Annotated in this window: 55 protein-coding genes (2 of these 55 cut by a window edge); 29 read left to right on the forward strand and 26 right to left on the reverse strand. The window is 64.4% G+C overall.

The features are described from left to right. Together ACSC1Y_RS06130 and ACSC1Y_RS06135 are read right to left on the reverse strand one after the other, a co-directional pair. Positions 1-125, reverse strand: the 5' portion of a protein-coding gene (locus tag ACSC1Y_RS06130; RefSeq protein WP_435333809.1) for a molybdopterin biosynthesis protein. Its footprint begins 1,777 nt before the window's first position; 125 of the gene's 1,902 nt are visible here — the first part of the coding sequence; the start codon lies at positions 123-125; the stop codon falls past the left edge of the window. Next, entirely contained in the window at positions 122-1,354 is a 1,233-nt protein-coding gene (locus tag ACSC1Y_RS06135) for a molybdopterin molybdotransferase MoeA (protein ID WP_435333810.1), read from the reverse strand. The genes ACSC1Y_RS06130 and ACSC1Y_RS06135 overlap by 4 nt, the downstream gene beginning before the upstream one ends. 171 nt (positions 1,355-1,525) lie before the next feature. On the opposite strand from ACSC1Y_RS06135, the gene ACSC1Y_RS06140 reads away from it, so the two are divergent. The 4 genes from ACSC1Y_RS06140 (at position 1,526) to ACSC1Y_RS06155 (ending at position 5,878) form a co-directional block, all read left to right on the forward strand. Then, positions 1,526-2,347, forward strand: coding sequence for a GIDE domain-containing protein (locus ACSC1Y_RS06140; protein ID WP_435333811.1), 822 nt, complete (start codon positions 1,526-1,528; stop codon positions 2,345-2,347). Between the two features lie 51 nt (positions 2,348-2,398). Further along, positions 2,399-2,758: an Hsp20/alpha crystallin family protein gene (locus tag ACSC1Y_RS06145; RefSeq protein ID WP_435333812.1), complete on the forward strand. Its 360-nt coding sequence runs from the start codon at positions 2,399-2,401 to the stop codon at positions 2,756-2,758. Between the two features lie 6 nt (positions 2,759-2,764). Then, a complete protein-coding gene (locus ACSC1Y_RS06150) occupies positions 2,765-4,438 on the forward strand; it encodes an ABC1 kinase family protein (RefSeq protein WP_435333813.1) in 1,674 nt (557 codons plus the stop codon). 366 nt (positions 4,439-4,804) lie between these two features. After that, positions 4,805-5,878, forward strand: a complete 1,074-nt coding sequence (locus tag ACSC1Y_RS06155; RefSeq protein WP_435333814.1) for an aminotransferase class I/II-fold pyridoxal phosphate-dependent enzyme — start codon at positions 4,805-4,807, stop codon at positions 5,876-5,878. Positions 5,879-5,965: 87 nt separating this feature from the next. Here ACSC1Y_RS06155 and ACSC1Y_RS06160 read toward each other — a convergent pair whose 3' ends face one another. Together ACSC1Y_RS06160 and ACSC1Y_RS06165 are read right to left on the reverse strand one after the other, a co-directional pair. Beyond that, a complete protein-coding gene (locus ACSC1Y_RS06160) occupies positions 5,966-7,213 on the reverse strand; it encodes an MFS transporter (RefSeq protein ID WP_435333815.1) in 1,248 nt (415 codons plus the stop codon). 81 nt (positions 7,214-7,294) lie between these two features. Next, entirely contained in the window at positions 7,295-7,585 is a 291-nt protein-coding gene (locus tag ACSC1Y_RS06165) for a hypothetical protein (protein WP_435333816.1), read from the reverse strand. A 177-nt stretch (positions 7,586-7,762) separates the two neighbouring features. Here ACSC1Y_RS06165 and ACSC1Y_RS06170 point away from each other — a divergent pair, with 177 nt between their 5' ends. Together ACSC1Y_RS06170 and speB are read left to right on the forward strand one after the other, a co-directional pair. Next, positions 7,763-8,140: a translation initiation factor IF-5A gene (locus ACSC1Y_RS06170; RefSeq protein ID WP_435333817.1), complete on the forward strand. Its 378-nt coding sequence runs from the start codon at positions 7,763-7,765 to the stop codon at positions 8,138-8,140. Positions 8,141-8,145: 5 nt separating this feature from the next. Then, the gene (gene speB / locus ACSC1Y_RS06175) at positions 8,146-8,958 is read left to right on the forward strand and encodes an agmatinase (RefSeq protein WP_435333818.1); all 813 of its coding nucleotides are present in this window, start codon (positions 8,146-8,148) and stop codon (positions 8,956-8,958) included. Here the strand turns inward: speB and ACSC1Y_RS16155 are convergent. Beyond that, on the reverse strand, positions 8,870-9,208 hold the full coding sequence (locus ACSC1Y_RS16155) for a PIN domain-containing protein (protein WP_492772534.1): 339 nt from the start codon (positions 9,206-9,208) through the stop codon (positions 8,870-8,872). The genes speB and ACSC1Y_RS16155 overlap by 89 nt on opposite strands. A gap of 335 nt (positions 9,209-9,543) precedes the next feature. Here ACSC1Y_RS16155 and ACSC1Y_RS06180 point away from each other — a divergent pair, with 335 nt between their 5' ends. The 4 genes from ACSC1Y_RS06180 to ACSC1Y_RS06195 all read left to right on the forward strand — a co-directional run bounded on the left by ACSC1Y_RS06180 (position 9,544) and on the right by ACSC1Y_RS06195 (position 12,708). Beyond that, positions 9,544-9,990 carry a hypothetical protein gene (locus tag ACSC1Y_RS06180; protein WP_435333819.1) on the forward strand — a complete coding sequence of 149 codons (447 nt, stop codon included), beginning with the start codon at positions 9,544-9,546 and terminating at the stop codon, positions 9,988-9,990. Between the two features lie 590 nt (positions 9,991-10,580). After that, positions 10,581-11,357, forward strand: coding sequence for a Nif3-like dinuclear metal center hexameric protein (locus tag ACSC1Y_RS06185; RefSeq protein ID WP_435333820.1), 777 nt, complete (start codon positions 10,581-10,583; stop codon positions 11,355-11,357). Between the two features lie 110 nt (positions 11,358-11,467). Then, a complete protein-coding gene (locus ACSC1Y_RS06190) occupies positions 11,468-11,911 on the forward strand; it encodes a universal stress protein (protein WP_435333821.1) in 444 nt (147 codons plus the stop codon). Between the two features lie 104 nt (positions 11,912-12,015). Next, the gene (locus ACSC1Y_RS06195; protein ID WP_435333822.1) at positions 12,016-12,708 is read left to right on the forward strand and encodes a metallophosphoesterase family protein; all 693 of its coding nucleotides are present in this window, start codon (positions 12,016-12,018) and stop codon (positions 12,706-12,708) included. 27 nt (positions 12,709-12,735) lie between these two features. Here the strand turns inward: ACSC1Y_RS06195 and ACSC1Y_RS06200 are convergent, their stop codons facing one another. The 8 genes from ACSC1Y_RS06200 to ACSC1Y_RS06235 all read right to left on the reverse strand — a co-directional run bounded on the left by ACSC1Y_RS06200 (position 12,736) and on the right by ACSC1Y_RS06235 (position 23,754). After that, the gene (locus ACSC1Y_RS06200; protein ID WP_435333823.1) at positions 12,736-13,683 is read right to left on the reverse strand and encodes an ArsA family ATPase; all 948 of its coding nucleotides are present in this window, start codon (positions 13,681-13,683) and stop codon (positions 12,736-12,738) included. 69 nt (positions 13,684-13,752) lie between these two features. Next, positions 13,753-17,907, reverse strand: a complete 4,155-nt coding sequence (locus tag ACSC1Y_RS06205) for a sensor histidine kinase (protein ID WP_435333824.1) — start codon at positions 17,905-17,907, stop codon at positions 13,753-13,755. Positions 17,908-17,926: 19 nt separating this feature from the next. Then, positions 17,927-18,676: a response regulator gene (locus ACSC1Y_RS06210; protein WP_435333825.1), complete on the reverse strand. Its 750-nt coding sequence runs from the start codon at positions 18,674-18,676 to the stop codon at positions 17,927-17,929. A gap of 405 nt (positions 18,677-19,081) precedes the next feature. Continuing rightward, positions 19,082-19,567: a DUF4385 family protein gene (locus ACSC1Y_RS06215; protein ID WP_435333826.1), complete on the reverse strand. Its 486-nt coding sequence runs from the start codon at positions 19,565-19,567 to the stop codon at positions 19,082-19,084. A 251-nt stretch (positions 19,568-19,818) separates the two neighbouring features. Beyond that, a complete protein-coding gene (locus ACSC1Y_RS06220; RefSeq protein WP_435333827.1) occupies positions 19,819-20,853 on the reverse strand; it encodes a DUF7972 family membrane protein in 1,035 nt (344 codons plus the stop codon). Positions 20,854-20,922: 69 nt separating this feature from the next. Next, on the reverse strand, positions 20,923-21,339 hold the full coding sequence (locus ACSC1Y_RS06225; protein WP_435333828.1) for a hypothetical protein: 417 nt from the start codon (positions 21,337-21,339) through the stop codon (positions 20,923-20,925). Positions 21,340-21,770: 431 nt separating this feature from the next. Beyond that, positions 21,771-21,938 (reverse strand): E2/UBC family protein, encoded by a 168-nt coding sequence (locus tag ACSC1Y_RS06230; protein ID WP_435333829.1) that lies wholly within the window; start codon positions 21,936-21,938, stop codon positions 21,771-21,773. A gap of 730 nt (positions 21,939-22,668) precedes the next feature. Then, the gene (locus ACSC1Y_RS06235; protein ID WP_435333830.1) at positions 22,669-23,754 is read right to left on the reverse strand and encodes a GNAT family N-acetyltransferase; all 1,086 of its coding nucleotides are present in this window, start codon (positions 23,752-23,754) and stop codon (positions 22,669-22,671) included. A 570-nt stretch (positions 23,755-24,324) separates the two neighbouring features. On the opposite strand from ACSC1Y_RS06235, the gene ACSC1Y_RS06240 reads away from it, so the two are divergent. Next, positions 24,325-24,558, forward strand: a complete 234-nt coding sequence (locus tag ACSC1Y_RS06240; RefSeq protein WP_435333831.1) for a DUF8593 domain-containing protein — start codon at positions 24,325-24,327, stop codon at positions 24,556-24,558. Between the two features lie 200 nt (positions 24,559-24,758). Here ACSC1Y_RS06240 and ACSC1Y_RS06245 read toward each other — a convergent pair whose 3' ends face one another. The 3 genes from ACSC1Y_RS06245 to ACSC1Y_RS06255 all read right to left on the reverse strand — a co-directional run bounded on the left by ACSC1Y_RS06245 (position 24,759) and on the right by ACSC1Y_RS06255 (position 26,842). Next, the gene (locus ACSC1Y_RS06245; protein WP_435333832.1) at positions 24,759-25,289 is read right to left on the reverse strand and encodes a hypothetical protein; all 531 of its coding nucleotides are present in this window, start codon (positions 25,287-25,289) and stop codon (positions 24,759-24,761) included. A 198-nt stretch (positions 25,290-25,487) separates the two neighbouring features. Further along, entirely contained in the window at positions 25,488-26,432 is a 945-nt protein-coding gene (locus tag ACSC1Y_RS06250) for an NAD(P)H-binding protein (protein ID WP_435333833.1), read from the reverse strand. Between the two features lie 215 nt (positions 26,433-26,647). Further along, positions 26,648-26,842, reverse strand: a complete 195-nt coding sequence (locus tag ACSC1Y_RS06255; RefSeq protein WP_435333834.1) for a cold-shock protein — start codon at positions 26,840-26,842, stop codon at positions 26,648-26,650. Between the two features lie 268 nt (positions 26,843-27,110). Here ACSC1Y_RS06255 and ACSC1Y_RS06260 point away from each other — a divergent pair, with 268 nt between their 5' ends. Further along, positions 27,111-28,496 carry a cryptochrome/photolyase family protein gene (locus ACSC1Y_RS06260; RefSeq protein WP_435333835.1) on the forward strand — a complete coding sequence of 462 codons (1,386 nt, stop codon included), beginning with the start codon at positions 27,111-27,113 and terminating at the stop codon, positions 28,494-28,496. Between the two features lie 70 nt (positions 28,497-28,566). Continuing rightward, positions 28,567-29,412, forward strand: coding sequence for an ion transporter (locus ACSC1Y_RS06265; protein WP_435333836.1), 846 nt, complete (start codon positions 28,567-28,569; stop codon positions 29,410-29,412). A 23-nt stretch (positions 29,413-29,435) separates the two neighbouring features. On the opposite strand, the gene ACSC1Y_RS06270 is transcribed toward ACSC1Y_RS06265, so the two are convergent. The 3 genes from ACSC1Y_RS06270 to ACSC1Y_RS06280 all read right to left on the reverse strand — a co-directional run bounded on the left by ACSC1Y_RS06270 (position 29,436) and on the right by ACSC1Y_RS06280 (position 32,163). Continuing rightward, positions 29,436-30,404, reverse strand: a complete 969-nt coding sequence (locus tag ACSC1Y_RS06270) for a hypothetical protein (RefSeq protein WP_435333837.1) — start codon at positions 30,402-30,404, stop codon at positions 29,436-29,438. 126 nt (positions 30,405-30,530) lie between these two features. After that, positions 30,531-31,637: a glutamate-cysteine ligase family protein gene (locus ACSC1Y_RS06275; RefSeq protein ID WP_435333838.1), complete on the reverse strand. Its 1,107-nt coding sequence runs from the start codon at positions 31,635-31,637 to the stop codon at positions 30,531-30,533. Positions 31,638-31,878: 241 nt separating this feature from the next. Beyond that, complete coding sequence (locus ACSC1Y_RS06280; RefSeq protein ID WP_435333839.1) at positions 31,879-32,163, reverse strand: translation initiation factor eIF-1A; 285 nt, start codon at positions 32,161-32,163, stop codon at positions 31,879-31,881. Between the two features lie 164 nt (positions 32,164-32,327). On the opposite strand from ACSC1Y_RS06280, the gene ACSC1Y_RS06285 reads away from it, so the two are divergent. Continuing rightward, positions 32,328-34,343 carry a PAS domain S-box protein gene (locus ACSC1Y_RS06285; RefSeq protein ID WP_435333840.1) on the forward strand — a complete coding sequence of 672 codons (2,016 nt, stop codon included), beginning with the start codon at positions 32,328-32,330 and terminating at the stop codon, positions 34,341-34,343. A gap of 113 nt (positions 34,344-34,456) precedes the next feature. Beyond that, a complete protein-coding gene (locus ACSC1Y_RS06290) occupies positions 34,457-34,942 on the forward strand; it encodes a helix-hairpin-helix domain-containing protein (RefSeq protein WP_435333841.1) in 486 nt (161 codons plus the stop codon). A gap of 694 nt (positions 34,943-35,636) precedes the next feature. Here ACSC1Y_RS06290 and ACSC1Y_RS06295 read toward each other — a convergent pair. Together ACSC1Y_RS06295 and msrB are read right to left on the reverse strand one after the other, a co-directional pair. Next, positions 35,637-37,529: a polymer-forming cytoskeletal protein gene (locus ACSC1Y_RS06295; RefSeq protein ID WP_435333842.1), complete on the reverse strand. Its 1,893-nt coding sequence runs from the start codon at positions 37,527-37,529 to the stop codon at positions 35,637-35,639. Positions 37,530-38,015: 486 nt separating this feature from the next. Further along, positions 38,016-38,432 carry a peptide-methionine (R)-S-oxide reductase MsrB gene (gene msrB / locus ACSC1Y_RS06300; RefSeq protein WP_435333843.1) on the reverse strand — a complete coding sequence of 139 codons (417 nt, stop codon included), beginning with the start codon at positions 38,430-38,432 and terminating at the stop codon, positions 38,016-38,018. A gap of 105 nt (positions 38,433-38,537) precedes the next feature. Between msrB and ACSC1Y_RS06305 the strand changes: the two genes are divergently transcribed. Both ACSC1Y_RS06305 and ACSC1Y_RS06310 read left to right on the forward strand, forming a co-directional pair. Beyond that, positions 38,538-40,427, forward strand: coding sequence for a DEAD/DEAH box helicase family protein (locus ACSC1Y_RS06305; RefSeq protein ID WP_435333844.1), 1,890 nt, complete (start codon positions 38,538-38,540; stop codon positions 40,425-40,427). A gap of 70 nt (positions 40,428-40,497) precedes the next feature. Beyond that, positions 40,498-40,674, forward strand: a complete 177-nt coding sequence (locus ACSC1Y_RS06310; protein ID WP_435333845.1) for a DUF7576 family protein — start codon at positions 40,498-40,500, stop codon at positions 40,672-40,674. Positions 40,675-41,176: 502 nt separating this feature from the next. On the opposite strand, the gene ACSC1Y_RS06315 is transcribed toward ACSC1Y_RS06310, so the two are convergent. Then, positions 41,177-42,157: a formyltetrahydrofolate deformylase gene (locus tag ACSC1Y_RS06315; RefSeq protein WP_435333846.1), complete on the reverse strand. Its 981-nt coding sequence runs from the start codon at positions 42,155-42,157 to the stop codon at positions 41,177-41,179. A 233-nt stretch (positions 42,158-42,390) separates the two neighbouring features. Here ACSC1Y_RS06315 and ACSC1Y_RS06320 point away from each other — a divergent pair, with 233 nt between their 5' ends. From ACSC1Y_RS06320 to ACSC1Y_RS06335, 4 genes are read left to right on the forward strand one after another with little or no spacing between them, the layout of a single operon-like run. After that, a complete protein-coding gene (locus ACSC1Y_RS06320; RefSeq protein WP_435333847.1) occupies positions 42,391-43,494 on the forward strand; it encodes a metal ABC transporter substrate-binding protein in 1,104 nt (367 codons plus the stop codon). Then, complete coding sequence (locus tag ACSC1Y_RS06325; protein WP_435333848.1) at positions 43,491-44,270, forward strand: metal ABC transporter ATP-binding protein; 780 nt, start codon at positions 43,491-43,493, stop codon at positions 44,268-44,270. The genes ACSC1Y_RS06320 and ACSC1Y_RS06325 overlap by 4 nt, the downstream gene beginning before the upstream one ends. After that, positions 44,267-45,283, forward strand: coding sequence for a metal ABC transporter permease (locus ACSC1Y_RS06330; RefSeq protein WP_435333849.1), 1,017 nt, complete (start codon positions 44,267-44,269; stop codon positions 45,281-45,283). The genes ACSC1Y_RS06325 and ACSC1Y_RS06330 overlap by 4 nt, the downstream gene beginning before the upstream one ends. Before the next feature lie 7 nt (positions 45,284-45,290). After that, positions 45,291-46,007, forward strand: a complete 717-nt coding sequence (locus tag ACSC1Y_RS06335; RefSeq protein WP_435333850.1) for a metal-dependent transcriptional regulator — start codon at positions 45,291-45,293, stop codon at positions 46,005-46,007. A 17-nt stretch (positions 46,008-46,024) separates the two neighbouring features. Here the strand turns inward: ACSC1Y_RS06335 and ACSC1Y_RS06340 are convergent, their stop codons facing one another. Beyond that, a complete protein-coding gene (locus ACSC1Y_RS06340) occupies positions 46,025-46,642 on the reverse strand; it encodes an SOUL family heme-binding protein (protein WP_435333851.1) in 618 nt (205 codons plus the stop codon). A 112-nt stretch (positions 46,643-46,754) separates the two neighbouring features. Between ACSC1Y_RS06340 and purS the strand changes: the two genes are divergently transcribed. The 4 genes from purS to ACSC1Y_RS06360 all read left to right on the forward strand — a co-directional run bounded on the left by purS (position 46,755) and on the right by ACSC1Y_RS06360 (position 51,486). Further along, on the forward strand, positions 46,755-47,006 hold the full coding sequence (gene purS / locus ACSC1Y_RS06345; RefSeq protein ID WP_435333852.1) for a phosphoribosylformylglycinamidine synthase subunit PurS: 252 nt from the start codon (positions 46,755-46,757) through the stop codon (positions 47,004-47,006). After that, positions 47,003-47,701, forward strand: a complete 699-nt coding sequence (gene purQ, locus ACSC1Y_RS06350; protein WP_435333853.1) for a phosphoribosylformylglycinamidine synthase I — start codon at positions 47,003-47,005, stop codon at positions 47,699-47,701. Before purS ends, purQ begins: the two co-directional genes overlap by 4 nt. Before the next feature lie 108 nt (positions 47,702-47,809). Beyond that, positions 47,810-50,926: a PAS domain S-box protein gene (locus ACSC1Y_RS06355; protein ID WP_435333854.1), complete on the forward strand. Its 3,117-nt coding sequence runs from the start codon at positions 47,810-47,812 to the stop codon at positions 50,924-50,926. A 38-nt stretch (positions 50,927-50,964) separates the two neighbouring features. Beyond that, positions 50,965-51,486 (forward strand): HAD family hydrolase, encoded by a 522-nt coding sequence (locus tag ACSC1Y_RS06360; RefSeq protein WP_435333855.1) that lies wholly within the window; start codon positions 50,965-50,967, stop codon positions 51,484-51,486. A 96-nt stretch (positions 51,487-51,582) separates the two neighbouring features. Here ACSC1Y_RS06360 and ACSC1Y_RS06365 read toward each other — a convergent pair whose 3' ends face one another. From ACSC1Y_RS06365 to ACSC1Y_RS06375, 3 genes are all read right to left on the reverse strand, one after another. Next, positions 51,583-52,659 (reverse strand): archaeosine biosynthesis radical SAM protein RaSEA, encoded by a 1,077-nt coding sequence (locus ACSC1Y_RS06365; RefSeq protein WP_435333856.1) that lies wholly within the window; start codon positions 52,657-52,659, stop codon positions 51,583-51,585. Between the two features lie 361 nt (positions 52,660-53,020). Continuing rightward, the gene (locus tag ACSC1Y_RS06370; RefSeq protein WP_435333857.1) at positions 53,021-53,299 is read right to left on the reverse strand and encodes a DUF7521 family protein; all 279 of its coding nucleotides are present in this window, start codon (positions 53,297-53,299) and stop codon (positions 53,021-53,023) included. Next, positions 53,296-53,673 carry a helix-turn-helix domain-containing protein gene (locus ACSC1Y_RS06375; protein ID WP_435333858.1) on the reverse strand — a complete coding sequence of 126 codons (378 nt, stop codon included), beginning with the start codon at positions 53,671-53,673 and terminating at the stop codon, positions 53,296-53,298. Before ACSC1Y_RS06375 ends, ACSC1Y_RS06370 begins: the two co-directional genes overlap by 4 nt. Before the next feature lie 110 nt (positions 53,674-53,783). Here ACSC1Y_RS06375 and ACSC1Y_RS06380 point away from each other — a divergent pair, with 110 nt between their 5' ends. The 4 genes from ACSC1Y_RS06380 to ACSC1Y_RS06395 form a co-directional block, all read left to right on the forward strand. Then, the gene (locus ACSC1Y_RS06380; protein ID WP_435333859.1) at positions 53,784-54,326 is read left to right on the forward strand and encodes a GNAT family N-acetyltransferase; all 543 of its coding nucleotides are present in this window, start codon (positions 53,784-53,786) and stop codon (positions 54,324-54,326) included. 25 nt (positions 54,327-54,351) lie between these two features. Beyond that, a complete protein-coding gene (locus ACSC1Y_RS06385; RefSeq protein WP_435333861.1) occupies positions 54,352-54,867 on the forward strand; it encodes an SRPBCC family protein in 516 nt (171 codons plus the stop codon). A 96-nt stretch (positions 54,868-54,963) separates the two neighbouring features. Continuing rightward, positions 54,964-55,731, forward strand: coding sequence for a class I SAM-dependent methyltransferase (locus tag ACSC1Y_RS06390; protein WP_435333862.1), 768 nt, complete (start codon positions 54,964-54,966; stop codon positions 55,729-55,731). 79 nt (positions 55,732-55,810) lie between these two features. After that, positions 55,811-56,142, forward strand: partial view of an SRPBCC family protein gene (locus tag ACSC1Y_RS06395; protein ID WP_435333864.1) — the 5' portion only. It continues 199 nt past the right edge of the window; the window shows 332 of its 531 coding nt (coding positions 1-332); it begins with the start codon at positions 55,811-55,813; the stop codon falls past the right edge of the window.

A 56,142-nucleotide genomic window follows, 5' to 3' on the forward strand; every position in this document is an offset into this window, starting at 1 on the left:
TCGGCGAGGACGCGACCACGGGCGTCTTCGAGCGGGACGGTCTCCGCGTCGGGTTCGAGGTCGAGGCCGTCGATGGCGTCGTGGGCGTCCTCGGGGTCGGCGAGGTCGCGGAACTCCTTCCTCATGCCGACCACTCCCAGTGCTGAACCGCGACGAGGTCTCCTTCCGGTACGCCCTCTATCCCCTCGCGTACCTCGACCCAGCCGTCCGCGAGTGCGACCGAGGAGAGGACGCCAGAGCCGCCGGTTCGGACTGGAACCGCGGTCCGCTGGCCGTCCCTGCTCTCGAACCGCACTCTGGCGTACGTCCTGACGCCGGGCTCGCTCGGTATCTTCCGGTCGAGTAGCGCCGGGCTCGTCGGCGGCGAGTCGACCGGCATCCCACCGGTCCACTTCACGGCGTGTCGGAGGAACTGCATCGAGTTGACGATGCAGGCGACGGGATAACCCGGGAGCATCACGACCGGCGTCTCGTCGACGACGCCGAGCGCGACCGGATGGCCCGGTTTCAGCGCGACGCCGTGGACGAACACCTCGCCCAGGTCGTCGACGACCTCGGGGACGAGGTCTCGCTCGCCCACGGAGGAGCCGCCGGTCGTCGTGACCACGTCGAACTTCTCGCACGCGGCTTCGATAGCGTCGCGGAGCGCCGCCTCGTCGTCGGTCACCACGTCGTGGCTCGTCGCCTCGCCACCCCAGCGCTCGACGAGCCGCGAGACGGTCAGCGAGTTCGTGTCGACCACCTCGCCCGGTTCGGGTTCCTCGCCCGGGCCGACCAGCTCCTCGCCGGTCGGAATCACGGCGACTCGAGGCGGGTCGACGACCGACACCGATTCGATGCCGACGGAGCGGAGCAAGCCGAGGTCGGACGGGCGGAGCCGATGGCCCGGGTCGTAGAGGTGCTGTCCCTCGCGGACGTCCTCACCCACTGGCGCGACGTTCTCCCCCTCCGCGACCGCGTCGAAGACCTCGAGTTCGTCGCCGAACCGCTCGGCGTGTTCGATCATGACCACGGCGTCCGTCCCGTCGGGGAGGGCGCTTCCGGTGTGCACCCGAACCGCCTCACCGGGCATCGGTTCTTTCCCGTCCTCGTTCACCCGGAGCAGTTCCGGCGAGCGGTCGCTCGCCCCGAACGTGTCCGCGGCACGAACCGCGAAACCGTCCATCGCCGCCTTCGGGTAGTTCGGGACGTTCCGCTCCGATGCGACCGGTTCCCCCAGCGTCCGCGCGTCGGCGTCCGCGACCGGAATCGTCTCGGTCCGGTCGACCTGTGTGACCCGTTCGCGGAGGGCGACACGCGCGTCGTCGACCCGGGTCCGGTCTTTGAACCCGGACTCCTTCCTGCGCTCGTCCATGGGTCTACTCCCCGCGCCACGGCCAAAAACGTGCGGTCCACCGGTGAGCTCCCGCACTGGGGCCCCGAGCACGCACCGGTGACCCGCGGACACGTACTGGTGCTCCTCGCACAGCGTCGCGTCGCCACGAGACACGGAACCATTACATGTCGGTTATACGGACTTACTCGTATGATTGTTGGGTCCTCCTTCCCCCTCCTCGTCGGTTTCGGGGCCGTCTCGCTCGTCTTCGGGCTGGTCGCGCTGGCGTTCATCGCCTACTCCCTCCTCCAGTTCCGGACCGCGTACGTCGTCCGCCGGAACGAACCGAAGCAGGCGTACGAGGCCCGGAACGGCGGACTGTTCGAGATAGAGGGGACCGCCCAGATTCACGAGGAGACCGTTCGGTCCCCGTTCACCGACTCGGAGTGCTTGGTCTGTCACTGGCAGGTCGAGGAGTACAGGTCGAGCGGGAAGAACAGCCACTGGGCGACCATCGACGAGGGAACCTGGCGACGGCCGTTCCGCGTCGGGGACGACTCCGGACAGGTGCTCGTCGACCCGACGGGTGCACGGTTCTCGCTCGCCGAATCCGACCGCATCAGGGTGGACGGCGGGACGGCGCCGACGGCCACAATCCAGGAGTTCATCGACGTGAACGAGGACGTCGACGACGAGAACCGGACCCTCGACCTCAAACTGTTCGAGCTGAAGTCGGGGAACGACCGTCGGTACGTCGAGAAGCGCCTCGACGTGGGCGAGCAGGTCCACGTTTACGGCTACGCCCGTCCCGACCCGGACCGCGAGTTCGGCTCCCGGCTGTACGCCATCGTCGGCGCGCCGGAGCGTCAGCGAACCGGCCCGCTGGGCACGCTCGTCGGCCGTCTGCTCGACCCGCCGTTCCTCGTCTCCGACACGACCGAGGAGGGGACGGTTCGGCGGCTGATGAAACGAGGGCTGGTCCCGCTACTCATCGGACTCGGCGGACTGGCCCTCGGCGTCTTCCTGCTCTGAGGAGGTTCCGTATCCGCGGCCTTTTTCGCCCCGCGCTCCCAACGGTCAACTATGTCAGCGCTGCGAGACGCGTTGCGGGACTTGCCCGACGCCGTGTTCGCCGACCTCCTGGAATCGGACGACGCCTACCTCCTCGTCGTCGACCTCCCGGGCGTCTCGAGGGATACCCTCGACATCCACGTGAAGAACGGTCGGCTCCGGCTCGAAGCGCGTCGCGAGAAGGACGTGCCGCCCGAGTTCCACTACGACCGCGAGGAGCGCTCGATGTTCCTCGACGCGGAGCTACCGCTCCCGCCGGACGCCACCGCAGAGGAGGCCACGGCGACGGTCGACCGTGGCGTGCTCGAACTCCGCCTGCCCAAACGGGGCATCGGGGAGGAGACGCGAATCGAGATAACGGACGCCGAGTAAGACCGGGTGGTGACGCTGGTCAACTCGCGCGCCTACTGGCGCTTCTTCGTCGTCGCTCGCCAGTTCCTTCCGCTGTTGCTCGCCTACGCCCGCGACCGCCACCGGTTCCTGCTGTTCGGTGCCCGGCGGCAGGTCGACACCGAGACGAGAGTCGCCCGCGCAGAGCGCCTGCTGGAGTCGCTCCTGACGCTGGGGCCGACGTTCATCAAGCTCGGCCAGCTGCTGTCGACGCGGCCGGACATCCTCCCGGCGGAGTACATCGACGTACTGTCCTCGCTCCAGGACGACGTGCCTGCCGCCGGGTGGGACGAGGCCGAACAGGTCGTCGAGGCGGAGCTGGGTCCGGTCGACGCGGTCTTCGACGAGTTCGATACCGAGCCCATCAGCGGCGCGAGCCTCGGTCAAGTCTACCTCGCGTCGGTCGACGGCCGACAGGTCGCCGTGAAGGTCCGCAGACCAGGCATCGAACCGCTCGTGAACGCCGACCTCACCGTCATCCGGTGGTCGCTTCCCATCCTCCTGTACTTCGTCGGCGAAGCTCGGGCGTTCTCGCTCGAGAACCTCGCCGACGAGTTCGCGAAGACCATCCGCGAGGAGATGGACTACCGGCGCGAGGCGCGGATGCTCACCGAGATACGCGAGAACTTCGCCGACGAGGAGCGCATCGTCATCCCGAACGTGCTCTCGCCCTACTCGAGCGAGCGCGTGCTGACGATGGAGTACGTCTCCGGCACGAAGATAAACAGAGTCGACGAGCTCGCCGAGAAAGGAGTCGACCTGAGCGAGGTCGCGGAGACGCTCCAGCGGTCGTACCTCAAGATGATCATCCAGGACGGCGTCTTCCACGCCGACCCGCACCCGGGCAACCTCGCGGTGCAGGACGATGGCTCCATCGTCTTCTACGACTTCGGGATGTCCGGCCGCGTCGACTCGTTCGTCCAGGAGAAGATCGTCGAGTTCTACATCGCCGTCGCCAACCAGGATATCGACGGCATCCTCGATTCGCTCATCGCCATCGGGACGCTCTCGCCGACGGCGGACCGGCAGGTGATGGGCGAGGTGATGGAGCTCGCCATCGCGGACGCCCGCGGCGACGACATCGAGCAGTACCGCGTGAACCAGATCGTCGGCCAGATAGAGGACTCCATCTACGAGTTCCCGTTCCGACTGCCGGCGAACCTCGCGCTCGTCCTCCGGGTCGCCACCGTCGTCGAGGGCGTCTGCGTCACGCTCGACCCGAACTTCGACTTCATCGAGACGGCGACGGACTACCTGACCGAGCAGGGCTACCGCGAGGAGTCCATCAAGCAGTTCCTCGAACAGAGCCGCGACCAGGCGTGGGAGTCGGCCCAGTCTGCCCTGCGCGTCCCCCCCAAGCTGGAGCAGACGCTCGACCGAGCCCAGCGCGGCAACCTCACGTTGCAGGTCGAGTTTCAGGACTCTGCGGGCATCATCGACCGGCTCGCCAAACGGCTCATCTACGGCTTCGTCCTGTCCTTCTCCATCCTCTCGACCGCGTATCTCTACCAGGGCGCATCGCCGTACGCCGCCGGGGTCACGGCGTTCGTCGGCCTCCTCGCCGGCATCCGGCTCTGGTGGTCGTTCCGCGAGAAGAAGGGCATCCGTGCCCAGCCGCAGTTCACGCGGCAGAACCTCCGGGAGCGACGGGGAGAGCGGTAGGCGGGGGTCTCCGATTCCGAATTTTCGCCGTGGCGCGCGCTGGCAAGCGTGACGAACGCCAGTGAGTCCGCGAGCCGATATCGTGCGAGGGATGAGCGGAACGAGGTGAAGCCGAGTGGAGCGAATCGGCTGGGGAGGAGAGCGAGGCGGCGTCGCCGCCTCGCGGCGAACGGGCCACAAAGTGGCCCGTGAGCAGTGGTGCGAGGCTGTGCGAGGCTGTGCGGCGGCGGTCTCTCGATTCCGTCGTGATTCGTGAACTGCTCTGCAGCCCTGAGGCCGGCGACGACTGAAAGAACAGACTTCGAGACACAGACGACCGATAGCCGGTTTCACGGCACTTTTGCCCCCGCCACACCCACTCGGCCCATGTACATCGAGCAGTTCGGACTGGAGCGCTGGTTCGGCAAGCACGAACACGGCGCCGACATCATGCTCGCGGAGTCGGGCATCCGTCCGCTCGCATCGTCGGACTTCGATACCGACCCCGGCGAGCTGAACTACGTCATCCCGACCGACGGCGACCCCGAGTTCCGCGCCGAGGTCGCCGAGCGATACGGCCGCGGCGAGAACGAGGTCTGCTTCACCTGCGGGACGCAGGAGGCGAACCTGCTGGTCTTCCTCTCGCTCCTCTCCGAGGACGATCACGTCGTCGTCGTCACGCCGACCTACCAGGCGCTCCACGCGGTTCCGGACGCGGTCGGGGACGTGACTCGCGTCTCGCTCACCGAGGGCGACTGGCGGCTCGACGTCGACGCCGTCGCCGAGGCGATGCGCGAGGAGACGAGGCTCGTCGTGCTCAACAACCCGAACAACCCGACGGGGCGGTATCACAGCGAAGAAAAGGTCCGCGAGCTGTACGACCTCGCGGCCGAGAACGACGCCTACCTGCTCTGCGACGAGGTGTACCGACTGCTCGCCGACGAACCCATTCCACCGGTCGCGAGCATGGGTGAGTACGGCATCTCGACGACCAGCCTGACGAAAGCGTACGGCCTGGCCGGCCTGCGGTTCGGCTGGATAGCCGGCCCGGAGGACGTGGTGCAGGACGCCGTCGAGTGGAAGGACTACACGACCATCTCGCCGCCCATCTTCGGCCAGCACGTCGCCCGGCAGGCGCTGGGCGAGCGCGAGGACGAGATTCTCACGGAGAACCGCGAACTCGCCGAGTCGAACCGGGATATCGTCCGCGAGTTCGTCGAGGCGCACGACCTCGACTGGTTCGACCCGATCGGCGTCAACGGCTTCATCTCGGTGCCGGACGGATTCGTCGACGGCCGCGAGTTCTGTACCGCCGTGGTCGAGCAGGAGAGCGTCGTCCTCGCGCCGGGTGACCTCTTCGGGTACGACCAGTACTGGCGCATCGGTTTCGGGCTGCCAACTGACGAACTCGAGGAGGGGCTCGAACGTGTAGCACGGGTAGTCGAATCAGCAGAGAACTGAGGTCGAAACCGACCAGACCGGCCCCGATTCTTTCGGCTCGTCGCGGTTGGTCTCGTTCGTCGGTTCTCGCGTCAATCGGTCCCCACGTCAGTCGGTCCCCGACGCGATGCCCTCGCTCCGGCCGCCAGCACTGGATTCCTCTCGAACGGGCGAGACGGCGACCCAGAGCACTCCCGCGGCGAGCATTGCTCCGACGCCGGCGACGCCGATGGCCTGCACGGGCCCCAGTGCCTCCGCGAGCCAGCCGCCGCCGAGTGAGGCCGCTCCGGAGACGACCGAGAGGACCATCGACGCCCCCGAAAGCACCGTCGCCCTACCCACGTCCCCCAGCCGGTCGTTCAGGTACTGGTTGCGGACGGGGTCGAGCAGCGTCTTTCCGGCGCGGTTGACGAACAACAGGGGGACGACGAGTACCGGTACGAGCAGTGCGCTGGCGTAGACGCTGGCGAGCACGGCCATCGTCGCGAGGAACACGCCCGACGTTCCGAGTCGGTCGTGGACCCAGCCGGTCGTGGTGGCCGTGGTCGCCGAGACGACCTTGAAGCAGGCGTACAGTACGCCGAAGGCGGGAAGCGGGACCCCGACGGCGGCCGCGGCGGGCTGTTCGAAGGTCCGCGTGATGCCGTACAGGCCGGCGAACAGGGCCGCGAAGACGACCAGCCAGCGGACCTCGGGTCGACCGAGCTGGAGTCGGAGGGTTCTGACCGCATCGCCGACGCCGAAGGTCTCCTCGCTGGGAGCCTCACGCCCGTCGAGCTCCTCGTCCACCGACGACGAATCGACTCGCGGGAGCGTCGCGAGCAGGGGAACCCCGAGCGTCGCCAGGGCCGCGTTCGCGAAGAACGGAATCGCCCAGTCGACCGTCGCGAGAAAGCCGGCTGCGAGAGCCGTCACGGCGGAGGTCGCCAGCAGGGCGGTACTCGCCCGCCCCCTGACGCGGGAGAACTCGCCCGGCTCGCCGTGGCTCGCGAGCAGCTCGTACAGCCAGGCATCGCCGGTCCCCGAGCGGAAGGCCCAGCCCGTCGCCCAGACCACATTGAGGAGCATATACTCGACCGGCGAGTCGAGGAAGACGTACGCGGCCAGCGAGAGGGCGGAGAGCGCGTTCCCCAGCGCGAGGCTGGCGCGGCGGCCGAGCCGGTCACCGAGGTAACCGGTCGGAATCTCGGCGGCGACGAGCGCGAACGAGAAGGTCGCCTTGATTGCGCCGATCTCGGCCAGACCGAAGCCGTGGACCTCCAGCAGGTAGAGCACGCTGACGGGCAGGTAGAACCCGTAGGCGTTCGTGCAGTGGTAGGCGTAGTACCGGCGGACGGTACCGCGGAGGGAGGCCATCGTGTGAAGTCTCTCGCTCGAACAAGGTGATGGTTTCCTGAAAAACGTTTCAGCAGTGTGCTATCGTTCCGCGTACCGAACTCAGAGCGGGAGGAGGTGCAGGAACTCCTCGACCTCGACGTCGTCGATTCCGTAGGCCGTCACGCGACGGCCGTTGTGCGAGAACTGCGAGTACGTCGGCGACATGACGCCGATGACGCGGTCGACGGGGATCGAGACGTAGTCGTACTCGTCGGTCATGCACTGGTCGAAGCCGACGACCCAGTCCCAGCCCTCGATGACGAAGGCGGCGTCGACCTGAACTGGCTGTTCGTCGGCGTAGTAGATCTTCGCGACTGTGCGCTTCTCGGATGCCGGCATGACGGTACTCATGGCAGGAGAGACGACCGGCGAGAACATATACTAGTATTGATACGTGGTGGCAGCGGGGCCGGCCCGGTGCGACACAGGGTCGACGGGCACCCGACAGTGAACACCGCGAAGCGCCGTACTCGCCAGCCCTCGCGCGGTTCCAAACGGTTTATACCCCCGCGGAAAGAACGCCGGGATATGGCTAAAGAGCAGAAGGAGGTCCGTGACCTTCAGGAGGGCAGCTACGTGATGATCGACGACGCCGCGTGTAAGATCAACCACTACTCCACCGCGAAGCCGGGCAAGCACGGCAGCGCGAAGGCTCGCGTCGAGGCAGTCGGTGTCTTCGACGGCAAGAAGCGCTCGATGTCCCAGCCCGTCGACGCGAAGTGCTGGGTCCCGATCATCGAGCGGAAGCAGGGGCAGGTCGTCTCCGTCGAGTCCGACACCGTCGCCCAGGTCATGGACCTGGAGACCTACGAGACGTTCTCGATGTCCATCCCGGCGGACCTCGACGTCTCGCCCGACGACGAGCTCGAGTACCTCGAACTCGAGGCCCAGCGCAAGATCGTCTGAGGCCGATGTTCCCTGGAGCCATCGCCGACCGCGCCGATGCCGACTACGTGGTCGTCGGGGCTCCACTCGACGTCTCGACGACCTTTCAGCCGGGCACGCGGTTCGGTCCGGACCGCATCCGGCACTTCTCCGAAACCTTCGACGACTACGACCAGCGGAGCGGACAGCACTTCTCCGAACTCGCCGTCGCCGACCACGGCGACGTCCGGGCGTGGGACGACGCCGGTGAGTATCTCGACTACCTCCGGGGCGTCTGCACCGACGTCGTCTGGGACGACGCCGTCCCGCTCGTCCTCGGCGGCGAGCACACCGTCACGCTGGCGAACGTCCGGGCCGTCGAGCCCGACGTCTTCGTCTGCCTCGACGCCCACCTCGACCTCCGGAGCGAGTACGACGGCAACGAGCTGAGCCACGCGACCGTGACCCGCCACGTCCTCGACATCGCCGACGAGGCCGTGATTCTGGGCGCGCGGACCGGCTCGGAAGCGGAGTGGGACCGTGCCGCGGAGGACGACGTGACCGTGGTTCCGGTCGAGGACGTTGCCGAGTGGACGCCCGACTTCGGCGACCGCGACGTCTACCTCTCCGTCGACATCGACGGCGCCGACCCCGCGTTCGCGCCCGGAACCGGCACGATGGAGCCGTTCGGGCTGACCTCGCGCGAGATGCGCGACGTGGTTCGAGCAGTCGGAGACGCCGGGCAGGTGACCGGCTTCGACGTCGTGGAGGTCAACGACCGCGACGACGGACAGGCCGCGTCGCTCGGCGGGAAGCTGTTGCGGGAGTTCGTGTTCGCGGATTCTGCGGCGTCGGAGTGAAGCCGGTGCTCGATTCACACGAACAGTCTTCGAGCAGGGCAATTCTACGTTCGACCACTGCCTCCGTGACGAACAGACTCGGTTCCGTCTGAAGTGACCGCAGTCGCTCGACTGCACCCGTCTTGTCGTGGATCCCGCGAGAGTTCGCGAGCACGATGAGTCCGATCGGGCCGTGCAGTTCCACATCGAGGTCTGTTGCTGCCTCTCTCGCTTCCAGGTCGTCTGTCAGGAATACTGCCGGCCGTTCCAGCGGACACTGCGAACTATTCTGTAATTACGTCGGCAGTAGAGTTGCCAGCCCCGTCCGAAACGGCTCGCCGACGAACTCGACTTGAATCCCACGACTGTCCCCCACAAAGTGAAAATTTCAGTCAATCTCTGGTCGGTCGAACTGACCGGAGAGGCCCCCGTCCGGACGTGTACCCAGTCACTTCAGTTCGTTCCTGGGAGTGACAGTATTCGACCAGGATAAGTTCTCGATAATCGAACAAAAAACGTTCCAAATCGAATGAGGAAGCCCCATACTGAATGTATATGACGAATAACAAAGGCCATTCTATCAGATTGTATAAACTGGAGGACAAAATGACCGAAGACACCAGTTCGTCCCAGATAAACCGGCGAAACATCTTGAAAAAAGCCAGTGGCGCCGCAGTTGGCAGTATTGCCCTGACGGGTGCTGTCAGTGCAAACCCGGGGAAGAGTCAGAACCAGGGCCCAAAGTTCCTGGATCCGACAACCGACGTCGTCAATTTCTGTGGCTGTACTTCAGTCTGCATCGGAGACCTGCCGAACTGCAATCTCGCAACTATCGTCTATAGAGATGGTTCGAAGGAACAGGTCTATGATCAGGAGTGCTACGACCGCGATGGAATCGTCGGAGTGGAAAACGAGGCTAGCGACGGATATACCGTCACGTATTGTAACCCGAACATGGCGTGTTCGGGTAATACAGAGAGCGATTGTACAGGTGAGAACAAGGAGATAGGCACTGCTCCCCAGCTGGAAGGCGGCAGGGGGTGCGGCGACTGATCGTACGTCACGAAGGTTGACGTCTTCCTCTGCCGTCAGGCGTAGGGATCCCGGTGCAAGTGGGAATCGTCCCACTCCCTCTCAAACCGGTTCACTCGCTCCGATCCTTCATCTCCCGTGAGGGCAAACTCTCTCGAGACTCGAGCGTGGCTCAGCGCACGCCAGAGCGTCCTGTACCGGTAACGAAAACAGCGCCGTCGCTACGGAGTCGGTCTCTCAGAGAACGAGCGGCGGGCGAGTTACGCGATGCGGATGACGTGCATCACGTCACGCGACCTGGTCGCGTTCTGTGTGTTCGCGACCGACGGGTGCGCTACGTCACTCGCCTCGTCAGACGCCGTAGTTTGGACTTGATACGCCGTCGGAACCGTCGGGGCATTCGACGCCATGCGTACATCGCCTTGCGGAATTTACCCATAGCGTATGTCACCTCGGTTCGACCGCTCTCCCGTCGCGGGGACGGGTAGTTCGACCTACTCGCCGGCGACTGATGACTCCCCAACCACAGCACTGAGGGTTCGTGTCACTGGGCGAACCGGCGCACTGCCCGAACCGCCGCGTACAAGCCGCCGGCGGCCGACAGGTCGACCATGCAACTGCGCGCCTTCTGCGACCGGCTCGACGAGGAGCTTCGCACCGACGACTTCGCAGACCTCGACGCCAGCCCGAACGGCCTGCAGGTCGGCCCCGAGCGCGGCTCGGTCGAGCGCGTCGCCTTCTGTACCGACGGCGTGGCACAGACGTTCGACCTCGCCGCCGAGTGGGACGCCGACGCCGTCGTCGTCCACCACGGCATCTCGTGGGGCGGCATCGAGCGGATAACTGGCCGGCACTACAAGCGGGTCGCACCGCTCATCGAGAACGACATGGCGCTCTACGCGGCTCACCTGCCGCTGGACTCGCACCCGGAGCTGGGCAACGCGGCGGGCATCGCCGACCTGCTGGAGCTCGACTGGCGCGAGGGCTTCGGCGAGATCGGCCCGGAGCACGTCGGCCTGCGCGGGCGGCTCGCGGAGTCGACCACTGCGGCGGAACTGCGCGAGACACTCGCCGGTGCCCTGTCGACCGACGGCCAGCCCATCCAGGTGCTCGACCACGGCCCCGACGAGATAGAGGACGTGGCCATCGCGACCGGGGACGGCTCCGGCTACGTCGACGAGGCGCACGAGAAGGGCGTCGACGCGCTGGTTATCGGCGAAGGAAAGCAGAAGACGTACCACGAGGCACGCGAAGCCGAACTGACGGTGGTGCTGGCAGGCCACTACGCGACCGAGACGTTCGGCGTGCGGAACCTGCAGCAGTGGATGGAGACGGAGTGGGACGAGGACCTGAAGACGACGTTCTTCGACGTGCCGACGGGAATCTGAGTGCTTGCTGGCTGTTCGTCGAGTGGCTATCGTCGGCCCGATGGCCGTTCCATTCGGGCGGTCTCACCACGGGAGATAGATTCATCATCGCAGAGTGATATAATAGGAGTATGTCACTCCTGGTTCCCTACGATGGCTCCAGCCTCTCGACCGCCGCGCTCCGTCGCGCACGGGAGTTCGCAGACTACTCCGACGCGGACCTCGTCGTCCTCACGCTGATACCGGACGACCCCGAGTACGCGACCGAACGCGGCTGGCTCGAGGACGAGGATACGTTCGACGTGGGCGTTATCGAGCGAAAGCTCAGACAGCGCGTCCACGACGACGCACCGAACGCCGAGTTCCGGTGTGAGCTCATCGAGAACGTCGACCCCGTGGCGTCGGTCACGCTCGACGTGGTCCGGCGCATCCGCGAGGTCGCGAACGAGGAGAGCGCGGAGATACTGTTCGTCGGGAGTGAGAACGCCGGCCGGGTCGCCAGTCCGCTGACCAGCGTCGGTTCGCCGCTGTCCGAGGACCCGCAGTACGACGTCCACATCGTCCGCCACCCCTGACACTATCCGCGACCGAAATTTGACGGCTTCTGGACGGGTGATACTCGGCACCCGCACCAGTCAGGTACGAACCTTTCTGTAGCTCCCCGGCATACTATCGAGCGATGACCCCGCCCCGCTTCGGCGACGCCGTCTCCCGCCAGCACCGGCGCATCAGTCGCGAGGACTGGCGCGACGTCTACGTGATCGGCGACGTCCACGGCTGCCGCGAGACACTCGACGCCCTGCTCGCCGAACTCGGCTCGGACGAGCGGGACCTCCACGTCTTCGTCGGCGACCTCGTCACACGCGGACCGGACAGCGCCGGTGTTGTCGACGTGGTGCGCGAGGCACCGAACATGCTGTCGGTGAGGGGAAACAACGAACAGAAGGTTCTCGACGGGACCGCCGACACGCCCGACCTCGACGACTGCCACCGCCAGTGGCTCGCCTCGCTCCCGGTCGCGCTCTCCTGGGACGACGTGCTCGTCGTCCACGGCGGAATCGACCCGCGAAAACCGCTCGCCTCGCACGTGCCACAGGACCTGATGGAGACGGGGTCGCTCGCAGGCTCGGGCGAAGGTCGACCGTACTGGTGGGAGCTGTACAACGGTCCACACCGCGTCTGCTTCGGCCACCGGGTCTTCTCGTCGGCGCTGATCGGCGAACACGCCATCGGGCTCGACACCGGCTGCGTCTACGGGAACCGACTGACCGCCTTCGACTGCAGCCGCGACCGGACCGTGAGCGTCGAGTCGGAGGGCTGTTTCCGCGAGCGGGACCCGTCCGACTTCATCGACCCGTCGTCGTTCGCTTGAGAGCGACTTCTCTCCGCGAACGCCGAATCACTCGAGTACGGGGTCGAGCCGCGTTGCGAGTGCATCCAGCGCGTCGATACCTTGCGCTTCGCCGTCGAGTGCCGGAAGCGTCACGACCGTGCGTCCGGGGAACGCCTCGCGAACCGTGTCGAGTCGGTCCTCGTGCAACGCCTTGCGGGTCGAGCACCGGGCGCAGCTCTCGTCGATGGACTCGAGGACACGATTGACCACGAGTGGGCCGACGGGCATCCCTGCGTCCTCCAGTTCAACGACGAGCCGTTCAGTCTCCGCGATAGCCATCGCTTCCGGAATCAGGACGGGACGGAACTCGGTCCGCTCGGGGTCGCGCAGGAGGTTTCCGACCGTGTCGAGCCGTTCCCGCAACTCGGTGACCGGGTCGGGTTCGTCCCGACTCCTGCCGAAGAACGCGACGGGTCCGAACATCGCACTGCGGGCGGAGTCGACCAGTCGTCTGACCTGCCCCTGCACCTCCCCCGCGGCACCGAGTGCGTTCGAGAGGACCTCGGGAAGGTCGAGCAGGCGCAACGTGTGCCCGGTCGGGGCGGTGTCGAGGACGATGACGTCCCACTCGCCGCTCGTGGCGAACCGGGCGATGCACTCCAGTGCGGCGACCTCGTCACCGCCGGGCACTACGCCGGCAGCGAACAGGTCGTCGAGCGTCTCGGCGTCGACTCGGAGCCCGGCGTCTCGGAAGTCGGCGACCAGTGCCTCCGCGACCCGTCGGTAGGCCTCCTGTCCGTCCTCGGGCGATACCTCGACGCCCCAGCAACCCTCGGCGAGTTCGGTCGGCTCCCCACCGAGCTGTGTGTCGAACGAATCACCCAGCGAGTGGGCCGGGTCCGTCGAGACGACCAGCACCCGGTCGCCGCGTCGGGCGAGTGCGAGACCCGTCGCCGCCGAGAGCGTCGTCTTCCCGACACCGCCTTTACCGCCGTAACAGACGATTCGCGTCACGTGCCGGAGTAGGGGTTCGGACAGGAAAAGCGATACACCTGGCCCAGTCAGGGGTGGTCCTCGCCGAAGTTACGGTCGGTCGTCGGATACTTCGGACGTCCCGCGGTCCTCGTCGGACGCTTCGCGAGCCTCCTCGACGTCTTCGGACGCCTCGCGGACGTCGCTCACCGACGGAGGCGGCATCTCGGTCACTTCGAAGCGAGCGCCGCCGGACTCGCTGTCCGTCACCCGTATCTGCCACCGGTGGGCCTCACAGATGTCGTCCACGATGGAGAGGCCGAAACCGGTCCCGCTCTGCGTCGTCGTGTAGCCGTGGTCGAACACCTTCTCTCGCTCCGACTTCGAGATTCCTGGACCGTCGTCCTCGACGAAGAATCCCTGGCTGTCGAGGCTGCCGACCCGGACCATCAGTGGGTCGGTGGCCGATTCCGGGTCGTCTTCGGTCCGTCGAGCGTTCGCAGAGTCGTACTCGTCGGGGTCTCTGGTCTGCTGTGGGCTTGTCGAACCGTGTTCGACAGCGTCCTCAACTTGTTGTGGGCTTGTCGAACCGTGTTCGACAGCGTCCTCAACTTGTTGTGGGCTTGTCGAACCGTGTTCGACAGCGTCCTCAACTTGTTGTGGGCTTGTCGAACCGTGTTCGACAGCGTTGCGGAACAGGTTCTCGAAGACCTGCAGGAGGCGCGGTTCGTCGGCGGCGATGACGCCGAGCTCGTCGTCGACGGCAAGCGTCGCACCCCTGGTATCCACGTTGGTCCACGCCTGCCGCGCGACGTCTCCGATGTCGACGGGACTCGTCTCGCCCACGACCTTCCCCTGCCGCGTCATCGTCAGCAGGTCGTCGATGAGTTCGTTCATCCGGTCGGTCGCCCGTCCGATTGCGTCGAGCCGGTCGGGCTTTCCGTCCTCGCGGACGAGTTCGAGCGAGATGGCGATGACGTCGAGGGGGTTACGCAGGTCGTGGCTGACGATGCTCGCGAAGTCCTCGAGCCGCTCGTTCTCCCGTTCGAGCTGGCGCTCGTACTCGTCGCGTTCGAGTTCGAAGCGAATCCACTGCGCCATCAGCGTGACGAACGTCCGCTGTGCATCGGTGAACGGTCCGTGGGGGCCGGGGTCGACGAAGCAGAGAGTTCCGTAGACGTCGCCGTGGACGAGCACCGGTGCCCCGACGTACGAGCGGAACTCGCCGTCCTCGTCTCCGGTGTCTTCGACGCAGTAGAGCCCCTTCGACTGGACGGTCCGTGCACAGCGTGTCTCCGAGAGCGATGCCGTATCTCCCTCGCTCAGGTTCGGAAGCGGGTCGCTAGCCGCGATTATCTCGCGCAGGTCCTGCTCCTCGGTTACCCGGGTCAGGTGACCGTGTTGCATCCCGAGCCGGTCACAGCCGATGCGCAGGATGCGCGGCAGTTTCTCCTCGAAGGTCCGGTCGACCCGCGAGGCCTCGTCGGTGAGCTCTCTGAGCGACCACTCACCCGCACGAAGTTCCTCCTCCATCCGACGGCGGTCGGTGATGTCCGAGATGAAGCCCTCGAGCGCTTCGACCTCGTCGCCGTCGAAGATGGCCTCTCCTTTCTCCCACATCCAGCGAGTCTCTCCGTCTTTCGTCAAGATACGGTACGTAATCTCGAACGGTTCACGGTCCTCGATGGCCGTCTGCACGCTGTCCCAGACCATCTCGCGGTCGTCTGGATGCATGATATCCGACCCGAACCGCACGTCGCTGGACTCGAGTTCGTGGCGGTCGTAACCCGTCAGCCTGACACAACCCTCGCTGACGAACTCCATCGACCACTCCCTGTCGTTCGCACAGCGGTAAGCCATCCCCGGAAGGTTCGACAGGAGCGTCGAGAACTTGCGCCTGCTCTCACGAAGTTCGCGCTCGATCCGGACCCGGTCGGTGATGTTGCGGGCCTCCGGGATGAGCAGGACGACCTCGTCGTTCTCGTCGGTGACCGGTTTGATTGAGAAGTCCGTTATCGCGAGCCTGTCGGGACCGTGGACCTCCAGTTCGCATCGGACGAACTCGCCACCCGCCGCACGGTCTACCATGTCCATCAACGTCTGCCTGGTCTGTTCGTCCTGAGCGAACCACCCGGTCTCCCACATCGGCTTCCCGACGACGTCTTCGCGGTCGAGCCCACCGAACTCGAGGGCTGTCTGGTTCGCTTCACGAAGCGTCCCATCCGTGTCGAGCAGGCCAGTGAACTGGTAGGTCTGGTTGAAGATAGCCTCGTACCGGCGTTCACGCTCCTTCCGGGCAGAGATGTCGCGTAGGACGCCGACGGTCCCCCGCATCTCGCCGTGCGGGCCGACCGGAAGGACGGTCATGTTGAGGTCGCAGGGGATACGCTCCCCGTCTGGCCGTTTCACCTGAATCTCGTACCGTTTGACTCGCTCCCCGTTGGAACGCAGCAGCTCTACGATACCCTGCTCACACATCTCGATGTCCTCGTCCGTCAGAACGAGCGAAACGTGCTTACCGATCAGTTCGTCCCGCCGGTAGCCGGTTATCGCTTCAGCTGCGCTGTTACAGTCCGTGATGCAGCCCTCCCGGTCGAGCTTGTAGACGCCGTCGCCCATCGCCTCGAAGATGCGCTGGTACCGAAGCAGCTCCTCCCGACGCTCCTCACGCTCGGTCACGTCGATAATCGAGCCCATCACGGCCGGTTCACCATCGTAGACGATGGCACTGCCGTGGACCTCGACGAGGATGGTCTCGCCGTCGGCACGCAGCCCCTCGAAGACGTACTGCATCTCGTCGATCTCGCCATCCAGCCGCTGTCGGAGGCGCTCTGAGACCTCCGACCTGTACTCCTCGCTGACGAGTTCGATGGGCTGCCTGTCGAGGACCGCCGCCTCGGAATCGTAGCCGAAGATCTCCACGAACCTCGGATTGACGTACTCGAAACCGTCCCCAGTGATGACGTAGATACCGACCAGATTCTGTTCGACGAGCTGTTCGTACCGGTCCTGGACGACGGCGAGCCTCTCGTCGCGTTCACGGATACCGGACAGGTCGCGGGTCAACGCCTCGAAGCTGGGAGGAGTGTCGTTCTCGACCGCCAGCGCAGAGATGACCACGTCCGCCCAGAACCGCGACCCGTCTCGACGGACTCGCCAGCCCCGGTCCTCGGAACGGCCAGTCTGTCGTGCCTCATTGAGTAGCTGTTCCGGAAGGTCGCTGTCGACATCTTCGTCAGTGTAGAAAACGGAGAGATGCGTCCCGATCGCTTCCTCCTCCGAGAATCCCGTGATTCGAGCCGCGGTCTCGTTCCAGTTGATGATGTAGCCTTCGCTGTCGAGTTCGCAGACGGCGTAATCCTCGACGTTCGAGACGAGCAGGCGATACCGCTCGCGTGCACGCTCGAGTTCGTTCTCGCGTCGTTTCAGCTCCTCTTCCCGGAACTTCCGGTCGGAGATATCTCTGACGAGTGCGAGCACTCGTTCGCTCCCACCCAGGTTCGTCTCGTTGAGCTGTAAATCGACCCATAGCAGGTTTCCGGTGCCGTCGACCAGCTGCCACTCGAACCGCTGGGTTCCCTCCTCCAGGGTCTGTTCGAGCCAGGTGAGGAGTGCCTCGCTGGTGAACGGTTCTCCTCCCGGACCCATCTCGCCGAGCCGGTGGCCGATGAGTGAGTCGAACTCCCGTTCCAGAACCGAACAGGCGACCGGGTTCGCGTCGACGACCAGCCCCGTCGCAGGGTCGAGGATGAGGATACCCTCCGCGGTAGAGGTGAATATCTCACGGTAGTTCACTTCCGCTCGGACCTTCGAGACGGCTTCTTTGATGTCGTTCGCGAGGACGGTGAGTTGGCCAGTCCCTCCCTCCTTTCGAAGGTATCGCGTCGCCCCCTCACCGAGGGCCTCTCCAGCGATCTCCTCTGAGCCTTTCCCGGTGAACAGGATGAACGGTAACATCGAGGATCGCGAGCGAACGGCACGGAGAAGGTCGAGCCCGTCCATCCTGGGCATCTCGTAGTCACTGACGATGCAGTCGAACCCGTCCTGCTCGTCGAGCATGTCGAGCGCGGCAGCGGCGCTGTACGCCGTCGTCACCTCGAACTCTTCGTCGCCGCGCTCGAGGAACACCGCGACCGTGTCGACGAAGTCCGAATCGTCGTCGACGTGCAGGACACGGATCTGGTTGCGAGCCGTCGGAACTGATGAAGCGGTCAGCCGGTCGTCCACCGTGGACGATTCACCGCTGACGTGCTCACTCTCCGTCACGGCTACTCACCCACCGGTGTCAGGGTGTCCCTCGTACTGCCGTCCGTATCGAGTCGACGAGTTTCTCGTATCCTTCGGGGTTCGCCTCCTTCTGGAGATAGTCGTTCACTCCGATGGCGAGCGCCTCTCCAGCCGCCCACTCGCTACCTTTGTTGGTGAACATGATGAAGGAGACGTCCGGATACTCGTCACGGACGGCGTCGAGGAACTCCAGCCCGTCGATGGCGGGCATCTTGTAATCGCTGACGATACAGTCCACGTCTTCGGTCTTGAGGACGGTGAACGCGTCCGGCGCACTCGTTGCCGTGACCACCTCCAGGTCGTCGTGCTCCCGCTCGAGCAGGTCGGCGACTGCACTGACGAAGTCGGGCGCGTCGTCGACCAGCAACACCCGGATCGGGTCGTCGGGGGCGACTGTCGTCTCGTCCTTGGCCTCGTCCACCCCGACCTCCAGTTTCAACGCGAGGTCGAGCCACTCGCCCAGCTCCGCGGGGTCGGCTATCAGCTCGACGTGCTGTTCATCGTCGTCGACCGAGACGAGACCGAGGTCTGCCAGTCGTGGCAGATGCTCGTCGACGAGGGCTGTTCGCACCTCCTCGGCGTTCTCGTTCGATTGCGCCGCGACGACGGCCAGTTCGTCCACCGTCGCGAGTCGGTTCTGTCGGAGATGGAACAGCGCCTCACGTCGATGACGGTCGGCCAGTGCCTCGAACAGGTCGTCACTCGGGATTCGGTCGTGCTCGTCGGTTGTGTCTGTCCGTTCGGTCATGATCTGCGCTGCACCGGAATGACGCGGTCATGGCCATCGGGTCTTCCCGACTGCCAGCCGATTCGCTCGTCGTCACAGGGACGTTTTCTCCCAACCCCATTCCGTGTACAATCGTACATTTTATCCCCGAGCGTATTAACGAGACGGTTACGTATCTGTCTAATTCAGCCGGTAATAATCTTCTCTCGGCCGAATTGAGTGGTTTGGGTTCTATCTGTTTCTGGGCACGAAAGGCCGAGATTGCATCGGCTCAGGACGACAGAACCGGCTGACGAGAGTGACAACCCTCTTGCCGTCGGCTCGTGTACTCCCGCCCGGCCGATGACGAATGCACCGCTCTGAACCCGGGTGGCACCGTGGTAGTGACGAGCCCTATGAGTGCCGAGGCCGACTTCTTACCGACAATCAACCCCGTTGATCTCTGTGACGTGCGTTCATCCGCTGATACGTTTCGTCGTCTGTCACTTTCTTCAAGTACGCCTGGTAGACGAGTGCAGCCTCGCGTTTGTCCGAGTCGGCCCAGTACACGGGCTCTCGTTCCTCACCGTCGACGTACTTCCGGCCACCGGGATACTTCGCGTACCGCATCGCTCGCGTGTAGCCCATCTGGAGGTACTTTCGCGCCATGTCCATCCCTACGAAGTCGCCGGCGCGCTCGTACTGACGGAACCGTTGGTAGATCGCCTGCCCGCTCTCCTCGGCGGTTTCGCGGTCTGCGTACCCCCACAACGGCAGGAGTTCGGACTTGTACGGCTGCACCTTGAACACTCCCTCCTCACCGCGCCCAATTTCGTATCGGTCAGGGTGTGCGCGGTAGTCGACGTCGTCCGCGGCGTCATCTCGACGGTGCGCCGGTACGTCGTCAGCCGTGTCGTGTTCGTGGTCGGCCACAAGTTGGAGTTACGTGCGCGGCGACTTTCATATGTCGGCGTGAGTTCGTGGCTCACGACCTACCACTTCTATCTCGTGTTTTGTCCAGCGTCGGAAACGGCTCCACGGACGAAATAACGTGTGGAAATTTCTACAAGTCGGTGATAATTGCTTGTTCGTGTGCCGAGGCCGACATTCACTTCGAGGGGAACATCGCGCCGACACTCCACCAACCGGTTTGGGCCCGTCAATAGTGACTTCTGGCAGTGGCTTCACTCCGCCCAGAGTATCTCTTCGGTCTCGTTCGTCTCCCGGAGTACGAACGACCCGGGGGCAAGCGTCCGTTTGAGGACACTGAGTATTCGGACGATGTAGGCCAGTAGAAGCACGAACGGAACGAGTGTCAAGGCATACGCTGCACTCGTCACCAGGTAGAGGCTCTGGATTCCACCGACCGTCCCGACGACCTGCTGTGGGTCGAACGCCACGATCATGTACCCGGCGATGGCCAGACCGGGAAGCGCGGCATACACCATCGCCCGCGAGACGTTTATCAGTTCCCACTGGAAGTAAAGCGTCTTGAAAAATCCCCTCGTGGGCCCGAAGAACCGAAGTGTCTCGATGAGGTCCGAAATCGTCTCCGTGACGTCTTTTTCCAACCGGTTCCCGTGCGTCGAGCGTAACTGTCGAGCTTCGTTTATCTTGACCGAGTAGTTGAAATCGAGTACCGCAGACAGCACCCTGAACGACCCGAACTCACTCCCTTTGAGTTCGGCCTGTATCTTCTCACCGTGCTCGGCTACCCCCCTCGCGAACTCCGCGACCGCTTCCTCCTCGTCCGTGGTGACGGGCTCGACACGGTCGACGATCTCGCGGCAGCACTGGAGCGTGGCCTCCAGAAGGGCACGGAAGAACGTGGCCGGTTCCGAGGGACTGACCTCGAGTCCGATGGTGTCTTCTACGTTGTTCCGAAAGTCGCTCTGTTGTTCGAGCCGGCGGTTCTGCTCGCTGAGCGACCCGATTTCCTGTGAGATCACCAGCTGCGTCACCGTCAGAATCAGGGTTACACTGGTGATGATTGCGCCGACGATGGCCGAGAAGAGACTCGCCAGCTCGTCCCCCGAGAGGAATTTCTGTAGTGTGCTCGGTCCATGTACTTCGAGTGCGATTAGCCCGCAGAAGAGACCGGCGAGCGCCATCACGGAGAGTACGCTTCTGGGGGCCTGTATCAGCAACCACAGTTTCCACCGGTTCTCAGACCCTCGTTCGACGCTCGTATCTCCTCCCTTCGACGAAGAATCAGGCATGCTCGTACTTCCTCTGCCACCGAAACAAACAGCGAGCCTACAGTACTCGGTCGAAGACAGAACTCCCAGTCATCGCGACGAATCGATACGCTCGCGGCAGTCGTCACACCGGTCTGCCAGGTCCGTGAGGTTCGACGCTTCGTCCACTGTCCCCAGTTGTAGCTCGTCCTCGTACGTCAGGGGAGATTCGTGGTTGTATCCCCTGTCGAGCATCTCGTTGACCACCTCGTCGTGTCTGGACAGTATTCTCGACGTGTCTATCTGTCCCCTATCCGCGTGGCCCTGGAGGACGTTCATGTTGCCGGCCTCGATGTTGTCACCATCGCCTGCGACAAGGATACTAATGAAGCCGTTTTGACCGACTTCCTCAAAGAATGGTGCCCAATCATCTGCGTAGCTGAACGTTTTCAGCGTTCCTGAGCGATGATTGTGGATGAATACGGGGATTCGACCGGTGTTATCGGCTCGTGGAGCGGTCTTACTCATGTACTCACCACTGGGGGCAAGCTGCTGTTGATTTTGCAGACGCCACCTTTCGTCTCCTCGGATTGGTCTATGATTTTATCTACGACGAGTCGGACCCCACTCTCTGTTTCTCTGCACGTGCGAGAAGAAACCCTCCAAATTCGCCCGGAAAGTCTCTCGTCATAAGCTTTTGAATGTACGACCATAGCTCTGATAGGATGGCTAGTTTGTTCATCGTAAGATGGGACTAGTCGTGTTCAATGAACGAGGCTTGGTCTATCAGGTCGTCCGTAGCAGGGTCCCATTCCTTTTGTCTGTGCCACGAGAATCGCCGTCATTCTTCACCAAGATAGGTATTGGTGACAGTTGCTTTCTCAGGAACCTGTCCGCTTGCGGTTCGGATGTCTACGTCGGTCCAGAACATCTCCCTCGGGACATGGGATTGGGACGGGCTACAAGATGGTTACCGTCTCCTTGTTGTATCTCCCTTCTGGTAGTTGGAACTCGTAGAACAGCGCATAGGCATTGTTTCCCTCTCTCTTTAGCTCCACGTCGTGTCCTTCCTCCCGAAGATACTCGGCGTCTTGTTGGAGCTTCGGGGGGAATTCAGCACCCGACATTTCGCTGAGGAACCGCTCGGAAGAAGAGCGTTTTAGTGGGCTTCTCGGTTCGGCCGAACTCCGTGGATAGTGTGACTTTGTCGCCGTCTTCGTCTCCCTGATTTTCGGGTTGGAAGATGTCAACCTCGTCGGGGTCTCGGCCGGAGGCACTAATGATTTCCCGAACTGTCAAAACCTCGCTGTCGAGGTCTTTGATGGGCTTCTTGTTTACCTTGATAGTGACAAGTGAATTTCCTTCATCGCTGATGTGTTGTCATACGAGCGTCAGACAATAAGTATCCGCCAACCAGAGTGGAAGTGAAACTGGACTATCTCGTCCTGGAATCTCTGTCAAGTCTGTAGCCAGTTCAGTTGTGAGCAGCCGGAGAGCATTCCACAACATAAGGCGAATCCCGATGTGTACCCCTTCGCTGTCTGCCGGTTTTCGTGGGAACCGGGATTTTCACATAAATGGTTTTGTGAGTCGATGATAACTTCTGGCTCGGGTGCCGAGGCCCTTTTATAACCCAGAAACTTTGCGAGACGTGCGCGTTCTCACTCAGTGTACAGTGTACTAGGTCCGATGTCCCACTAGCGAAATCATCGTCACGCAATAAAAGACACTTTTTTGTTATTTATTATGTTCTGTCGTGTAGAGTTTATAGCACTTTCCCTTTTGTGCGCTTCAGCCAGTTGAAGAGGTACGAGAGTAGGGTAGCGAACCGAAACGAAGCTAGCTAATCGAATACCGCTATAGACCTTGCTCGGCGAACTGCTGCCGTGCGTACTTGAATAGCGGCCACAGGAGTGGGTTTTCTCCCTTCTCCCATCGAAGCATCGGGACCACTTTCGGCCCGTATCGATTTTTGAACTTGAACACCGAGTTGTTAAAGTGGGACCCGGACGGGCCGAAACTGTACCGGTCAAACTCCTGCTCGATGCCCCATTTAATCGCGTGAGCGTGCATCAGTTCGGAGGGATATGAGTCATAACACTCACGGTTCGGAATCGCCGACACCCAATGATGGAGACACGAGCCCTCGGTATCGAGGAAGTAGACGTACTTTCCGACCAGTTCGCCCTCGACCTCCGCCCTGCATACGCGAACTCGGGAGCCGACGTGCTCTCTAAGGGCCTCGAAGAATGAGAAGGGAATCAGGTTCCCGTTTACTCGGTCGATGTTCTTCTCGTACATCCTGTACGTCTGATGTAGGTTGTCACCGAGAGTCGTCATCTCAACATTGTAATCTTGCTCGTGCGCTCGGCGAATCGCCTTCCGACGGGACTTCTCCATATCGGAGAGAATGGTGTCCCAGCCATCCGTAAGATCAAGGAGAAACGTCGCGACACTCGATTTCGGTTCGTAGCCGCGAGACCGGAGGTATTGGCCGTACCGGACCTGCTCAAGGTCAGCTGTGGAGATAAGGTGATAGAGAATCCGGTAATCGTCCGTGGCGTCAAGAGCGTCGAACAATCGGTCCATGTTCTCGCGTTCATCATTGGCGATGACCGGCCCTCCATATCCCGGTCCTCCCGATTTCATCATCGAAAGGCTAGTAGCCGAGACCGCCTGCTTGGCAAGGTGGCTCGGGGCTGAAACCGTCGAAACGAAGTTTGGAAGGATTGCGACCGGATTTGAGTTTTCGCTCACGACGATGTGGTTCGGTTCGTAGTCGTAACCGTCCTCGACTGCAGCGAGCCACTCGTGCCGATGGAAGAGTGTCCCTCGTTCGGTGTGTGTCACGAGGTTATTCCACTGGTTCTCGTTAAACTTGTGAATGCTCTTCAGAACGGATGTCTCGGCACTATTCGAATCTGAAGAGTTCCGCTTGGTCATGTGTGGACAGACTGGGGGGACTGCCTTCGTTATGTCACTCCTACGGGGTTCACACGCCCTACCTGCCCAACCGATGCCGTCCCTGATCCACTATATTTGTTCGTATCACGCCGACTACCCGTAGAGACCGGGCGTTTTCATCCCACTGGAGCGGACAATGAGGTACCCAGCTTGTTTGTACCCTTCATTTGTCGTCGGCGAGAAACGGTATCATTCCTCTACTGGCAGTAACCCACTGGTACTACCAGCAAAAGACGCTTCTAAATGAAACGGATGCACTCGACGAAGGCTCCGAAGTCGGTATCTCCTACGATAGTAAGAATGTCACATCGTCGAGAGTTGAGCATCACACTTTTCGAGCGCCGCCGGGCAGTCACCCTATTTTCTCGAGGTCACGACACCATCTGTAAGTCTCCCGTCCTCTGCGTCTCTATCGATTCATTGACCATACGTTCCAACGGCGCTACCCTGACTGGTTTATTCGCACGTGAACCATAGAGAACGGCGGGTAGGTACATTGCGAGTGCAGGCAGCAATCACTCCCCGTTATCCACCCTCTCTCGAGACGCAATGGCATACAGGTTCACAGACGACGACAGGAACAAGGACGTCGTAACCGCGGACGGGAAGCGCATCGGTACCGTCAGAACGGTCGAAGAGGACAGAGCGACCGTCGACCGTGACGACGAGAGTCTCACGGACAAGGTGAAGGACTTCCTCGGCTGGGGCGACGACGACGACGAGATTCGCCACGATCACGTCGACCGGTCCGACGAAGAGCGCATCCACCTGCGATCGCACTGAACCGGTACCGAAATCGTCTCGGCTGGCGTCACTGCCGGCACACCTACTTCTTCGGAGACCGTTCAGACCGGGCGCTACGGGCGAGAGCTGCTGGAGGAGAGGGAGTCGCTTTCTCGAGGCGGCGGAGACGGACGATACCCACAGTTCCAGGCACGAACTCGGGAATGCTCCGGCTCGCGCTTGTGGACGTTCCGGCTCGCTCAGTCGTCCGCGGACTCGTCGGGTCCGGTGTCGGCGTCCACCACGTCGATGCTGATGTCGACCTCGTCCGAGGCGTCCCCACCGGTTGTGGCGTCTGACTCCATGTCGTAGGCCATCACGTCCCCGTCGTCGATGTGGGGCTCGACGAGCTCTCGCAGCGCCGGCCCGGGAATCGTCTCCTCGTCCAGTTCGACGAGCGTCTCGGCGACGGAGCGGAAGTCGACGGTCCGAACCGCGAAACGGAACGTCTCCGTGGCGACGCGACCACCGACCTCGCTGCCGATGGCCCGTTTCGCCAGGGCACCTGCGCCGCTTCCGCTGACCACGTAGTGCGCGAGCAGGCGACCGACGGGCCGCCCGATGGCGTTGGCGAGCCGGTCGACGTCGACCGGCTCCGTCGCCGGTTCGTCGGCCAGTATCGCTTCGAAGTCGACGGCAGCGAGTATCTCTTTCGCGACCTCGGTTGCGAACAGCGCGTCGAGGCCCTGCTCGATACGTTCAAGTCGTTGGTCTCCGGTGAGGTCTGTCATGATGAGTCGGTCGCCACCGCGACGACGTGTCGGTACGAAGGTCCGAACCGGGATACTCGGGAGGCTTTCACGTGCAACCACCGGTTGACCGAGTCGATTGGCACGCTCGTTCCCGCGGACGAATCCGGGCGGAGAGCGTCGGGCGGAGAACGTCCAGGTTCGATTCTCCTACCCGGCACCGAGATTACTCTCGGATGGTCACTCGGCACGGGCGCCTGCAACGTCCAGTTTCGACGACGCGCGCGATGCCGTCGCCTCGACCGAGTCGTCCCCGGTCGCTCGCTCGATGGCGGTTTCGTACGAGGTCAACGATATCGGAACGAGTTCTCTGATCGCGTCGTCGTCTGCGGTGACCTCGTTCTGAAGTCCGGCGACGAGGGGGCGAACGAGGCGGCGAGGCACGTCGGTCACGAGTTCGATCCAGTACGCCGAGAGACGGGGCGTGAGCACCGGAACGGGGATGATGATGGCGGGACGCCCGGTGACGTGTGCAGTCTGTTGTACGAACTCTTCGTAGGTGAACACGGACGGCCCACCGACGTCGAAGGTTCGTCCCGCGGCGTCAGGCGTCTCGACGACTCCGACGAGGTACGCGACGACGTCGTCGATGGCGATAGGCTGACAATCCTCCTGGATCCATTTCGGCGTTATCATCAACGGCAGTCGCTTCGCGAGCTGTCTCACGATCCGGAAACTGTCGTTATCTTCACCGATGATGACCGCTGCACGTATCACCGTGAGTTCGAACGACCCGCCCGCCAGGATGCGTTCGACGGTCCGCCGCGACTGGAGGTGTTCGGAGAGGTCCTCGTCGTCGTCTCCCAGTCCGCTGAGATAGACGACCCTGGGGACGTCGGCCGCATCGGCGGCCGCTCGGAAGTTACGTGCTCCTTGGCGGTCCTTCTCGGCGAAGTCATCACCCGCCCCCATCGAGTGGATGAGATAGTAGGCTGCATCGACGTCACTGAGCGCGTGCTCGAAACTTCCCTCCTCCAGGACGTCGCCTTCATAGACGGTTCCGGCGGGTCCACTGTAGTCGTCCGCGTCCCGCGTCAGGGCGACGACCTCGTGTCCTCGTCGCTCGAGGGTAGGGACGAGGTGACTTCCGATGAAACCTGTCGAGCCTGTTACCAGTATTCGCATACTCGGGGTACGCCCTCACCACGTAAATCGAACGGACCAAGTCGCTGGTCGCCGGCCAGCCGGGTGAATCCACTCTGGGGTCCCTCCGATAGATAGCCACGTCTGCCTCTTGGCCACGACTGCCTCTATGTGACCACGCCCGCCGCTCTCCGGTGCGAGTTGGGTCGTCAGAAAATTCGAGTGTCGTTCGCCGCGTTAGCGGTGTACTGAACTGTTTAAAGTCGCGTCAGGTTCGCTGCGCGCGGTCCCTTGGGGGACGATTCGATGCTGAACTCAACTTCCTCTCCCTCTTCGAGGTCCGGGCCGCCCACGTCTTCCATGTGGAAGAAAACGTCGTCGTCCGAGTCGTCCGTCGAGATGAAACCGTAGCCGCCTGTGTCGTTGAAGAAATCAACGTTTCCTTTCGCCATTGCTTTTGTACAAAACGGATCCAACCCCATAAGAGTTCGCAATTTGTTTCATCAGTAGGGGCGATATTTGGACATTCTTTTTCCATTCTCCAGAATGTCGTGGATATATGACTGCAGAGTCGAGAAACTCGCTTCAGACCGCTAGACTCGACGGAAAGCCGGGCTGGTTCTGTGGTTTTCACAGTTCTCGAGCTGTCGTCCAATCCGGTGAACGACGGCTCTTCTCGTTCGGGACAACCGATTACCGTCCTGCGGTCCTCTGTGACGTATGCGATTGTTCTGGCACCAGCAGGACCTCCGTGTTCGGGACAACCGTGGTCTCTCCGCGGCCGCCCGGGCCGACACCGTCGTTCCAGTCTACGTCGTGGACGACGACGTCCTCTCGACCGTCGGCTCCCGAAAGCGAGCGTTCCTGACCGCGACCGTCCGTGAACTGCGGCGGGAATACCGCCGCCTGGGGAGCGACCTGGTCGTTCGCGAGGGACCTGCCGCCGAGGTGCTTCCCGGCCTCGCCGAAACGTTCGACGTAACCGGTGTCGACTGGAACGAGTACTACGACCCGGCCCGGCTGCACCGGCAGGACCGAGTCCAGTCCGCCTGCGCGCAAGGCGGCATCGAGACACGGTCGTGGACCGATTCCGTCCTCGTCGACCCGGCCGCCCTCGACGAATCCTACTCGAACCACGGGGCGTTCCGGGACGACTGGCAGGCAGTTCCAAAACGCGAGCCGTACCCTGCGCCCGGTTCGAAGTCACTGGCCGACGTGTTCGACGAGACTCCGGTCCCTGTGGTCGAGACCGATATCCCCCTCCCTGCCGCGGGCTACGAGGCCGCAAGAGAGCGACTCGACGAGTTCCTCGCCGACGGCATCGACACCTACCGAGAGACGCGGGACGACCTCTCGCTCGCGGTCGACCCGACTGCGAACGCCGTTTCCAGGCTATCACCGTACCTCGCGGCGGGTGCCATCGGCATCCGGGAGGTGTGGGCCGAGACGACTGCCGCACTCGACGAGGCGGACGACGACGCCCGGCCGAACCTCGAGAAGTACCGGGACGAACTCAGCTGGCGCGAAGGCTACTACCACCTGCTGTTCTATAACCCGGACCTGCTCTCGACGAACTACCGGACGTTCCCGAACCCCATCGCGTGGCGGGACGACGACGAGGCCTTCGAGGCGTGGAAAGCGGGGCGGACCGGCTATCCCCTGGTCGACGCCGGGATGCGCCAGCTCGAACGCGAGGGCTACGTCCACAACCGACCCCGACAGGTCGTCGCCAGCTTCCTCACCAAGCATCTGCTCATCGACTGGCGGCGCGGAGAACGCCACTTCGCCGACCGGCTCGTCGATTACGACGCGGCGAACGACGCCGGGAACTGGCAGTGGGTCGCCTCTACCGGAACAGACACCGTGGACGTCCGCATCTTCGACCCCGTGAGCCAGCTGGAGCGGTACGACCCCGCCGCCGAGTTCGTCACCGAGTACGTTCCCGAGCTTCGGGGCGTCCCTGCCGAGAAGGTCGCCGCCTGGCCCACGCTCTCGCCCGGAGAACGGGATGCACTCGCCCCCGGCTACTGTCACCCGATCGTCGACCGGGACGAGGCGTACGAGCGTGCAGAGCGAGTGTTCGAGCGGGCGCTCGGAGAACGGTGAGAAGCGACAGCCGTGCTGCGAGTGATCCCTCCCACACACTGATAAATACAGGGGGGACTACAGATGCAGTATGGGAACGGAGGCGTCACTCTCATCCGACGCCACGACACGAGAGTTGGTCGAGTTCTACCTCCTCGATCACCGAACTCCGCTGGGGAAGACCATCGACATCACACTGTTCGGGCTGAACCTCGTCTTCATCGGTGTCTTCGTCGTTGAGACGTACCCGGTCTCTTCGTCGATGCAGAGCCTGCTCTGGGTGCTCGAGGTCGGCATCGCGACGGTATTCCTCGTCGAGTACGTTCTGCGACTCTACGGCGCACCTGACCGCGTCGACGAGTTCCTCGACGGCTACACCATCGTCGACCTCCTCACCATCCTCCCGACGCTGGTCGTCGTCCTGGCACCGGTCGGTGCCGTCGCGGCCGTCAACATCGGCTTTCTCCGTGTGCTCCGGGTCATCAGAGTGTTGCGGTTCTATCGGTTCACGAAGGACCAGCGGTTCTTCTTCGGAACCGTCGAGCTTGAGACGCTCCGGGCGATGAAGCTCCTGTTGACCGTCATCAGCATCTTCTTCGTCTCTGCAGGACTGTTCTACACGGCTGAGACGCGCGTAAACCCGGACGTCTCGACGTTCGGCGACGCGTTCTACTACACCGTCGTCACGTTGACGACGGTCGGATTCGGCGATATCGTTCCGACGACGGACACCGGCAGGTGGGTGACCATCGGGAGCATCCTCGCAGGTATCATCCTCATCCCCTGGCAAGCGGGCCGCATCATCAAGGTCTGGACGTACAGGGAGAAGGTCAACGTCACCTGTCGAACGTGTGGTCTCGAGTATCACGACCCAGACGCCTCGCACTGCAAGGCGTGCGGCCACGTTATCTACCAGCCGTACGATTCTCGAAGCTGATGGACCTCGTTCCAACGAGCGAGTCACTCACCGCCGACGGTCGCCCGCGAGTCCCCGTCTCCCACCGCACGGACCAGTGATTCCTCGACGAACGCGAACTTCGACGGCTCCATCAGGCACTCTTCGGCGATCTGGAACACGTCCACCGTCGCGGTGTCCTCGTCTCCGCGGACCTGGATAGCGGTTCCGTCGTTCTGGACCCACCGTCCGTCGTGGCCCCTGACGAGAACCTCACCGAAGTAGCTCCCGAGCTGGCGGACCAGCCCGGTCATGACGCGGTCGTCCATCGTCTCGCCGCCGTACTCGGCTTCGCGAAAGCGCGCTTCCTCCCAGTTCTCGTCGACGAGGTCGTCCAGCCGCGAGAGCGATTCGACCGAGAAGTCGAGGTCGTACTCGGCCCAGAACGCGGACAGCTCGGTCGCTTCCTCCAGTAGAACTCCGCGGAGGCTGTCGTGGGCCGCAGGGTCCGCGCCGTCGCGTTCGACCGCGTCGACCGACTCTTGCAGGTCCGCCACGGTCTCTGCGAACTGCGGCTCGTCGACGACTCCGGCGAGCGCAACGTCGAAGACCGGAACGTCCGTAGACGTCGGCCCGGCGGGAACCGTCACGTGGACGCCGTCGTCGTGGTGTTTCCAGTTGGCGTCGAGCTGCCGGACGAGCACCTCGCCGAGGTAGCTCCCGAACGGCAGCGTGTAGTCGGTCTGCCGGTTCTCGACGACGGCAGCGAACTTCTCCCGCGGGTGGTCGGAAGTCGCCACCTGCGTCGTTGCGTACTCGTCCAGCCGAGAGAGCGACTCGATGGAGAAATCGAACTCGTACTCCGCATTGTCGGCGACGAACGCCGCCGCCTCGTCGCGGAAATCGTCGGAATCGAGCTGGGACGCGCCCGTGGTCGCAGCCGCGTCGGCTCGGCCGCCGTCACGTCCTGCCCCGCCGGAACCGCCGTCGCGCCCACCGTCGAACAGCCCCGCCAGCAGGTCGAACAAACCCATGGACCAACCTATCGGAGGTAGTATAAGTATATGTGGGCAGAATATCCGTTCTGATAACTGGCGGGATGACGACCGTCCCGTCCGACCCTTCTCGGTCGTCACGGTTCCGGTCCGACGGTGGTCAGTTCACCGGCTGACCTCAGACAGAGCCGCTGCGGAGTCGACGTCGGGACCGTTCGTGAGCGTCGCCACGTCCTTCCGCAACCGTTCCGCCTGCGTCAGCCGGATGTCGCGCGCGTCCGCTTCCGTCAGCGGCTCCGGAGTCCGCATGCTCTCAGCGACGGGATCGTACTCGTCGGGGTCGAAACCGAGTCCCTCGAGGTAGGACCTGACGCGGTCCGAGTCGAGCCCGCGGACGATGGCCTCGTCGCTCAAGCTCGCGAGGTTCTCGAACTCGGGGATGCCGATCCGGTCGGCCGTGACACCGGTCTCTCCACGCTCGACCGACTTCCACGAGGTCTGTTCGACGAGCCGACGTGTATCCCGCGCCAGCGCAAGCACCTCGCTCGGGAGCGCCGAGTCGGGAGCACGCCACTCGACGGTCGGCTGCTCGTGGCGCAGTCGAACCGGGTTCAATACCGTGTCGTTGGGACTGAAGTGTTCACCGAGTCGTTCTGGCGATACGTCACGTTGGGAGGCGAGTTCCTCGAACGCCACGTAGGCGTCGTGTACCCGCTCCGTCCACTCGTCGACCGTGTCGACGTACGGCCAGAGATCGCAGAACCGTTCGAACTCGGGTCCGCACTTCCGTCGGTAGGCTCGTGCGCGCGACGACCGACAGTCGAGGTCACCGCAGTAGTACGGTGACGAGCTGAGTAACGCGAGCGCGGGGTCGAGGGCGGTGAGCACGTTGAGCTGCCGACAGACCTCGTCCTTCTCGAAGTGAAAGTGTGTGCCGGCACAGTTCTTCGCACTTCGCACACCATCGCCGTAGATGGTCTCGAACAGTTCGCCGCGGGTGCCCTTCGCCGGCGCTTCGGCCGCCGAGAGTGGAGTCCCGAGTGGCACTAGGTGCTTTCCGGCCTCGTCGGCTATGTCGATGGCCAGCTGGAGGGTCCGCTGGAAGTCCTCACGAAGGCTGGCCGTCGTGGTGTGTGGTTCCGTCCGTACCTCCACGAGCGGGCCGACGAACTCGGGCTCGAACCGGTCGTGTTGTTCAGTCAGGCCGTGCCCGTCGCACAGCCGTCCCTGTTCGTCGACGACCCACAGCTCCATTTCGAGTCCAATTTTCATGATGGCCGGGCGTTCGTCGCCCGTGTCCAATCGTTGACTCGCACCACGGGTGTGGCTACGGCTTGCGTATACCGGGTGAGAGTCCCTGATAGAACCGAACCGAATGCCTCGACGCACAATATCGGGCGGTAACGAGCGTCGAAACGAGCGTAGCAGTCGCTCGGCGGACACTCGGTCGTCGGAAGAATCGTCGGTGCGCTACGTCAGGCGAACGCCGTATAGCCCACTCGAAACGGTATCGTCAGTCGATGTGGCCTTCGCGACGCAGCTGGTCTGCGTCCTCGCTGGTGTAGCGCCACTCGACGGTCGCTTTCTCGTCCTGCCAGTCCCACGGCTCTGCGACGACGACGTCGTTCTCCTCGATCCACACCCGGTACTTCATACGCCCGGGAATCCGTCCCAGTCGTGTCTTGCCGTCCGCACACTGGAGGCGAACGTGGTTGCCACCGAGATGTTCGGTGACGACCGCGAACACTTCGTCCTTGTTGGGCATTCGGAGATTCCGACGCCCGGTTTCTTCACTCACGATTCACGTATAGGGACGCAGACGGATAACTCATTGGAAGGTCGCCCGAAATAGTGACAAACAAAAGATAATTGTGGCGAGAGGAATCAGGAACGGTCGCTGGCGGGATTTATCCCTCCCCTCCCGCACTCGCTATACGTACACGTCGCATACCATACTCGAGTATGTCGGGGGCAGACGACCCAGAGTCCAGTATCCACGTCCTCTACGTCGACGACGATCGTGGGCTCCTCGATGTGACCGAAGCCTACCTCGAGCGAACGTTCGAGAACATCAGCGTTGAGACGGCTCCGTCCGCCCGGCAAGGACTGGAGTTGCTCGGTTCGACCGGCGAGAATGGGAGAGAGGAACCGTTCGACGTCGTCGTCTCCGATTACCAGATGCCAGAGATCAACGGACTCGAGTTTCTGGAAGCGGTCCGCAAAGAGCACGGCGACACGCTTCCGTTCATCATCTTCACCGGTCGCGGGCGCGAGGAGGTCGCCATCGACGCACTGAACCTCGGGGCGAATCGCTACCTCCAGAAAGGCGGTGACCCAACCGCACAGTACGAGGTCCTCGCACAGGCGATAGAGCAGGAGGTGACTCACGCTCGAACCCAACACCTCGTGGAGAAACACGAGCGGGAGTTCCGGACCATCCTCGAATCCATCATGGACGCCGTCGTCGCGACCGATGCGAATGGTCGGGTGACACGCCTGAACCGGGCCGCGGAGGACCTCACCGGCTGGCCGAACGAAGATGCCGTCGGTGAACCGATCGGGACGGTCGTCTCCGCGTACGACCTGGATACCGACGAACCGGCCGACCTCACCGCTGAAACCGGTTCCGACCGCGTCGTTCGCCACATCGATGGCACAGAACGGATCGTCACTCTCCGAAGGAGTCCACGGCGAGATGCGGAGGGAGCCGTCGTCGGGACCGTCGTCGTCCTGCACGACATAACCGAAGCCCACGAACGTCAACAGCAGCTCGCCTCGAAGTCCCAGCGGCTCGGCCACCTCATAGAGCAGTCGCCGCTGGCAGTCATCGAATGGGACCTCGACTTCCGCGTGACTCGCTGGAACGAGACGGCGGCGAAGATGTTCGGCTACACCGCCGCAGAGGCGCTCGGAAAGCACGCCGACTTCATCATCCCGTTGGATCAACGAGGGGAGGTCGAGAAGGTGTGGACTCCGCTCATCTCGGCGAGCCAGCCGACGACGCACTCGATGAACACGAACATCACGGCCGACGGCACACAGATAGACTGCGAGTGGCACAACCGGGCAATCACCGACGACGACGGTCGCACCATCGCGGTACTCTCGATGGTGCAGGACCTGACCGAACAGCGTCAACATACCAGGCACCTGCAGGCCATCGCGGAGCGGACCACCGAGGCCATCTTCATCAAAAATCTGGACGGCCGGTACGAGTTCATCAACGAGGCCGGTGCAGCCTTCCTCGGCCGGCCACCGGAGGCGGTCGTCGGTCGAACCGACCGCGAACTGTTCGATCTCCCACCCGGTGAGACACACCTCTGGACCGACCGGAAGGTCCTCGAAACCGGTGAACCGGTCGTAGAGGACGAGTGTGTGATGGTCGATGGGAAGGAACACGTGTTCCACAGCGAGAAGTACCCGTATCACGACGCCGGCGGCGAGATCGTGGGCGTGATGGGTATCAGCCGCGACGTGACCGAAGAGACCGCCGTCCGTGAACTGCTCGAGATGCTCCACGCGACCGTCACAGACGCGGACATGCATCCGGACCGACGCATCGAGCAGCTAGTCGAGGCCGCCCGCATACGCATCGACGCCGATACGGCACATCTGGGCCGTGTAGACGAAGCTTCCGGTACGTACGAGGTAATCACATCGGTCGGGAAGACCGCAGACTGGCCGGTCGGCCGCGTGGTCCCGATGAGGGACCTCCCCACTCGGAAGGCGCTGACCGAACCGGGCATCACCATCGACCACGTCGAACGCGTTGGCGACGGAACGGACCAGACAGGAGCCGTCACCAAGACGGAAACAGCGGTCTTCGCGGCCGCACCGGTCTTCCTCGCCGACGAGTTCTGGGGCCTCGTCTGTTTCGAGGGGGCAGAGGACACCGTGGCTCACATCGACGGGCTCGGACCGGTCGTCGAATTGATAGCCGATTCGGTGGGCTGTCAGCTCCACATGTCCCAGCCCTGAGATACGGTCTCGAGAGAACCGAGCGTGTCACACGGTGAACTCATGCGACGTCGACGCCTCTAGTACGGCACGTTCGTGCCTCAGGTCCCCGACCGGCGACACGGACAGATCTCATGAAAGCAATCACGAAGAGCGGCCTCTCCGTGTCCTGTGGCAACTTCAAAGCCATCGACACCGGAGTGGTCCTGACCGAAGACGAGAAACGAAAGCACGTCGTCGGGTTCATCCCGTACGAAGACCTCCAGTTCGTCCTCCCCGACGAGGTCGCGGCCGAGCTCGACACGAACCGACCCTCGCACGAAACAACCCTGGAACGACCCGACGAAGAGGCGGTATGGGTCGAACCAGACGAGACCGCCTCGGCGGAAGCCACCGAGGAGCAGGCGGAGGACTCGGAGTTGACCGTCATCCACGGACTCGGTCCCACCTACGCTTCTCGCCTGCACGCCGCTGGTATCAACACGCTCGAACAGCTCTCCGCCGCCGACCCCGAGGCGGTTGCCACCGCCGCGAACGTCCCCCTGATGCGCGCACGCATCTGGATAGAACGGGCAGACCGTTCACGCCCGGTCGGACTGGACACCGCCAGCTGGGTGTGACCGGCTGGCGCGTACCCGGCCAGCACGTCGACTGGCAGAACATATCATAATAAGGACAAGATTTATGCTGGTTCCTCACCGCTAGAGTATCATGACTCTAAACTCGTGTCCTCGATGCGATGGAACCGACAGTCGACTGTACCTGGACCAGTGCCACGCCTGTGGCCACGTCCCCGCTCACGGCGCCGACTAGAGCCGTTAGCCTGATACCCCAAAGCGCTGACCAGCCTCATTTTGTGCACCGGTTTCCCGATAGTGCTACACGTGTGCATCCTGGTCACGGACACGACCAGGACGACAGATGGAGAAGACGCCCACACTTCGTAAGCGTTCGACGTCGAGAGCCGACTCCCCAGTGCGGCCCACGACTCCCGGACGAGACCACTGGCTACTATAGAGCGAAACGGTACAGTCGGAAAAACAACCACACGACGGCGGCAATCGCCATCCTTCCGGTTTGCCGCGTTCGGACCGCCCCCCGGCAGTCCACGTAGAACGTTCCTGAAAGGCCTCCCCCGGTGGCCTGACAGCTATAGGTCGGCAGCGGAGATAAACTTGCCTCAGAGAATATTATTTTTGACTTGTTCAAGCCGTGTCTGATGACGAAATCGAGAGCATAGCGAACCTGTTCGACCTGCCAGGCTCGCCGAAGCCAGATAACGAGCGCAACCAGAATCGCAGGGCGAGACGGCGTTCAGTCGAGCGAGACGACGACGGTCCGGTCGGTACACTGGATGAACTCGACGAGTTTGAGCGCGTCGGCCGGGGCCCCCAGACTGTAGTTCACGAGGTCCCGAGTGACGTCGAACGGTCTCGACGGACCGTCGATTCCGCCACGGAGCGCGAGGTCGTAGTGTAGATGTGAGTCGGAGTTGAACTCCGTGACGCGGCCGACGAGTGCGCCGTAGATGGCCCCCGAGTTGCTGACCGTGATGGTCGACGGGTTCGCGTCGGTTCCGGGGACGTAGATGACACCCGCCACCGTCGCCGCCCCGTTGAGGGCGACGGTGGTCCCCGGCATCCCCATGAACCAAACCTGGGTCCCACGGTTGCCGGGAGTGGTCACCCGGGCGCCCGAGGCCATGGCGATGCTATCTCCGGTCGTGTAGATAGTCACCTGATGCGAGCCCACGACGGCGACGTGGGCGTTCGACGCCAGGAACGCGTCGCCGTCGACCGCGATGGTGACGTTCCCGCGCGTCGCGTCGACGACCAGTTTCTCGTTCGAGCCGACGGTCAGCTCCGAGAGATAGTACTCACCGGAGCCGAGCGAGCAGACGACGAGACAGGTGAGCCGATCCGCCACGATGGCCGCGGACAGACCGTTGTCGTTGTCGGTCTGGATCCGTGCTACCTCGGTGGTGACGAGGGCGTCGACGGGTGCGACGCTGGGGGCAGTCCCGTCAGCGGTCATGGTTCCGGTGACGTTCCCACGAACACTGTGGCCGGAGCCGTACTTCACGTCACCATGCACCTCGTTCCAGCGCCCGACGGTGACGTGTCCACTGCTGTTGACGTTCCCGTAGACGATGGCGTCGCCGCTGAGGACCACGTCACCGTTGTAGTTGACCGTCGCGTGCGAGGAGGAACTCCAGCGGTACGGTCCGATTGACGAGTCGAAGCTATCGATGGTCGAGCCCGAACTCATCGACAACTCCTTGTTTCCAGCAGCCGCCGGCGAGACGATGGCGTCGAGTACGACCGGCTTGCCGGGAACCGGGTCCGGCGGGACGACGGTCACGACCTGCTTCGTCACGGACCGGGCGTACGTGGTGAAGTCGACCGAGACGGTCTTGGTCGCGTGGTCGTAGGTAACCGGGCGGGCGGTCGTCCGCTCGAAGTAGCGGCCCCACGCGAGGTAGTAGTCGCTCTGGACGTCGAGAACGATGGTCCCGTTCGCGACGGGATTCGCACTCACCAGGCCCGACGGATAGGGAATCGGCCCGGGGACCACCCGGGAACGAGTCCCCTCGGAGACCGTGGCGGTGGGCGAGCCGGTCGCACTGTCTGCCGACTGGATGCGAGTGACGTGGACGTCGAGCGAACCGTTCCGGATGCGCACGTCCGGCGCTTCGAGCATGACGACGCTCCCGCCGTCCGACCGCCAGATGCCGCCACCCTGGAGCGCGATGGTCGTGTCACCGTTACGGTACCCGACCTCGCCGAGGGTCGCGTCGTAGAGGACGTGGTCGTGTCCGACACCGGTGTAGTTGTAGTGCGTGATGGTGAGACGTCCGGCGTCGGATACGGCGTAGTACTCGCCGGCGACCTGGCCGAGCTGGACCGTCGACGAGTCGCGGTCGCCGGCACCGACAGCCTCGAGCTCTGCGTCGAGCTGGGTGAGCGAGGACTCGGCACGGTCGACGTCGACGGTCGTCTGCATATCGGCGAGGACGAACTGTCCGCCGACAAGGATCGCAACAGCACCAGTCGCAACCACCAGCATGAGCATCGAGACCGCGATGACCGGTGAGAGCGCACGCTCGTCACGAACGGGTACAGTGACCGAGACGAACGAATCGTTTGCCGACTCGAACCGCTCAGTGGCCGATGCTTCGCACTCTCTACGGTTGATTGTGTATCTCATCCCCATAGTCCTCCCCAGGACTAAGCACTCGTTGGTCGGCTGTGACGATAAATCTATCCTGAAAAACATTTCCATCTGAGATTACCAGGTAGCCCGTTCATACCGAGCAGCAACGACCCGTCGGGAGGGGATGGCGGAAGCGGAGAGAGTGTTTAAGTGGAGCTTCAACCCGGGAAATCACCCCTTACCCTTCGCAGAGTACTTCCACGTCGACGCCTGTCTCGCCCCGCGTCGGACCTACGATTCGACTGGCCCGACCTCGCTTCGCTCGCTCGAACGTCGTCGAAGACGTCCCCCAGATTGAGACTCTACACAGAACGCCCTACGACTCCTCCTCGAACTCAAGCGCCACCGAGTTGATACAGAACCGCTTTCCCGTCGGCGCCGGCCCCGCGTCGGACCTACGGTCCGACTGGCTCGACCTCGCTTCGCTCGCTCGAACGTCGTCGAAGACGTCCCCCAGATTGAGACTCTACACAGAACGCCCTACGACCCCTCCTCGAACTCAAGCGCCACCGAGTTGATACAGAACCGCTTTCCCGTCGGCGCCGGCCCGTCGTCGAAGACGTGCCCGAGATGGCTCTCGCAGCTCGCACAGACGACCTCGATGCGGTGCATCCCGTGGCTGTGGTCCTCGCGTTTCTCAATCTTCCCTTCGTCCGCGGCGTAGAAGGAGGGCCAGCCACAGCCGTGGTCGAATTTCGTCTCCGAATCGAATAGCACCTCACCACAGCCCTTGCAGCGGTACTTCCCGTCCTCGAAGTGGTCGACGTACTCGCCCGAGAATCGAGCCTCGGTGCCCTGTTCGCGCAGGACGTGGTAGGACTCGTCGTCGAGCTTCTCGCGCCACTCCGCGTCGCTCGTCGGGACCGTCTTCTCCTGTTCGGGCGGGTTGCTGGTCATACCGCCCCATAGGAGTGGCGGAAGGAAAGAGGCCGTGGTCGCGGCAGGCACCGAGACCGATCGACGACGAAACCAGTATGCATCTCCCACGCCAAGCCACCCCCAGTGACCGACGACGAGCCCGACACACCGGCCCCCGATGCGGCCGACGATTCGACGGCGAACGCCGATTCCTCCACAGAGACGGACGGCGACGACCTCCCGGTCAACCGGTTCTACGACGCGCTCGAAGCCCACGGCCGGCCCGTCATCACGGCCAGCCAGCTGGCGCGCAAGCTCGACACGACGCAAGAGCGCGCCCTGCAGGCACTCGAACGGCTCGAGAAGCGCGGTGACGTCGAACACGCCAGCGTCGAGAACGACCCGACGGTCTGGTACGCCGCGGACTGGGCGGAGGTGGTCGACCGCGAACGCGTCGTCTTCTTCCCGAAGCGGCGCCAGCTGGTCGTCGACCAGCCGACGCAGTTCACGCGGGCGCAGTGCTCGCAGTTCGCGCACCTCGTCGACACGACGCGGAAGGGCGGCTACCTGTACGAGATCCGGCGCGAGGACATCTGGCAGGCGCCCTACGACGAGTACGAGAAGCTTCTTAGAACCGTTAGGCAGGTCATCCCCGAACGCTCGCCCGCCTTCGAGGAGTGGCTGGAGGACCAGTGGAAGCGCGCGAACCAGTTCGTGCTCTCGACGCACGAGGAGGGGTACACGGTGCTGTCGGCCACGACGGAGAACCTGATGGGCAACGTCGCCCGACAGAAGCTCGACGAGACGCACCTCCGGGCTCCCATCGACGACCTGACGTCGTGGGTCGCCGACGAGAAGATCGCCGAGATAAAGCGAATCCTCTACGAGGCGGGCTACCCCGTCCGCGACGAGCGCGACCTCGATACCGGCGACGAGCTCCCCATCGAACTCCACCTCAACCTGCGCGACTACCAGCAGACCTGGGTCGACCGGTTCGTCGAGCAGAAATCCGGCATCATGGTCGGCCCGCCTGGCAGCGGGAAGACCGTCGCCGCGATGGGTGCGATGGCGGCTGTGCAAGGCGAGACCCTGATTCTGGTTCCCTCGCGCGAACTCGCCAGCCAGTGGCGCGAGGAGCTACTGACGCACACGAGCCTCACAGCGGACCAGATCGGCGAGTACCACGGTGGCGAGAAGGAGGTCCGCCCGGTGACCATCGCGACGTACCAGACCGCCGGGATGGACCGACACCGGCAGCTGTTCGACTCGCGGCGCTGGGGCCTCATCGTCTACGACGAGGTCCACCACGTGCCGAGTCGGGTGTTCAGGCGCTCCGCCGACCTGCAGTCGAAGCACCGGCTGGGCCTGACGGCGACGCCGGTCCGCGAGGACGACAAAGAGGAGGACATCTTCACGCTCATCGGGACGCCCATCGGGACCGACTGGGACGCCCTGTTCGAGGCGGGCTACGTGCAGGAGCCGGAGGTCTACATCCACTACGTCCCGTGGGCCGACGACGACGCACAGAACGAACACGCCAGTGCCGAGGCTGGCCACGAGCGCCGCCAGCTCGCCGCGATGAACCCGGCGAAGATCCGCGAGGCGCGCCACCTGCTGGCGAAGCACCCCGAGAAGAAGGCGCTCGTCTTCGTCGAGTACATCGACCACGGCGAGCAGCTGGCCGCGGCGCTCGACGCGCCCTTCATCTCCGGCGAGATGCGCCACTCCGAACGGCGCGCGCTGCTGGACGAGTTCCGCCGCGGCGAGCGCCGCGTGCTGGTCGTCTCCCGGGTCGGCGACGAGGGCATCGACCTGCCGGACGCGGAGCTGGCAATCGCGGCGTCGGGACTCGGCGGCTCCCGACGGCAGGGCGCACAGCGAGCCGGCAGGACGATGCGCCCCGAGGGAACCGCGATGATGTACGTGCTGGCGACGCGCGGGACGAACGAGGAGGATTTCGCCCAGCGCCAGCTACGACATCTCGCCTCGAAGGGCATCTCGGTTCGCGACGGGCCCGCCGAGGCCGTGGAGTGACGCGCCGGGACGGCTGGAAATCTTGCCAGCGTCTGCTGGCTTGAAGTCCATTCGAGTGTGAATCTTCAACATGGTAGACCCCACCTCCGACGTGGGCGAGGTCGACCCCGACGACGCGCCCAGCTGCGACGAATGTGGTGAACCCGTGACGGGCGAGGAACATCGGGTTCGAACACGGGTCGACGACGGCGTGGTCGAGCATCACCACTTCTGTGACGATTCGTGTCTCGAAGACTGGGAATCCTGACCTGGCGAACAGTCAGGTTGCTGGCTGGGCTCAGGATACTGGCGAACAGTCAGGTTGCTGGCTGGGCTCAGGATACTGGCGAACAGGCGGTTCGTCGTCGTTACACCGGAGGCGAACCGCACACCCGCCTCGACCACCCGGTGACATTCGTCAGAGGATGGCGAGTCTGGGCGCTTTTTGATACTTGAATGATGGTGTGGGTGTGTGGGTGGCACGTCACCGCCGTTGGTCGACGAATCTGGTTTCGGCGAGCAGCTCGCGAATCACGACGGCGACGAGAGACCGCCTCCGCACCACTGCTCACGGCTCACTCCGTTCGCCGTTCGCCACGAGGCGACTGCGTCGCCTCGCTACCCTCCCCAGCCGACTGTGCGCCTCGCTCACTTCGTTCGCGTCGGTGCTCGTCCCTCACGCGACTTCGAGACCGTCGCCTCACCGTGTTCGACGACGGTCTCAGCGCGCGCCAGAGTGTCCGTGAGAACCTCGAAAAGTCGGTAGTTGCTCAGTCGTCGCGCTGACTCTCGCTCTCGCCACCGTCGCCGGCGACGATCTCACCGAGGCCGTCGACCGGCCGGTCCGGGTTAGCCTTTCTCGCCTCGGGCGAGAGACCCAGCTGGTAGTTGTCCTCGCGTGCCTCGCGCAGGCGGGTTCTGCCTCGGTGGACCGAGACGTCCCCGTTCAGGTGGAGGCGAACGGCTTCGAGGAGCGCCTCGGCCTCGAGGGGCTGGCCGGACTCTTTTACGTCCTCGGCGGTCGCGTCGTCGGCCACGTCGAAGGCCCGCTGCGTGATGATGGGCCCCTGGTCGAGGTCGGTGGTGACGTAGTGGGCCGTGACGCCCGCGATGCGGACTCCCTCCTCGACGGCCTGCCGGTAGGCCGATGCGCCGGGGAACGCCGGCAGGAGGCTCGGGTGGACGTTGATGATGCGGTCCTCGTACCGGAAGACGACGTCCGGGCTGAGGATGCGCATGTACCGCGCGAGGACGATGAGGTCGGCGTCGTACTGTTCGAGCAGGTCGAGTAGTTCGGCCTCGTCCGGAACGCCCTTCTCGTCACCCACGTCGTGGAACGGCACCTCGTACTTGTTCGCGAGCGGTTCGAGGTCGTCGTGGTTGCCGATGACGACCGAGATGTCCGCGCCGAGGTCGCCGCTGGCCCACGCCTGGAACAGGCGTTCGAGGCAGTGGCTCTCCTTCGTGACGAGCACGGCTATCTGCTGGGTCTCCCGGTCGCTCGGGAAGCGGACCTGCACGTCGACGCCGAGTTCATCCCCGAGGTCGTGGAGGTTCTCGCGGAGCGTCTCGGGCTTGCAGACCATCTCGCTCGTGTCGGCGTGCAACGTCATCCGGAAGATGTCGTCGCGGACCGCCTGGTCGAGGTCCTCGATGTTGATGCCGCGTTCGAACAGGAGCGACGTGACGCGAGCGATGAGGCCGGTCTTGTCTCCTCCGACGACCGTGATCTCTGTCAGGTCGGTCGTCATCGCTGCCACCTCGTCTGTGTGGTCGTCGGAGACATCAGGATTGGCTCAGGCGACTGGCGGGGAAAAGGTTTCGTGTCGACGCGATGGTTACCGGCCTCCCCGTCGGCACGTGACTCGAGCGAATGTGCCGCCTCGTAGTGTAACTCGACATACACGGCAGAGAATTAGAATAGTCTAAACTAGGAATTCGTCCGGAACAATTAATGCGTTCGGCCAATCTTCACCGAGTAACAATGGCAGACAGCGAACCACGGAATCGGCAACACGGTATCTCCCGGAGACAGGCACTACTCGGCGGCAGCGGCCTGCTGACGGCCGGTCTCGCGGGTTGTCTCGGCAGTGCACAGGGCGGGAGCGACGACGGTGGCCACGGCGGGTCCGACGAGAACGGCTCGAACGGCGGGTCCGAGGACGGGCCCGTCGCGGTCGCGTCCTTCTTCAGCTTCTTCGACTTCGCACGAAAGCTCGCGAGAGACACGCCGGTGACGGTCGAGAACCTCATCCCGACCGGTCTCCACGGCCACGGCTGGGAGCCGAACGCGAGCGTCACGCGGGACATCATCGAGGCCGACGCGTTCATCCACGTCGGGAAGGACTTCCAGCCGTGGGCCGACCGCGCCATCCAGACGCTGAAAGACGACGGCGTCGACACCCAGCTCATCAACGTCCGAGAGGGCGTCGAACTGACAGACCTGGCCGCGAGCCTGGACCCCGAGGAAGAGGGCGTCGGTGAGGGCAGGGGCAAGGACCCCCACTTCTGGCTCGACCCCCAGCGAGCGAAGGTCTCCGTCGACAACATCACCGAGGGACTCGTCGAACTCGCGCCCGAGCACGAGGAGACGTTCCGCGACAACGCAGAGACGTACAAGACGGACGTGCTCGACCGCATCGACGCCGACTACCAGGACATCTTCGACCGCGCGGACCGGAAGGTCGTCCAGCTGGCGGCCCACAACGCGTTCCAGTACATCGGCGTCCGCTACGGCGTCGAGATGCGTCCCCTCGTCGTCAACCTCGCCGCGAGTGGCGACGTGAAGCCCTCTGACATCACGAAGGCGAAGGAGACCATCGAGAAGCACGACATCGAGTACATCGGTGCCGGCGTCTTCGAGACGCGAAAGCCCGCGAAGCAGCTCATCGCGGAGACGCCCGTCACGGCGTACTTCCCGGTCACGCCGTACGCGGGTGTGCGCGAGGACTGGGTGAAGAACGACTGGGGCTACGAGGAGATCGCCTACAACATCAACATGCCCACGTTCGAGGTCGTGCTGGGGAACAAGGAACCGGAAGCGGTCGGTCCCGACGGCTGGGCCGAGGAGTGGAGTAACTTCGAATGAGCACGAGCACGTCAGCCGCCGGAGAGGGAACTGCGACCGGCGACCCCGTCGTCGAACTCTCCAGCGTCGACTTCGGCTACACGGCGACCCCCGTCGTCGAGGACATCTCGCTGCGCATCGACCAGGGAGAGTACGTGGCCGTGGTCGGCCCCAACGGTTCCGGGAAGTCGACCCTGATGAAGCTCATGCTCGGCCTGCTGCGTCCTGACACCGGCTCGGCACGGCTGTTCGACGAGCCGTCGCACGAGTTCGACGACGGCGCCCGCATCGGTTACGTCGCCCAGCACGCCAGCGCCTCGAAGGAGATGCCCATCACGGTGCGCGAGGTCGTCCGGATGGGCCGGTTCCCCCACGTCGGCTTCGGCCGCCTCTCCGGAGAGGACGAGGCCATCGTCGCTCGGGCACTCGAGACGGTCGGTATGACGGGCTTCGCCGACCGGCGAGTCACCAAGCTCTCGGGCGGCCAGCGCCAGCGGGCCTTCATCGCCCGGGCACTGGCGGGCGAGGCCGACCTGCTCGTGCTCGACGAGCCGACCGTCGGCGTCGACGCCGAGTCGGTCGACGCGTTCTACGACCTGCTCGAATCGCTCAACGCGGACGGCATCACCGTGCTCCTCATCGAACACGACCTGAGCGCCGTCACCGAACACGCCGAGCGCGTGGTCTGTCTCAACCGCGAGATATACTTCGACGGCCCGACCGACGAGTTCGTCGAGAGCGACGCACTCAGCCGTGCGTTCGGGACCGCGGCGACCTTCCTGGGTGGTTCGCGATGACCGGGCTCGCCTCCGCGTCGACGCTGGCGCTCCAGTCGTCGAGCCCCCTCGACCCGGTACTGGCACCGTTCTACTGGTTCCTCGGGGTCTGGACCGGTCTGATGAACGGCCTGTACGACGCGACCGGCATCGAGCTGCTCCAGTACGGCTTCATGCACCGCGCCATCCTCGTCGGCCTCTGCATCGGCGTGATGGCCCCGCTCATCGGGACGTTCCTCGTCCACAGACAGCTCGCGCTCATCGGCGACGCGCTGGCACACACCGCGTTCGCTGGCGTCGCCATCGGGCTGTTCCTCAACGCCGTGCTCAACCTCGGCGTCTCGCCGTACCTCACGGCGGTCGTCGTGGCGGTCATCGCGGCGTTGCTCATCGAGCTCATCTCCGAGGCGACCGGCGCGTACAACGACGTGTCGATGGCCATCGTGCTCTCGACCGGGTTCGCGCTGGGGACGGTCCTCATCAGCATCAACGCGGGCGGGCTCGCCGTCGGCATCAACCAGTACCTGTTCGGGAACCTCTCGACGGTGTCGGCCGAGAACGCCGCCATCCTGCTCGTGCTGTTCCTCGTCATCGTGGGCGTCGTCGGGCTCACCCGGAACCAGCTCCTGTACGTCACCTTCGACGAGACGGCCGCTGCCGTCTCCGGTATCAACGTCAACTGGTACAACCGCGTGATGGTGATGCTGACGGCGCTCGTCGTCGTCGGCGCGATGCAGATTATGGGCGTCATCCTCGTCGCCGCGATGCTGGTCGTGCCCGTCGCGGGGGCCGCACAGGTGTCACGGAGCTTCTCCGAGTCCCTGCTCGTCTCGGTCGTCCTGGCCGAGCTCGCCGTGCTCCTCGGCATCGGCGTCGCCTACTACGGCGAAGCGACGGCCGGCGGGGTCATCGTCCTCGTGGCAGTGGCGATATACGTCGTCTCGGTCGTGGTCGGGAAGCTCCAGACCGGGATGTCGCAGGACGTCTCGCCGGAACTCGGGAACATCGACGCGGACGAGCCCACCGCGGACTGACGTCGAGATGTCCCGCGCAGACGAGACTGGTCCGGCCGTCGATTCCGACCGCACGTCGCTGACGCCCACGATGGAGGACTACCTCCGTCACATCTACCGGCTCGAGGAGCAGGGCAACGACTGGGTGACGAACTCGATGGTCGCGGACCGCCTCGGCGTCGAGCGGGCGACCGTGACGAGCATGTTCGGGACGCTCGCCGACGCCGGACTCATCGAACGGGAGAAGTACCGACCCGTCCAGCTCACCGACGAGGGCCGAAGGGTCGCGCTCCGGGTCGTCCGTCGCCACCGTCTCGTCGAGACGCTGCTGCTCGAATCGTTCGACTACAGCATCAGCGAGGTCGACGCCGAGGCTGACGTGCTGGAGCACCACCTCAGCGACCGCCTCTGCCGTGAGATAGCGCGTGTGCTCGACGAGCCGGAGACGGACCCGCACGGGGACCCGATTCCCGACGCGAACCTCGACGTGGCGGGTGGTGAGGATACCGTGCCCCTGACCGACGTGCCACCCTCGGAGAACGTGGCGGTGCAGCGAATCCTCTCGCAGGACGAGGCAGTCCTCGACCACCTGGTCTCTGCCGGCGTCGAACCGTCGGCGACGCTCCGGGTCGACGAACGTGCACCGTTCGGGATGGTGACCGTCTCCGTGCACGGGACCGGAGAGCAGACCAGTCTGCCGGAGGCGGTCGCCGCCAAGATACGCGTCCGCGAGCGAACCGACTGAGTCGTCAGTTCAGTCGCTCACCGGACCGCCACCGCCACCTCGTTCTTCCGCATGTACGGCGGCGTCCACGGGTCGTCGTATCCCATGAAGAACGGCTCGTCTGCCAGTTCGATGCCATGGCGTTCGAGCGTCGAGACGAGCTGGTCGCGCTTTCGCTGAATGGTCGCGGGCCGTGCCCAGCCGCGGAAGGTGAGCGCCGCGAGGTTCCGCGGGCCGACGAGTTCCAGCGACACGAGGTCGTCGACCGGCTCGGGGGCGTCGTCGTAGTCCATGTCGGCTGGCAGGTAGAACGACATCGTCACGCCCTCCGGGACCACGGTGCTGGTGACCGGCGTCGTCATCGGAATCTTCTCACCCTGCATCGAGACGGGCGTCGTCATCGCGATGCGCCGGCCGCCGGTGTTCGCGCCGGAGATGTACCGGAAGAGGCGGCGAAACGCCTCGTCACCCGAACTCGCGGTGGTGGTGACGGTCATCGTCGCCGGGTAGCGCCGCAGTTCGATACCGTCGAAGTGGGCCACGGTGTCGTACGGGACGCGCTGGGTCGTGTAGTCGATGTACAGTCCCCACGCGGTCCACGCAGCGAGGCCACCGGCGATGGTGCCAAGCCCCGCAAGGATGGTCTTCCGGTTCATGACAGAGAGAGGACCGCGAGGAGCATGAACCGCGTGGCAGACAGTATGCACGTTCGTGCCCATCCGAGAGCTTCCAAAACTCCTATCATGCATGACCACGCACCCTCGACCGATGACTGGCTACACCGCCACGGTGACCGTCCGACTCAAGCAGGGGGTACTCGACCCCGAAGCCGAGACGACCAAGCGCGCGCTCGAACGGCTCGGGTTCGAGCTGGAGGGGCTGCGCTCGGCGGACCGGTTCGAGGTCGACGTCGACGCGAGCGACGCCGACGAGGCCGAGGAACGGGCGTCGGAGATGGCCGAGCGCCTGCTCGCCAACCCGACCATCCACGACTACGAGGTCGCCGTCTCGGAGCGATGACGGTCGCCATCGTCAGGTTCGGCGGCTCGAACTGCGACCGCGACGCCCTGCGCGCACTCACCGACGTGGGCGTCGACGCCGAGATCGTCTGGCACGAGGACGGGCTCCCCGCGGACACGACCGGCATCATGCTCCCGGGCGGCTTCTCCTACGGCGACTACCTGCGCGCCGGAGCGATGGCCGCGCGGTCACCCGTGATGCAAGAGGTCCGCGAGCTCGCGGCCGACGGCGTCCCCGTGCTGGGCGTCTGCAACGGTGCACAGGTCGGCTGCGAGTCCGGCCTCACCGAAGGTGCGTTCACGACGAACGAGAGCGCCCGGTTCCAGTGCGAGCACGTCCACCTGCGTGTCGAACGCGCCGATACGCCCTGGACGGTTGGCTACGAGGAGGGCGAGGTCGTCGAGTTCCCCATCGCCCACGGCGAGGGTCGCTACGAGATAGACGAAGAGCGTCTCACGCAACTGGAGACGGAAGGGCGCGTCCTCTTCCGGTACTGCGACGAGTCGGGCGAGCCGACGCCCGACGCGAACCCGAACGGGTCGAAGCACAACGTCGCCGGCGTCCTCGGCGAACACGAGACCGTCGCCGTGTTGATGCCCCATCCGGAGCGCGCCGCACTGGCGGACATCGGCGGTACCGACGGCCGCTCGCTCCTCCGCGGATTCGCCCGGGCCGCGGCCGCGAACGGACGGTAACGCCGACGACTCACGGTTCGATTCACGCGCCGAATTGGCTGAAAGATTAATGGTGCTCGGCAGCCTGCGTGCAGACGAACTGGGGTGTGGCGTCGCCCCGAAACCTGCATGACAGGACCACAGATCGAGATCCTCTGCGTCGGGTACAGTGCCGACGTGCTGGACGACTTACGGGCGGTGTTACCCGGACATATCGCGACGGCGACGGGAGCAGCCGCTGCCGCTGTGGCCATGACGCCCGAGCTGGATTGCGTAGTTAGCGAGTACAGTCTCCCGGACGGAGACGGTCTCTCCCTGTTCGACGACGTACAGTCCCTCGATAGAGACGTCCCCTTCTTCCTGTACACGGACGCGGGGAACGAGTCGGTCGCGGGTGACGCACTCGCTCGCGGTGTCGACGGGTACGTGCCGGCGAGCGACGGCCTCGAGGTCCTCTCCCGGCGACTTCGAACGACGCTCGATACGGACGAGCCGACCGTCGAGAGCCGTCGCGACCGGCTCGAGCTCGTCTACGACCAGGCTCCACTCGCCATCGTCGAGGCGAATCCGAACGGTGACGTCACCGCGTGGAACAGCGGCGCTCGCGACCTGTTCGGCCACGAGCGCGAGGAGATCTTGGGAGAGAACCTCGTCGAGACGCTCGTTCCCGAGAGCGTCCGTGACGACCTCGAGTCGGTGTGCGAACAAACGCTCGACGGAGACGGGACCCAGCGGAGCGTGAACCGGAACGTCACCCGCGACGGCGAGGAGATTACCTGCGAGTGGTACAACACGACCCTGCGCGACAACGACGGCGAGGTCGTCGGGGCACTGTCGTTCGTCCGGGACGTCAGCGACCAGATACAGCACCGACAGACGGTCGAAGACCTCCACGACACGACCCGCGACCTCATCCGGGTCGAGGAACGGCGACGCGTCGCGGAGTTCGCCGTCGAGGCCGCTCGCGACGTGCTCGGTCAACCCTACGCGAGCGTCTTCCTCTACGACGAGGAGCAGGATGCACTCGTCGCGACGGCTATGACCGACGGACTCGAGGAGTTCTTCGACGACGACGAGGTGCTGGGCGACGAGAGCATGTCCTGGAAGGCGTTCGAATCGGGTGCCCCCGTCGTCCTCGAGGCCGACGTCAACCACCGGTCGTCGGTCCCGCAGCGGTCGAACATCCAGAGTGGCATCTTCATGCCGCTCGGCGACCACGGAACGCTCGCGTTCGCGACGCGGGAGCGAGACGCCTTCGACAAGACCGACGTCCACATGGCGAGCATACTGGCGTCGACCACGACGGCGGCACTCGACCGAAGTGCGAGAGAGGAAGAGCTGCGGCGACACCAGACCATCGTCGAGACGGCGGGCGATGGCGTGTTCGCTCTGGACAGCTCTGGGCACATCCGCACCGTCAACGACGCGATGACCGAGCTGACGGGCTACGACCAGGACGAACTGCTCGGGACGCACGTCTCGGCGGTCGTCGAAGAGGAGGAGACCGACCGAGGACGGTGCGACGTCGGCTCACTGCTCCCCAGGGACGAGAGCGAGTCCGAGACGTTCGAGATACTCGTCGTAACCGTGGACGGGACTCGCGTTCCCTGCGAGGCGACGATTGCGCAGTTACCGGCCGATTCGGTGTTCGACGGGACGGCGGTCGTCGTCCGGGACGTGACCGAGCGCCGGGAGATGGCCGACCAGCTCGTCGAGCACAAGCGGAAGATAGAGAACCTCCACGGCATCGCATCGGCACTCGACGACTGTGAGACCGAATCGGCGGTCTGGAACCTGACCGTCGAGGCTGCGGAGGGTATCCTCGATTTCGACATCTGTGGCGTCGACAGCGTCGACGGCGAGTACCTCGTCTCGGAGGCCCTGTCCTCCGAAATCGAGCCGGAGGGCTACAAGGGGCGCGCGCACATCTCGGATGGGCTCGCCGGCAAGACCCACCGGACCGGCGAATCCTACCTCGTCGGTGACATCCGCGGTGACAACGAAGCCACACCGGAGAAACGGACCTACCGGTCACTGCTCTCGGTCCCCATCGGCGACCGCGGGGTATTCCAGGCGGTCTCCGAGGAGGTCGGCAGCTTCGACGAGGCCGACCTCGAACTCGCCGAACTGTTGGCGAGCCACGTCAACGACGCGCTGGAACGACTCGTTTTCGAGGCGCGTCTGCGCGAGGAGCGCGACCGCTTCGCCGCCCTGTTCGAGAACGTGCCCGACCCCGTGGTCTACGCGACCCACGAGGACGCCCAGCCCGTCATCGTCGACGTCAACCCCGCGTTCGAGCGGGTCTTCGGCTACGACGAATCGGAGGTCCTCGGCGAGCTACTGGACGAGTTCATCGTTCCTCGCGAACGACGCGGTGAGGCCGGGATGCTCAACGCCAGGTCGCAGTCGGGCGAACTGGTCGAGTGCGAGGTGAAACGACGGACCGCAGACGGGCTTCGAGACTTCCTGATGACCATCGTTCCCGTCGAGTTCGGCCAGGAGAACCCTCGAACCTTCGGCGTCTACACGGACATCACCGAGCGCAAGGAGCGCGAGAAGCGCGTCGAGATACTGAACCGCGTCCTCCGTCACGACCTGCGAAACGGGATGAACATCATCAAGGGCTCCGCGGAGATGCTGGCGGACGTCGTCGAGGGGACGACCGCTTACGGCTACGCCGACACCATCATCGACCGATCGAACACGCTCATCGGGCTCGCCGAGAAGACTCGCGCCGTCGAACGGACGCTCGACCGGGACCGCGCCGCCAGCGGGCCGGTGGACGTCCGCGACTGCATCGAGACATCCATCTCGCGCCTCGAACCCGAGTACCCGGATGCGACCGTCACCGCTGACCTCCCGGACGAGGCGCGGGCCCGCGCCGACGACCTGCTCCGAACCGCGATTCACCACGTCATCGAGAACGCGCTCGAGCACAACGACACGCCGGACCCGACGGTCCACGTCACGGTCACGGAGGACGAGGCGTCGGGCAACTACCTGCGCGTCTCGGTCGCCGACGACGGCCCCGGAATCCCGGAGGACGAGCGTGCGCTCATCTCCGAGGAGAAGGAGATAACCCAGCTTCGCCACGCCAGCGGTCTCGGCCTCTGGCTCGTCAACTGGGTCGTTACCCAGACCGGTGGCCGCGTCGCCTTCACGGAGAACGAGCCGCGTGGGTCGGTCGTGGAGCTGACCGTGCCGCTGGCCCGGAACGAGGATACGCTTCGGCGGACGAACGACTAGGCGCAACGGTTACGGTCTCCTCCTGCGGCGGTTTCGCTGTGACAGCTTCCTACGACGCCGTCGTCTACGACCTCGACGGCACACTGGTCCGGCTGGCGGTCAACTGGGCGGCGACGGCCGACCGAATCGCGCCCATCCTTCACGACCACGGCTGGGAGGGCGAGGCCGACGACGCACTGGACCTCCTGCCCGTCGCCGACCAACTGCGGGCGAGAGCCGAGGTCGACCCGCACCTCGAGCACGCGGAGGTCGCGGGCGCACGCGAGTCGGCTCGGCTGTCGGCGATGGACGAGCTCGAGGGCGAATCGCGTCCCGTCGCCATCTGCTCGCTCAACTGCGAGGCGGCCTGCCGCGAGGCGCTGTCGACCCACGGCGTCGACCGGGAGGTCGCCGCTATCGTCGGTCGCGATTCAGTTGCGGAGCGGAAACCGCATCCCCAGCCGTTGCTCGCGGCCGTCGAACGGCTGGGCGTCGCGCCGGAGCGGACGCTGTTCGTCGGGGACTCCGACAGCGACGAACTGACCGCGCAGCGGGCAGGAACGGGGTTCAGACGGGTGTAGCGGGGAGCGGGAACGGGCGAGTGTAGCGAGAAGCGAAAACGGGCGGATGTAGCGAGAAGCGAAAACGGCCGTAGAACGAGCGGTCGAGACGCTCGATTACTTCGCCAGCGGCATGTTGTAGCTCGTCTCGTGTTCGAGCACCGTCTCCCACGTCGCCTCGCAGTCGCAGGAGACCTGCTCGAAGACGGTCGGGTCCTGGCGCAGGTCGAAGTCCTTGATGGCCGTCTGGACCCTGTCGTCGCACTCGCCGCAGTTGTGCGGGCCGCGCTCGGAGCCGTGGCCGACCGGGTCGGAGACGACGATGACGTCCTCGTCGGCGGTCTCTTCGAGTACCTTCGCGACCGACCAGAGCCACGGCGGCCGGTAGCCCCCGCGGAAGAACAGCTCGTCGACCATCGTGTACCGCTGGACGTTGCACGGGTTCATCGAGACGGTGTGACAGCCCTCGACGCCGGCACAGCGCCGGACGGAGGAGATCATGTCCTCGAGCGCTTCCGGTTCCGAGAGGAACGGCGGTTTCATCAGCAGGTACGCCTTGACGCCCGCGTCGGCGGAGATGGCTTCCTCGCAGGCCGCCTCGAAGTCGGCGAAGTCGAAGTACTTGTTGACGCAGTCGTGGCGGACGCGGTCTGTCGCGGTCTCGAGGCCCACGGCGACGTCCGTGTCGAGACCCTGTTCGGTGAACTCTTCGAGCTTCGACTGGCTGACGAAGTCCGGCAGGGATTCGAGGACGATTCGCTCCCTGTCGCCGAACGTCTCCGCGATGGCCTGCCGCGTCTCGGCGGGGACCTCGCGCTCGTCGAGGAACGACCCGGAGGTGTAGATCTTGATGAGGCCCGACTTCTCGTCGGCCTCCTCCGCCTCGTGGTCGAGACAGACCTGTATCTGGTCCATCAGCGCCTCGTGGGAGACGGAACCGCCCTCGACGGATTCGGCGACGTAACCGCACATCGTACAGCCGCCGGCGCGGGCCCAGCGGCAGCCGCCGGTGTTGAGGATGATGGTCAGCGACTGGTAGACGCCACTCGGCGTGTTGTCCTCGTCCAGCCAGACCCGCGTGGGCTGGTGCGGGTCGTACGTCTTGTCCTTCTGGGCGCGGATGTCGCGCATCACCTTGTTGTGCGCGTCCATCCCCTTGCCCTGCTCGTAGACCTCGGGCGTGGGCTTGCTCATTGGCAGGAACCAGCGGCCGTGCGCGTAAATCCGCTTCGGGTCTCGTGCGTATTCGTGGTATCCGTCCACGTGAGCAGTGCTGTGCGTGGTTACTCAGGCAAGCAGTTCGCGAATCACGACGACGAGAGACCGCAACAGCAACCGCCCCGCACCACTGCTCGCGGGCCACGCAGTGGCCCGCTCGCCGCGAGGTGACACAGTCGCCTCGCTCTCCTCCCCAGCCGAATCGCACCTCGCCTCACTTCGTTCCGCTTCAGTGCTCATCCCTCGCGCGATGCCGAGCCGACCATCTCACAGGGTTCGATGGTCGCCTCAGCGCACGCCACGGTTGAGGTCCAGCGCTCGACGCCAGCTCACCTGTTCACTCCGCGAACAACGAGTACAGGATGACGCCGAAGCCGACGGTCGTCAGGGCGCTCTCGATGGCGAGCGCGGTCGTCCGGTCGCCAGAACCGAGCAGCTGGTCGGCCGCGCCGGCGAGCAGCGCGCCCAGCGTGACGATACCGAAACCGAAGGCGAGCGCCCGGATAGCCGAGGAACCGGTCCGCCGGTAGGCACGCGTCGCGTAGTACGTGATGAGGCCGCCCATCACGAGCGTGAGCGTCTTGAACACCAGTACGAGTGAGCCAAGGTGACTCACGTCTCCTTTCGCACCTCCTTCCACATCGAAGCGAGTCGTTCGTCCGGTGTCTCTGGCGGTCGTTCGATACTGAGCGTGAGTGTATGGTCGTCGGTGAGCATGATCTGGACGTTCTCGAAGTCGACGCGGTACTGGGAGGTGTGGCGGCCGTCCGACCTGAGTTGCGTCTCCTCGGCGACGAGGGACGACTCGGTGAGGAGCTCCAGCTTCCGGTAGGTCGTGGAGAGGGGGATGTCGCACGCCTCCGAGAGCTCGCTGGCGGTCATGGGCTCGGTGAGCTCCTCGACGATGGCGTGGCAATCCTCGTCGTCGAGAGCGTCGAGAACCGCCTGGAACTCGGGCTCGGCCGGCCCGGACGAATCGCGCGCCTTCACACCCGGACGTGTAGCGCCATGGGACAAGTCGATTCGGGTTTCGAAATCACCGCCAGGTAACATGACAGCCCCAAGAAAGACCTATCTCGGACCATCGCCAGTGTACTACCATGTTAGCAGATGTCAGAGGTATCGCGTCCGTCGAGGACGTGTGGGCGGCGGACGACGTGAACCGGGCGTCGTGGACGACCGCGTTCCGGGAGGTATTCCCGGAACACGTCCTCGACGCCGTGGACGTCCCGCCGGAACAGCCCTGGGTGGAGTCGCGCTTCGCCCTGCTGTGTAACCATCCCGGCTTCCTGCTGGCGACGGTGAAAGACGAAGTCGTAGGCTACGCGTACGTGGACTGGACGAGGACGGCACCGTTCGTCGGCGACAGCGAAGCCGAGCTGAAAGAGCTGTACGTCCACCCCGACTACTGGAAGGAGGGAATCGGCACAATGCTCCTCGACTCGATCTGTGACGCGGTCCCCGGGGGACGGACCGCGCTGGTCCTCTCGACCCCCGAGGAGAACCACCTCGGACGGTCCTTTTACGAATCTCGCGGCTTCGTCCTGCGTGAGACGCTCCCAGCGACCGACCCGGAGGGGCGGTACCCCTCCGTCGTGTACGCTCGCGACCTCACGACCGATACACATTGGCGGGCAACGTAACCCGCCCCATCACGAATCGAGAGGTGTGACTCACAGTATCGACGACCTCCACGTGACGGTGACCCACCAGTTCGACGCGAGCGCGCGAACGGTCTGGACCGCCCTGTCCGACCCTGCGGTCACCCGGGAGGCGCTCCCGGCCGTACGGTCGGTCGAGCCGGAAGACGGTCTCGCGACCGATGGCCGCGGCGGGACGGAACTCATGGCCGGCGAACACACCATCGAAGAGGGTGAACGCTACGCGGCGACCATCGCCGCCCCGCTCGACCGGGTGACCGCCGAGTTCGACACCTACGTCACGGTCGCGGAGCACCGCTTCCCGAACATCGCCGGGGCCGTCGGCGGCGACGGGGAACTCGGCTCGTTCGACGCCCGTACAGAGCTCGCGGTCGAAGAGACGGCGTCTGGCTGTCGCGTCGAGTGGTCCGTGACGGCGAACGTCGCCGGCGATGTCGCCGCAGTCGGTGAGAAGAAGCTCCAGCCGGTGCTCGCGCGGGAGGCCGACCGATACTTCGAGACGCTCGAGACCATCGTCCAGTGAGCTGCTCGAACCGACCCGTCCGCCGACTCCGTTTCTGACCGCTTCGCACGTTCGCCCGGACCGAACAGCTACGGCCCCGGCGAACGTACCGTGGGCATGGACGGTTCCGCGAGAAAGCGACGGACGACCGCCTCGTTCGCCCGCGTCGCCGACCAGTACCTCGATAGCGACGTCCACCGCGAGGGGACAGACCTCGCCCTGCTGGTCTCCTGGTGCGCGGGAGCACGCCGCGTGCTCGACGTCGCCTGTGGCGCGGGCCACGTCGCGGGAGCACTTCGTAGCGCGGGGGTTCCCGAGGTCGTCGCGAGCGACGCGACCGTCGAGATGCTCCGGACTGCCCGGGACCGGTTCGACGTCCCGGTCGTCGCGGCCGACGCAGAACGGCTCCCGTTCGCCAGCGACAGCGTCGACGCGGTCACCTGCCGTATCGCGACACATCACTTCCCCGATCCGTCGGCGTTCGTCTCCGAGGTCGCCCGCGTCCTCGAACCGGGTGGGACGTTCGCCCTGGAGGACAACGTCGCGCCCGAGGACGAGGAACTCGCCCGATACCTAAACCAGGTCGAAGCCGCCCGGGACGACTCGCACGTCGACGCGAAGCCGGTCTCGTGGTGGCGTGAGACGCTCGAGGGGACCGGCTTCGCCGTCGAGGAAGCCGTGACGATGCGTCGCGAGCTCGACTACGAGGCCTGGCGCGACCGGACGACGGACACGGCGGCACAGCGAGAGTTCGTCGACGACCTCCTGGGACGACCCGAGGCGTCCAGTGTGTACCAGCGCGAGACCGATGGCGACGGCACCGTCACCCGGTTCAGCAACGAGAAAGGACTGTTCCGCTGTCGGGTCCCAGCAGTCGCGGAGTAACTATCAGGGTCGGAGATTGTACCGGAACCCGAATCATCTTGGGTAGACGTGTAACTCCTCCAACCGCATTGGATAGAGTATGCCCCGGACCATCGAGGACATCGACGTCACCGTCACCGGCACCGTCCGCGCCGACCCCCGCCTCACCTGGGTGACCGTCTCCGATACCGAGTGTATCCGCGAGCACGTCCCGGGTCTCTCCGACCTCGAACACGTCGGGAGGGGCCCCGCGATGACGGACGGCGGTGCGGCAGGGACGGCGACCGTCGTCTCCCCCACCCGACAGGCTATCGACGCCGGAGAGACCTACACGGCGACGCTGACCGCGCCTCTCGACCGGCTCCCGATGGAGTTCGACACGTACTGTACGGTCGAAGAGCACCGGTTCCCGCGCACGACTGCGACGGTCGG

It is taken from the genome of Haloarchaeobius lipolyticus (genome assembly GCF_051208015.1).
GTDB lineage: Archaea > Halobacteriota > Halobacteria > Halobacteriales > Natrialbaceae > Haloarchaeobius.

Coding starts and splice junctions, on each gene's coding strand:
- ACSC1Y_RS06135 (WP_435333810.1), bottom strand. CDS start 1,354: ATGGACGAGCGCAGGAAGGAGTCCGGGTTCAAAGACCGGACCCGGGTC.
- ACSC1Y_RS06140 (WP_435333811.1), top strand. CDS start 1,526: ATGATTGTTGGGTCCTCCTTCCCCCTCCTCGTCGGTTTCGGGGCCGTC.
- ACSC1Y_RS06145 (WP_435333812.1), top strand. CDS start 2,399: ATGTCAGCGCTGCGAGACGCGTTGCGGGACTTGCCCGACGCCGTGTTC.
- ACSC1Y_RS06155 (WP_435333814.1), top strand. CDS start 4,805: ATGTACATCGAGCAGTTCGGACTGGAGCGCTGGTTCGGCAAGCACGAA.
- ACSC1Y_RS06160 (WP_435333815.1), bottom strand. CDS start 7,213: ATGGCCTCCCTCCGCGGTACCGTCCGCCGGTACTACGCCTACCACTGC.
- ACSC1Y_RS06165 (WP_435333816.1), bottom strand. CDS start 7,585: ATGAGTACCGTCATGCCGGCATCCGAGAAGCGCACAGTCGCGAAGATC.
- ACSC1Y_RS06170 (WP_435333817.1), top strand. CDS start 7,763: ATGGCTAAAGAGCAGAAGGAGGTCCGTGACCTTCAGGAGGGCAGCTAC.
- speB (WP_435333818.1), top strand. CDS start 8,146: ATGTTCCCTGGAGCCATCGCCGACCGCGCCGATGCCGACTACGTGGTC.
- ACSC1Y_RS06180 (WP_435333819.1), top strand. CDS start 9,544: ATGACCGAAGACACCAGTTCGTCCCAGATAAACCGGCGAAACATCTTG.
- ACSC1Y_RS06185 (WP_435333820.1), top strand. CDS start 10,581: ATGCAACTGCGCGCCTTCTGCGACCGGCTCGACGAGGAGCTTCGCACC.
- ACSC1Y_RS06190 (WP_435333821.1), top strand. CDS start 11,468: ATGTCACTCCTGGTTCCCTACGATGGCTCCAGCCTCTCGACCGCCGCG.
- ACSC1Y_RS06195 (WP_435333822.1), top strand. CDS start 12,016: ATGACCCCGCCCCGCTTCGGCGACGCCGTCTCCCGCCAGCACCGGCGC.
- ACSC1Y_RS06210 (WP_435333825.1), bottom strand. CDS start 18,676: ATGACCGAACGGACAGACACAACCGACGAGCACGACCGAATCCCGAGT.
- ACSC1Y_RS06220 (WP_435333827.1), bottom strand. CDS start 20,853: ATGCCTGATTCTTCGTCGAAGGGAGGAGATACGAGCGTCGAACGAGGG.
- ACSC1Y_RS06225 (WP_435333828.1), bottom strand. CDS start 21,339: ATGAGTAAGACCGCTCCACGAGCCGATAACACCGGTCGAATCCCCGTA.
- ACSC1Y_RS06230 (WP_435333829.1), bottom strand. CDS start 21,938: ATGTCGGGTGCTGAATTCCCCCCGAAGCTCCAACAAGACGCCGAGTAT.
- ACSC1Y_RS06235 (WP_435333830.1), bottom strand. CDS start 23,754: ATGACCAAGCGGAACTCTTCAGATTCGAATAGTGCCGAGACATCCGTT.
- ACSC1Y_RS06240 (WP_435333831.1), top strand. CDS start 24,325: ATGGCATACAGGTTCACAGACGACGACAGGAACAAGGACGTCGTAACC.
- ACSC1Y_RS06245 (WP_435333832.1), bottom strand. CDS start 25,289: ATGACAGACCTCACCGGAGACCAACGACTTGAACGTATCGAGCAGGGC.
- ACSC1Y_RS06250 (WP_435333833.1), bottom strand. CDS start 26,432: ATGCGAATACTGGTAACAGGCTCGACAGGTTTCATCGGAAGTCACCTC.
- ACSC1Y_RS06255 (WP_435333834.1), bottom strand. CDS start 26,842: ATGGCGAAAGGAAACGTTGATTTCTTCAACGACACAGGCGGCTACGGT.
- ACSC1Y_RS06260 (WP_435333835.1), top strand. CDS start 27,111: ATGCGATTGTTCTGGCACCAGCAGGACCTCCGTGTTCGGGACAACCGT.
- ACSC1Y_RS06265 (WP_435333836.1), top strand. CDS start 28,567: ATGGGAACGGAGGCGTCACTCTCATCCGACGCCACGACACGAGAGTTG.
- ACSC1Y_RS06270 (WP_435333837.1), bottom strand. CDS start 30,404: ATGGGTTTGTTCGACCTGCTGGCGGGGCTGTTCGACGGTGGGCGCGAC.
- ACSC1Y_RS06275 (WP_435333838.1), bottom strand. CDS start 31,637: ATGAAAATTGGACTCGAAATGGAGCTGTGGGTCGTCGACGAACAGGGA.
- ACSC1Y_RS06285 (WP_435333840.1), top strand. CDS start 32,328: ATGTCGGGGGCAGACGACCCAGAGTCCAGTATCCACGTCCTCTACGTC.
- ACSC1Y_RS06290 (WP_435333841.1), top strand. CDS start 34,457: ATGAAAGCAATCACGAAGAGCGGCCTCTCCGTGTCCTGTGGCAACTTC.
- ACSC1Y_RS06295 (WP_435333842.1), bottom strand. CDS start 37,529: ATGAGATACACAATCAACCGTAGAGAGTGCGAAGCATCGGCCACTGAG.
- msrB (WP_435333843.1), bottom strand. CDS start 38,432: ATGACCAGCAACCCGCCCGAACAGGAGAAGACGGTCCCGACGAGCGAC.
- ACSC1Y_RS06310 (WP_435333845.1), top strand. CDS start 40,498: ATGGTAGACCCCACCTCCGACGTGGGCGAGGTCGACCCCGACGACGCG.
- ACSC1Y_RS06315 (WP_435333846.1), bottom strand. CDS start 42,157: ATGACGACCGACCTGACAGAGATCACGGTCGTCGGAGGAGACAAGACC.
- ACSC1Y_RS06320 (WP_435333847.1), top strand. CDS start 42,391: ATGGCAGACAGCGAACCACGGAATCGGCAACACGGTATCTCCCGGAGA.
- ACSC1Y_RS06325 (WP_435333848.1), top strand. CDS start 43,491: ATGAGCACGAGCACGTCAGCCGCCGGAGAGGGAACTGCGACCGGCGAC.
- ACSC1Y_RS06330 (WP_435333849.1), top strand. CDS start 44,267: ATGACCGGGCTCGCCTCCGCGTCGACGCTGGCGCTCCAGTCGTCGAGC.
- ACSC1Y_RS06335 (WP_435333850.1), top strand. CDS start 45,291: ATGTCCCGCGCAGACGAGACTGGTCCGGCCGTCGATTCCGACCGCACG.
- ACSC1Y_RS06340 (WP_435333851.1), bottom strand. CDS start 46,642: ATGAACCGGAAGACCATCCTTGCGGGGCTTGGCACCATCGCCGGTGGC.
- purS (WP_435333852.1), top strand. CDS start 46,755: ATGACTGGCTACACCGCCACGGTGACCGTCCGACTCAAGCAGGGGGTA.
- purQ (WP_435333853.1), top strand. CDS start 47,003: ATGACGGTCGCCATCGTCAGGTTCGGCGGCTCGAACTGCGACCGCGAC.
- ACSC1Y_RS06355 (WP_435333854.1), top strand. CDS start 47,810: ATGACAGGACCACAGATCGAGATCCTCTGCGTCGGGTACAGTGCCGAC.
- ACSC1Y_RS06365 (WP_435333856.1), bottom strand. CDS start 52,659: ATGAGCAAGCCCACGCCCGAGGTCTACGAGCAGGGCAAGGGGATGGAC.
- ACSC1Y_RS06380 (WP_435333859.1), top strand. CDS start 53,784: ATGTTAGCAGATGTCAGAGGTATCGCGTCCGTCGAGGACGTGTGGGCG.
- ACSC1Y_RS06390 (WP_435333862.1), top strand. CDS start 54,964: ATGGACGGTTCCGCGAGAAAGCGACGGACGACCGCCTCGTTCGCCCGC.